This window comes from Pseudomonas sp. Marseille-Q0931 (assembly GCF_940789645.1).
Taxonomy (GTDB): Bacteria; Pseudomonadota; Gammaproteobacteria; order Pseudomonadales; family Pseudomonadaceae; genus Aquipseudomonas.
On sequence record NZ_CALNWT010000010.1, the window covers coordinates 113,068 to 168,534 of the forward strand.

Annotated in this window: 52 protein-coding genes (2 of these 52 cut by a window edge); 29 read left to right on the forward strand and 23 right to left on the reverse strand. The window is 64.4% G+C overall.

Annotated features, from left to right (window positions below):
- Positions 1-2, reverse strand: partial view of a 2,3-bisphosphoglycerate-independent phosphoglycerate mutase gene (gene gpmI, locus P3C50_RS16610; RefSeq protein ID WP_275546815.1) — a 2-nt sliver only. It extends 1,531 nt beyond the left edge of the window; only 2 of the gene's 1,533 nt are visible here; the start codon is cut by the window's left edge — 2 of its three bases fall inside, at positions 1-2; the stop codon falls past the left edge of the window.
- 147 nt (positions 3-149) lie between these two features.
- Here gpmI and P3C50_RS16615 point away from each other — a divergent pair, with 147 nt between their 5' ends.
- From P3C50_RS16615 to secB, 3 genes are read left to right on the forward strand one after another with little or no spacing between them, the layout of a single operon-like run.
- On the forward strand, positions 150-563 hold the full coding sequence (locus tag P3C50_RS16615) for a rhodanese-like domain-containing protein (RefSeq protein WP_197859257.1): 414 nt from the start codon (positions 150-152) through the stop codon (positions 561-563).
- A gap of 1 nt (position 564) precedes the next feature.
- Entirely contained in the window at positions 565-825 is a 261-nt protein-coding gene (gene grxC, locus P3C50_RS16620) for a glutaredoxin 3 (protein ID WP_275546816.1), read from the forward strand.
- A gap of 26 nt (positions 826-851) precedes the next feature.
- A complete protein-coding gene (gene secB, locus P3C50_RS16625; RefSeq protein ID WP_275546817.1) occupies positions 852-1,337 on the forward strand; it encodes a protein-export chaperone SecB in 486 nt (161 codons plus the stop codon).
- A gap of 1,066 nt (positions 1,338-2,403) precedes the next feature.
- On the opposite strand, the gene trmL is transcribed toward secB, so the two are convergent.
- A complete protein-coding gene (gene trmL, locus P3C50_RS16630; RefSeq protein ID WP_275546818.1) occupies positions 2,404-2,865 on the reverse strand; it encodes a tRNA (uridine(34)/cytosine(34)/5-carboxymethylaminomethyluridine(34)-2'-O)-methyltransferase TrmL in 462 nt (153 codons plus the stop codon).
- Here trmL and P3C50_RS16635 point away from each other — a divergent pair.
- Positions 2,864-3,307 (forward strand): hypothetical protein, encoded by a 444-nt coding sequence (locus tag P3C50_RS16635; protein ID WP_275546819.1) that lies wholly within the window; start codon positions 2,864-2,866, stop codon positions 3,305-3,307. The two genes, trmL and P3C50_RS16635, sit on opposite strands and share 2 nt — an antisense overlap.
- 324 nt (positions 3,308-3,631) lie before the next feature.
- Here the strand turns inward: P3C50_RS16635 and P3C50_RS16640 are convergent, their stop codons facing one another.
- Entirely contained in the window at positions 3,632-6,010 is a 2,379-nt protein-coding gene (locus tag P3C50_RS16640; RefSeq protein ID WP_275546820.1) for a penicillin acylase family protein, read from the reverse strand.
- A 120-nt stretch (positions 6,011-6,130) separates the two neighbouring features.
- Between P3C50_RS16640 and P3C50_RS16645 the strand changes: the two genes are divergently transcribed.
- The gene (locus tag P3C50_RS16645; RefSeq protein ID WP_275546821.1) at positions 6,131-7,162 is read left to right on the forward strand and encodes an AraC family transcriptional regulator; all 1,032 of its coding nucleotides are present in this window, start codon (positions 6,131-6,133) and stop codon (positions 7,160-7,162) included.
- A 177-nt stretch (positions 7,163-7,339) separates the two neighbouring features.
- On the opposite strand, the gene P3C50_RS16650 is transcribed toward P3C50_RS16645, so the two are convergent.
- A complete protein-coding gene (locus P3C50_RS16650) occupies positions 7,340-7,921 on the reverse strand; it encodes a DUF6436 domain-containing protein (RefSeq protein WP_275546822.1) in 582 nt (193 codons plus the stop codon).
- A 123-nt stretch (positions 7,922-8,044) separates the two neighbouring features.
- Between P3C50_RS16650 and P3C50_RS16655 the strand changes: the two genes are divergently transcribed.
- Positions 8,045-8,986, forward strand: a complete 942-nt coding sequence (locus tag P3C50_RS16655) for an alpha/beta hydrolase (RefSeq protein WP_275546823.1) — start codon at positions 8,045-8,047, stop codon at positions 8,984-8,986.
- A gap of 393 nt (positions 8,987-9,379) precedes the next feature.
- Here the strand turns inward: P3C50_RS16655 and P3C50_RS16660 are convergent, their stop codons facing one another.
- A complete protein-coding gene (locus P3C50_RS16660) occupies positions 9,380-10,147 on the reverse strand; it encodes a hypothetical protein (RefSeq protein WP_275546824.1) in 768 nt (255 codons plus the stop codon).
- 121 nt (positions 10,148-10,268) lie between these two features.
- Between P3C50_RS16660 and P3C50_RS16665 the strand changes: the two genes are divergently transcribed.
- Positions 10,269-10,892: a 2OG-Fe(II) oxygenase gene (locus tag P3C50_RS16665; protein WP_275546825.1), complete on the forward strand. Its 624-nt coding sequence runs from the start codon at positions 10,269-10,271 to the stop codon at positions 10,890-10,892.
- 16 nt (positions 10,893-10,908) lie between these two features.
- Entirely contained in the window at positions 10,909-11,400 is a 492-nt protein-coding gene (locus P3C50_RS16670; RefSeq protein ID WP_275546826.1) for a DUF523 domain-containing protein, read from the forward strand.
- A 367-nt stretch (positions 11,401-11,767) separates the two neighbouring features.
- Here the strand turns inward: P3C50_RS16670 and serA are convergent, their stop codons facing one another.
- Complete coding sequence (serA, locus tag P3C50_RS16675; RefSeq protein ID WP_197856749.1) at positions 11,768-12,997, reverse strand: phosphoglycerate dehydrogenase; 1,230 nt, start codon at positions 12,995-12,997, stop codon at positions 11,768-11,770.
- A 181-nt stretch (positions 12,998-13,178) separates the two neighbouring features.
- On the opposite strand from serA, the gene P3C50_RS16680 reads away from it, so the two are divergent.
- The 4 genes from P3C50_RS16680 (at position 13,179) to P3C50_RS16695 (ending at position 17,143) form a co-directional block, all read left to right on the forward strand.
- A complete protein-coding gene (locus P3C50_RS16680) occupies positions 13,179-14,570 on the forward strand; it encodes an FAD-binding oxidoreductase (RefSeq protein WP_275546827.1) in 1,392 nt (463 codons plus the stop codon).
- A 338-nt stretch (positions 14,571-14,908) separates the two neighbouring features.
- Positions 14,909-15,574 carry a fumarylacetoacetate hydrolase family protein gene (locus P3C50_RS16685; protein ID WP_275546828.1) on the forward strand — a complete coding sequence of 222 codons (666 nt, stop codon included), beginning with the start codon at positions 14,909-14,911 and terminating at the stop codon, positions 15,572-15,574.
- 237 nt (positions 15,575-15,811) lie between these two features.
- The gene (locus tag P3C50_RS16690) at positions 15,812-16,159 is read left to right on the forward strand and encodes a NirD/YgiW/YdeI family stress tolerance protein (RefSeq protein WP_197856752.1); all 348 of its coding nucleotides are present in this window, start codon (positions 15,812-15,814) and stop codon (positions 16,157-16,159) included.
- Between the two features lie 72 nt (positions 16,160-16,231).
- On the forward strand, positions 16,232-17,143 hold the full coding sequence (locus P3C50_RS16695; protein ID WP_275546829.1) for an SdiA-regulated domain-containing protein: 912 nt from the start codon (positions 16,232-16,234) through the stop codon (positions 17,141-17,143).
- Between the two features lie 6 nt (positions 17,144-17,149).
- Here P3C50_RS16695 and cadR read toward each other — a convergent pair whose 3' ends face one another.
- The gene (gene cadR / locus P3C50_RS16700) at positions 17,150-17,602 is read right to left on the reverse strand and encodes a Cd(II)/Pb(II)-responsive transcriptional regulator (RefSeq protein ID WP_197856754.1); all 453 of its coding nucleotides are present in this window, start codon (positions 17,600-17,602) and stop codon (positions 17,150-17,152) included.
- An 80-nt stretch (positions 17,603-17,682) separates the two neighbouring features.
- On the opposite strand from cadR, the gene P3C50_RS16705 reads away from it, so the two are divergent.
- Positions 17,683-19,884 (forward strand): heavy metal translocating P-type ATPase, encoded by a 2,202-nt coding sequence (locus tag P3C50_RS16705; protein WP_275546830.1) that lies wholly within the window; start codon positions 17,683-17,685, stop codon positions 19,882-19,884.
- 10 nt (positions 19,885-19,894) lie between these two features.
- On the forward strand, positions 19,895-20,260 hold the full coding sequence (locus tag P3C50_RS16710; RefSeq protein WP_275546831.1) for a DUF3703 domain-containing protein: 366 nt from the start codon (positions 19,895-19,897) through the stop codon (positions 20,258-20,260).
- A 24-nt stretch (positions 20,261-20,284) separates the two neighbouring features.
- On the opposite strand, the gene P3C50_RS16715 is transcribed toward P3C50_RS16710, so the two are convergent.
- Both P3C50_RS16715 and rpiA read right to left on the reverse strand, forming a co-directional pair.
- Entirely contained in the window at positions 20,285-22,237 is a 1,953-nt protein-coding gene (locus P3C50_RS16715; RefSeq protein ID WP_275546832.1) for an autotransporter outer membrane beta-barrel domain-containing protein, read from the reverse strand.
- A gap of 234 nt (positions 22,238-22,471) precedes the next feature.
- Entirely contained in the window at positions 22,472-23,143 is a 672-nt protein-coding gene (gene rpiA / locus P3C50_RS16720) for a ribose-5-phosphate isomerase RpiA (RefSeq protein ID WP_275546833.1), read from the reverse strand.
- Between the two features lie 88 nt (positions 23,144-23,231).
- Here rpiA and ilvA point away from each other — a divergent pair, with 88 nt between their 5' ends.
- Positions 23,232-24,815: a threonine ammonia-lyase, biosynthetic gene (gene ilvA / locus P3C50_RS16725; protein ID WP_275546834.1), complete on the forward strand. Its 1,584-nt coding sequence runs from the start codon at positions 23,232-23,234 to the stop codon at positions 24,813-24,815.
- 84 nt (positions 24,816-24,899) lie between these two features.
- The gene (locus tag P3C50_RS16730) at positions 24,900-25,340 is read left to right on the forward strand and encodes a DUF2269 family protein (RefSeq protein WP_275546835.1); all 441 of its coding nucleotides are present in this window, start codon (positions 24,900-24,902) and stop codon (positions 25,338-25,340) included.
- A gap of 152 nt (positions 25,341-25,492) precedes the next feature.
- Here the strand turns inward: P3C50_RS16730 and P3C50_RS16735 are convergent, their stop codons facing one another.
- Positions 25,493-26,146 (reverse strand): HAD family hydrolase, encoded by a 654-nt coding sequence (locus P3C50_RS16735; protein ID WP_275546836.1) that lies wholly within the window; start codon positions 26,144-26,146, stop codon positions 25,493-25,495.
- Positions 26,147-26,290: 144 nt separating this feature from the next.
- Here P3C50_RS16735 and P3C50_RS16740 point away from each other — a divergent pair, with 144 nt between their 5' ends.
- Positions 26,291-26,770: an RNA pyrophosphohydrolase gene (locus P3C50_RS16740; protein WP_275546837.1), complete on the forward strand. Its 480-nt coding sequence runs from the start codon at positions 26,291-26,293 to the stop codon at positions 26,768-26,770.
- A gap of 18 nt (positions 26,771-26,788) precedes the next feature.
- Positions 26,789-29,068: a phosphoenolpyruvate--protein phosphotransferase gene (gene ptsP, locus P3C50_RS16745; protein WP_197856763.1), complete on the forward strand. Its 2,280-nt coding sequence runs from the start codon at positions 26,789-26,791 to the stop codon at positions 29,066-29,068.
- 416 nt (positions 29,069-29,484) lie between these two features.
- Here the strand turns inward: ptsP and P3C50_RS16750 are convergent, their stop codons facing one another.
- Positions 29,485-30,228 carry an NRDE family protein gene (locus P3C50_RS16750; RefSeq protein ID WP_197856764.1) on the reverse strand — a complete coding sequence of 248 codons (744 nt, stop codon included), beginning with the start codon at positions 30,226-30,228 and terminating at the stop codon, positions 29,485-29,487.
- 128 nt (positions 30,229-30,356) lie between these two features.
- On the opposite strand from P3C50_RS16750, the gene P3C50_RS16755 reads away from it, so the two are divergent.
- The 4 genes from P3C50_RS16755 to P3C50_RS16770 all read left to right on the forward strand — a co-directional run bounded on the left by P3C50_RS16755 (position 30,357) and on the right by P3C50_RS16770 (position 33,883).
- Positions 30,357-31,139, forward strand: coding sequence for a sulfite exporter TauE/SafE family protein (locus P3C50_RS16755; protein WP_275546838.1), 783 nt, complete (start codon positions 30,357-30,359; stop codon positions 31,137-31,139).
- A 10-nt stretch (positions 31,140-31,149) separates the two neighbouring features.
- The gene (gene lgt, locus P3C50_RS16760) at positions 31,150-31,950 is read left to right on the forward strand and encodes a prolipoprotein diacylglyceryl transferase (RefSeq protein WP_197856766.1); all 801 of its coding nucleotides are present in this window, start codon (positions 31,150-31,152) and stop codon (positions 31,948-31,950) included.
- The gene (locus P3C50_RS16765; protein WP_275546839.1) at positions 31,950-32,744 is read left to right on the forward strand and encodes a thymidylate synthase; all 795 of its coding nucleotides are present in this window, start codon (positions 31,950-31,952) and stop codon (positions 32,742-32,744) included. The genes lgt and P3C50_RS16765 overlap by 1 nt, the downstream gene beginning before the upstream one ends.
- 110 nt (positions 32,745-32,854) lie before the next feature.
- Complete coding sequence (locus P3C50_RS16770; RefSeq protein WP_275546840.1) at positions 32,855-33,883, forward strand: transporter substrate-binding domain-containing protein; 1,029 nt, start codon at positions 32,855-32,857, stop codon at positions 33,881-33,883.
- A gap of 58 nt (positions 33,884-33,941) precedes the next feature.
- On the opposite strand, the gene P3C50_RS16775 is transcribed toward P3C50_RS16770, so the two are convergent.
- The 3 genes from P3C50_RS16775 to P3C50_RS16785 all read right to left on the reverse strand — a co-directional run bounded on the left by P3C50_RS16775 (position 33,942) and on the right by P3C50_RS16785 (position 38,060).
- The gene (locus P3C50_RS16775) at positions 33,942-35,315 is read right to left on the reverse strand and encodes a GTPase/DUF3482 domain-containing protein (protein ID WP_275546841.1); all 1,374 of its coding nucleotides are present in this window, start codon (positions 35,313-35,315) and stop codon (positions 33,942-33,944) included.
- 141 nt (positions 35,316-35,456) lie between these two features.
- A complete protein-coding gene (locus P3C50_RS16780) occupies positions 35,457-36,848 on the reverse strand; it encodes a DUF2868 domain-containing protein (protein WP_275546842.1) in 1,392 nt (463 codons plus the stop codon).
- Positions 36,849-36,908: 60 nt separating this feature from the next.
- Positions 36,909-38,060 (reverse strand): glycerophosphodiester phosphodiesterase, encoded by a 1,152-nt coding sequence (locus tag P3C50_RS16785; RefSeq protein ID WP_275546843.1) that lies wholly within the window; start codon positions 38,058-38,060, stop codon positions 36,909-36,911.
- A gap of 153 nt (positions 38,061-38,213) precedes the next feature.
- Between P3C50_RS16785 and P3C50_RS16790 the strand changes: the two genes are divergently transcribed.
- Complete coding sequence (locus P3C50_RS16790; protein ID WP_275546844.1) at positions 38,214-38,732, forward strand: dihydrofolate reductase; 519 nt, start codon at positions 38,214-38,216, stop codon at positions 38,730-38,732.
- A gap of 107 nt (positions 38,733-38,839) precedes the next feature.
- On the forward strand, positions 38,840-39,487 hold the full coding sequence (locus P3C50_RS16795) for a YitT family protein (RefSeq protein WP_275546845.1): 648 nt from the start codon (positions 38,840-38,842) through the stop codon (positions 39,485-39,487).
- A gap of 66 nt (positions 39,488-39,553) precedes the next feature.
- On the opposite strand, the gene gloA is transcribed toward P3C50_RS16795, so the two are convergent.
- The 8 genes from gloA to P3C50_RS16835 form a co-directional block, all read right to left on the reverse strand.
- Entirely contained in the window at positions 39,554-40,081 is a 528-nt protein-coding gene (gloA, locus tag P3C50_RS16800; RefSeq protein WP_275546883.1) for a lactoylglutathione lyase, read from the reverse strand.
- A gap of 236 nt (positions 40,082-40,317) precedes the next feature.
- Positions 40,318-40,776 (reverse strand): metallophosphoesterase family protein, encoded by a 459-nt coding sequence (locus tag P3C50_RS16805; RefSeq protein WP_275546846.1) that lies wholly within the window; start codon positions 40,774-40,776, stop codon positions 40,318-40,320.
- Between the two features lie 528 nt (positions 40,777-41,304).
- Complete coding sequence (ilvD, locus tag P3C50_RS16810) at positions 41,305-43,143, reverse strand: dihydroxy-acid dehydratase (protein WP_275546847.1); 1,839 nt, start codon at positions 43,141-43,143, stop codon at positions 41,305-41,307.
- Between the two features lie 219 nt (positions 43,144-43,362).
- The gene (locus tag P3C50_RS16815; protein ID WP_197856781.1) at positions 43,363-44,217 is read right to left on the reverse strand and encodes an ABC transporter permease; all 855 of its coding nucleotides are present in this window, start codon (positions 44,215-44,217) and stop codon (positions 43,363-43,365) included.
- Positions 44,218-44,350: 133 nt separating this feature from the next.
- Positions 44,351-45,586 carry an ABC transporter permease gene (locus tag P3C50_RS16820; RefSeq protein ID WP_275546848.1) on the reverse strand — a complete coding sequence of 412 codons (1,236 nt, stop codon included), beginning with the start codon at positions 45,584-45,586 and terminating at the stop codon, positions 44,351-44,353.
- Between the two features lie 120 nt (positions 45,587-45,706).
- Positions 45,707-46,780 carry an ABC transporter substrate-binding protein gene (locus tag P3C50_RS16825; protein WP_275546849.1) on the reverse strand — a complete coding sequence of 358 codons (1,074 nt, stop codon included), beginning with the start codon at positions 46,778-46,780 and terminating at the stop codon, positions 45,707-45,709.
- Positions 46,781-46,815: 35 nt separating this feature from the next.
- Positions 46,816-47,934, reverse strand: coding sequence for an ABC transporter ATP-binding protein (locus tag P3C50_RS16830; RefSeq protein WP_017363138.1), 1,119 nt, complete (start codon positions 47,932-47,934; stop codon positions 46,816-46,818).
- A gap of 269 nt (positions 47,935-48,203) precedes the next feature.
- Positions 48,204-49,403 carry a class I SAM-dependent rRNA methyltransferase gene (locus P3C50_RS16835; protein WP_275546850.1) on the reverse strand — a complete coding sequence of 400 codons (1,200 nt, stop codon included), beginning with the start codon at positions 49,401-49,403 and terminating at the stop codon, positions 48,204-48,206.
- A 138-nt stretch (positions 49,404-49,541) separates the two neighbouring features.
- Between P3C50_RS16835 and P3C50_RS16840 the strand changes: the two genes are divergently transcribed.
- From P3C50_RS16840 to P3C50_RS16860, 5 genes are all read left to right on the forward strand, one after another.
- Positions 49,542-50,408, forward strand: a complete 867-nt coding sequence (locus tag P3C50_RS16840; protein WP_197856786.1) for an HDOD domain-containing protein — start codon at positions 49,542-49,544, stop codon at positions 50,406-50,408.
- A gap of 101 nt (positions 50,409-50,509) precedes the next feature.
- Positions 50,510-51,322 carry a bifunctional DNA-formamidopyrimidine glycosylase/DNA-(apurinic or apyrimidinic site) lyase gene (mutM, locus tag P3C50_RS16845; protein ID WP_197856787.1) on the forward strand — a complete coding sequence of 271 codons (813 nt, stop codon included), beginning with the start codon at positions 50,510-50,512 and terminating at the stop codon, positions 51,320-51,322.
- Between the two features lie 175 nt (positions 51,323-51,497).
- Positions 51,498-52,076 (forward strand): lysophospholipid acyltransferase family protein, encoded by a 579-nt coding sequence (locus tag P3C50_RS16850; protein ID WP_275546851.1) that lies wholly within the window; start codon positions 51,498-51,500, stop codon positions 52,074-52,076.
- Positions 52,077-52,152: 76 nt separating this feature from the next.
- Entirely contained in the window at positions 52,153-52,491 is a 339-nt protein-coding gene (locus P3C50_RS16855; RefSeq protein ID WP_197856789.1) for a multidrug transporter, read from the forward strand.
- A gap of 93 nt (positions 52,492-52,584) precedes the next feature.
- On the forward strand, positions 52,585-54,420 hold the full coding sequence (locus P3C50_RS16860; RefSeq protein ID WP_275546852.1) for a Na/Pi cotransporter family protein: 1,836 nt from the start codon (positions 52,585-52,587) through the stop codon (positions 54,418-54,420).
- 86 nt (positions 54,421-54,506) lie between these two features.
- Here P3C50_RS16860 and ggt read toward each other — a convergent pair whose 3' ends face one another.
- Positions 54,507-55,467, reverse strand: the 3' portion of a protein-coding gene (gene ggt / locus P3C50_RS16865) for a gamma-glutamyltransferase (protein ID WP_275546853.1). Its footprint extends 698 nt past the window's final position; only the last 961 of its 1,659 coding nucleotides appear in the window; the start codon falls outside the window, past its right edge; its stop codon occupies positions 54,507-54,509.

Here is a 55,467-nt window from a genome sequence, read left to right on the forward strand (position 1 = left end):
ATTAAACTGGCTCGCTCTGCGTCTGAGGGGGCAAGGGAACAGCCCGGCATTTTAGGGCCAAGCGCCTGGCGCGTCACTGCCAGACGGGGTTTGGCCGACCTGTGGGGCTGTGTATACTGGCCGGCATTTTACCGTCCTGGGCCATATAGATGTTCGCCAACCTGATTGAATTCATCATTAATCACTACGTCCTGGCAGGAATGTTCGTCGTTCTGCTGGTGCTGCTGATCGTCACCGAAATGCGCAAGGGCGGGCAGAGCCTGTCGAGCCGCGAACTCACCGCGCTGGTCAACGGCGACAAGGGCGTGGTGCTCGATGTGCGCGCGCAGAAGGACTTTTCCGCCGGCCATATCGTCGGCTCGCTGCACATCCCTTATGACAAGGTGGTTGCACGTATCGGCGAACTGGAAAAGCACAAGGCCAAGACCATCGTCGTCGTCGACGCCATGGGTCAGCACGCCGGCAGTATCGCTCGCGAGCTGAAGAAGGCCGGCTTCACCGCCGCCAAGCTGTCCGGTGGCATCGCTACCTGGCGCGGCGACAACCTGCCGCTGGTGAAGTGATATGAGCCACGTTGTCATCTACTCCAGCGACTGGTGCCCCTATTGCATTCGTGCCAAGCAACTGCTGACCAGCAAAGGGGTGGACTTCGAAGAAATTCGTGTCGACGGGCAGCCGGCCATCCGCGCAGAGATGACCCGCAAGGCCGGGCGCACCTCGGTGCCGCAAATCTGGATCGGCAGCACCCATGTCGGTGGCTGTGACGACCTCTATGCCCTGGAGCGCGCCGGCAAGCTCGACGCGCTGCTCAAGAGCTCCGAATAATCCCGCTATTTAAGGAAGACAAGGCCATGACCGAACAAGCAAACAATCCAGCTGCCGCCGCTGACGAGCAGAGCCCGCAATTTTCCCTGCAGCGCATTTACGTCAAGGACCTGTCCTTCGAAGCGCCGAAGAGCCCGGAAATCTTCCGTCAGGAGTGGACGCCGAGCGTCGGTCTGGACCTCAACACCCGCCAGAAGGCCCTGGAAGGAGACTTCCATGAGGTGGTGCTGACTCTGTCTGTGACCGTGAAGAACGGCGAAGAGGTCGCCTTCATCGCTGAAGTGCAGCAGGCCGGTATCTTCCTGATCAAGGGCCTCGACGCCGCCTCGATGAGCCACACCCTCGGCGCCTTCTGCCCGAACATCCTGTTCCCGTACGCCCGTGAAGCGCTGGACAGCCTGGTGACCCGCGGCTCGTTCCCGGCCCTGATGCTGTCGCCGGTGAACTTCGACGCACTGTACGCCCAGGAGCTGCAGCGCATGCAGCAGGCCGGCGAGACCACGGCTCAATAAGCCGCCTCTGGTTTCAGGAAACGCCGTGATTGCATCAAGCAATCGCGGCGTTTTCATTTGTGCATCGGCGTGGGTGAGTCCATGTCCGCGGATCGGGGCAGAAAGCTTCGCGGTCAAGACCGCTCCCGCAAGGTTCGCGCAAGCCGGTAGTCCGGAAGGCAAGCCGCGCCAGGCCGTTTTTGTGGGAGCGGACTTGTCCGCGAGTCGGGGTGGGAAAGCTTCGCGGTCAAAACCGCTCCCACAGGGTTCGCGCAAGCCGGCAGTCCGGCAGGCAAGCCGCGCCAGGCCGTTTTTGTGGGAGCGGACTTGTCCGCGAATCGGGGCGGGAAAGCTTCGCGGTCAAGACCGCTCCCACAGGGCTCGCGCAAGCCGGTAGTCCGGAAGACAAGCCGCGCCAGGCCGTTTTTTGTGGGAGCGGACTTGTCCGCGAATCGGGGCGGGAAAGCTTCGTGGTCAAGACCGCTCCCACAGGGTTCGCGCAAGCCGGCAGTCCGGAAGACAAGCCGCGCCAGGCCGTTTTTGTGGGAGCGGACTTGTCCGCGAGTCGGGGTGGGAAAGCTTCGCGGTCAAAACCGCTCCCACAGGGTTCGCGCAAGCCGGCAGTCCGGAAGATAAGCCGCGCCAGGCCGTTTTTGTGGGAGCGGACTTGTCCGCGAATCGGGGCGGGAAAGCTTCGCGGTCAAGACCGCTCCCACAGGGCTCGCGCAAGCCGGCAGTCCGGAAGACAAGCCGCGCCAGGCCTTTTTGTGGGAGCGGACTTGTCCGCGAGTTGGGGCGGGAAAGCTTCGCGGTCAAGACCGCTCCCACAGGGTTCGCGCAAGCCGGTAGTCCGGAAGGCAAGCCGCGCCAGGCCGTTTTTGGGGGAGCGGACTTGTCCGCGAGTTGGGGCGGGAGAGCTTCGCGGTCAAGACCGCTCCCACAAGGTTTGCGCAAGCCGGTAGTCCAGTAGGCAAGCCGCGCCAGGCCTTTTTGTGGGAGCGGACTTGTCCGCGAATCGGGGCAGGAAGCTTCGCGGATGAGTCCGCTCCCACAGAATGCCGCTGCGTCAACCTGTGGGAGTGGCTTCTCAGCTGCCTGCGAAACCGTTCTGCCGCCAGGCCTCGTACACGGTGACGGCTACGGTATTGGACAGGTTCAGGCTACGGCAACCCTCGCGCATCGGCAGGCGTACGCGCTGCTGTGGCGGCAAGGCGTTGCGCACCTCTTCCGGCAGGCCACGGCTTTCCGGGCCGAACAGGAAGGCGTCGCCGGGCTGGTAAGCAATCTCGTGGAACGGCTGCGAGCCCTTGGTGGTGAAGGCGAACAGGCGTGGCTGGCCGAGGGATTCAAGGCAACTCTGCAGGTCAGGGTGGCGCTTGAGCGTGGCGTATTCGTGATAATCCAGGCCAGCACGGCGCAGGCGCTTGTCGTCCAGCTCGAAGCCCAGCGGCTCGATCAGGTGCAACTGGCAGCCGCTGTTGGCGCACAGCCTGATAATGTTGCCGGTATTCGGTGGAATTTCCGGTTGAAAGAGGATGACGTGAAACATGCAGCACTCCGAGCACTGGGACGAGCGCCATTCTACGCCGCCGGAAGATCCGCGGCCGCGTTTGCGCTGGCGTTTTATGGCGTCGGTGATGCTGATCGCCTTTCTCGTCGGGTTGATGCTCGGGCGTCTGTTCGATCCGCCACGTTTGCATATCGAGGAGATCGAGCCCTGGGAACAGGGGCTGCAGCTCTCGCTCAACCGCGAGCCGCAGGCACAAAGCGAGCATATCGACGGCGCCCTGGTGTATCGCTACGAGGATGCCTATGGGCGAGTGCGTGCTGGCCAGCTCCAGCTACCGCTGGGTCTGGTGAACTGGCGCCTGGAACGTGACGGACGGGATCTGCTGCTGGTGCTGGTGTCAGCTCGCCCGCTGGACGGGGAGTGGCGCGGTGCGTGGGAGGATGGACGTTGGCGTGCGCGCCTGGCGCTGCGTCCCAAATAAAGAGGGGATTCCCCGGCCTGCCTGTACCAAGGTCCCCGAAACGGGTGGCGCCGTGCTCGTTGACCGAGCCGTGGCGCACTGCATGACGCGTTGTCGCGTTGAATAAAGAAGGGGATTCCCCGGCCTGCCTGTACCAAGGTCCCCAAAACTGGGATTGCCTTAGCATATGCAGGTGGTGTGCCAATTTTATTACCGAAGCGGCAAGGCCGCGATTTCTCTGGGCTCCAGGCCCTCGGGCGAGGGCCACGGCGCCAATTGCGGCGCCGTGGTGCACCAGCGTGCAGCGCGGTGCACCGCAGGTGCACCACACCGCAGTTAGGCGCGTCAGCGAGGCAGCAGCTTCAGCGTGCCCTGGCTGTTGGCTTTGATGTCGGCTTCGCTCAAGTGCTGCGGCTGATACTCGCCAGCCACATGGACAGCGGCCTGATCGCCATAGTGCCTGTCGAAAGGTACGCCGCTCTGGCCCACGGGAACGCCGCCCAGGGCGTTGCCTGCGTCACCCAGGTCGACCAGGCGTCGGGTCGAGGGACCATAGACCACGGGCCAGGGCGCCGGGCCGATCTTGTGCGACAGGTTATTCGGCGTTTCATGGCCGCCAGGCGCGGCCAACGGGCCGACGTTGAGCAGCCAGGCCAGCGGCTGCTGCTGGCCAAGCGGATGGCTGTGAGTGAGGGTGTGGCCACGGCCCCAGGCCCACGCTTCGACATCGTCGCCAAAAACGCTGCGCAGGTGCTCCAGGCTGGCGCGCCAGGCCTCGGCGACGATCTGCGCGCGGCTCTCGCGCTGCTCGCTACCCTGGCGATTCCACCAGGGCGAGTCGGCATTGGCGGTCAGGCGCGGCAGCGCAGTGTCGAGCGCGCGGGTTTGCAGCAGGCTGTCGAAGAACACCTCGCCCAGTTCGTCGGCCATGGCTTCGTGGGCGAGTTGATAGGTCAGCTGGTTGAACAGGGTGGCCGCCACGGAATCGAGTGCGTGGTCGCCATTCCACTGCGCCAGTTGCTCCACCAGCGCGCGCTCCTGATCGTTCGCCGCTGCGCTGCGCAGTTCGTCGAGAATCGGCGCAAGCAGGCGTGGGCCGTAGCCGGTGCCTGGATCGAGCTGCAGCGCCTGGCTGTTGTGCGTATCCCATTTCACCGAGGCATCGCTCAGGTGCTGGTTCAGGCGTTGGCCGCGATCAGGCAGGTTGTAGTAGCCGGGAATCTCGATACCGCTGGCCGGCACGGGCTGGTAGTTGGCCGAGAGGATGTAGCCGCGCTGCGGATTCTCCTCCTGCGGGTTGGCGCTGAAGGGGTGATAGCCGAGCTTGTCGGCATCACCGCTGGCGCCGTCGAGAATGAAGGTCGGGTTGACGCCTTCCGGGCGCAGCGGCAGCTTGGCCGCGGCCCACCAGCCGATATCGCCGCCGGCGTTGGCCCAGATCACGTTGAGCCCGGGTGCCTCGATCTTCTCGACCGCAGCGCGGGCCTTGTCCAGGCTGTCGGCACGGTTGAGCTGGTAGAAGGCATCGAGCATAGGGTTGTCGGTTTCGAGGAAGGCCCACCACATGGCGATCGGCGTGCTGCCGGTGGTCTGGCCCAGGGCATCGTTGATGATCGGCCCGTGCGGCGAACGGCGCAGAGTGATCTGCACCGGCTCGGCGTCCTTGACGCGGATGGTTTCCGTGCGTTGCTCGAGGTCGACCCAGCCGCCCTGGTACCAGACCTGATTGGGGTTGCCCGGGTTGACTCGCTCGGCGATCAGGTCGAGGTCGTCGTTCTGGAACATGGTCAGGCTCCAGGCGAAGTCGCGGTTATGCCCGAGCATGGCGCTGGGAATCAACGCATGGTGGTAGCCGTACAGCTCGTAGCCGGGTGCCTGCAGATGCGCTTCGTACCAGACGGCCGGCAGCGAGAAGCGAATGTGCGGGTCGCCGGCCAGCAACGGCTTGCCGCTGGCGGTGCGGCTGCCGGAAACGGCCCAGGCGTTGCTGCCCTCGAACTGGGGCAGGCCGGTGCCCTCCAGGGCGCCGTTGCTGAGCTGGGCGAGGGCGGATAGGTCCTGCCAGTCGCTGGCGGCGAGGGCGGTACCGACCACACCCTGCGGGTGCCAGTCGAGATCGAAGAGCTTGAGGTAGTCGGCGCCCAACTGGTCGCGGATATGGGTCATCACCGGCTCGGTGCGCAGGGCTGCAGCGAAGCTGTAGGCCATGTAGCCGGCGACGCTGAGGGTGTCGGCGATGGTGAAGGGGCGCGGCTCGATGCCCAGCAGGTCGAACTCCAGCGGGTGCGGGCGGCTGGCCTGGTACTGGTTGACCCCTTCGAGGTAGTGCTGCAGGGCCTGGGTGGATGGGCTGTCCGCGTCCAGGCGCGCGGCGTAGGCGTCGGCATGACGGCCGATTTCCAGGGTGCGGAACAGGCGGTCGGTGGGCACCAGCTTCTCGCCGAGCACCTCGGCCAGTTCACCGCGCGCCAGGCGCCGCAGCAGCTCCATCTGGAAAAGGCGATCCTGGGCGTGGACGAAACCGAGGGCGCGGTACATGTCCGCTTCATCTTCGGCGTGGATATGCGGCACGCCGCGTTCGTCGTAGTCGACAGTGACCGGTGCCTGCAGCGCGCCGAGCACCAGCTCGCCGTCGCGTTGCGGTTGTTTGTCGTGCAGGTACCAGGTCAGGCCGCCTGCGGCTGCGGCAATCACCAGCGCAAGGGCGGTCAGGGAACGTTTCATCCAGCGATCCTTATTGTTGTGAGGCAAGCGTGCAGGCATTTTGCTCAGGCGCATACGTATCGGCATTGACCATATGCCTCAATGCTGAAAGTCTATGGTCAATACATATTCGAAGCCGCCATGACCGATAACGCATTCGTTGCCCTGACCCATTCCTCGACCCTGCGCCGGCTGCTCTACGAGGCCCTGGCTGCGCTGGGGTTCGATCCGACCGATACCTACCGCCGTGCCTATGCCGGTGTGCCGCTGGCGGCGCCGCTGCTGGAAGCGCGCGAGGAGCACGACAACGCACCGCGCTTCTGGCAGGCGTTGGAAGGCATCAGCGGCGATGTCGACATCGGCCTGCATCTGGGCGAGAGGATGCAGCCGCGGCCGATGGATGTGGTCAGCTACCTGTTGCTGGCGGCGCGCGATCTTCGCCAGGGCCTGCAGGCCTTCGTGCGCTTCCAGCACATCCTCTCCGGTGGTTTTGCTGCGCGCTTGGAGGAGCAGGGCGATGAAGCGCGCCTGGTGATCGATCTCAACTACCGCGAAGTCGGCTCATTGCGCCAGCAAATGGAATGCCTGGCGGTGCTGCTTAGCAAGATGCTGGCCGCGGCTGCCGGCGGCGAGCTGCCGCTGGTGGGCGTCGAGTTTCGCCACCGGGCGCCGCGCAAGCTCGCCGAGCATCGCCGTCTGCTCGGCGTCGAGCCGCGGTTCGCGCAGCCGCACGATGCGCTGATTCTGCCGCGTGCACTGCTTTCGCGGCCCTCGCGCAGCGCCAACCCGCGGCTGTTCGATGTGCTCAGCGAGGAGGCCGAGAAGCAGTTGGCGGAGCTGGTGGAGAACCAGTTGCTGGTGCGGGTGCGCTACTGGCTGGAGGTCAATCTGGGCAATGCGACCTGCAGTCTGGAGGCCTGTGCGCTGGCTCTGGGTAGCAATCGCAGTGCCTTGCAGCGGGCCCTGAGCGAGCAGGGCAGCAGCTTTCGTACGTTGCACGATGAAGTGCGCCGTTTGCGTGCGCTGCGCCTGCTCGATCAGGGCCTGGGCGTCCGCGAAGTGGCACGAGCCTGCGGTTTCGCCGAACTGTCGCCGTTCTACCGCGCCTTTCGCCGCTGGCAGGGCGACACGCCACGTGGTTTGGTGGCGCGCCACGGATTGACTAGCGGTTGAGGCGCTTTCGTAAGATGGGTTAGCCGCCTGTCGCAATTATCAGTCGACTCGCCATATCAGCTGCGGTGTAACCCACCGCCGGCGCAACGCGATCTACCGCCTGGTGGGTTACGCGACGCACTACCTGCGCGGCGCCTGTGCGATTTGCCACGAGCGTCGCTAACCCACCCTGCGGGGTCATTCGGCGTCGGGTTCGGCCCACTCACAGAAGCAGCCCACCGCCAGGGTGTTGCTGGCGTCCACCTTGCGTCCGGCTGCCAGCGCTTCGAGTATGGGTTCGATGAAGCTGTTGCTCGAGTTGCACACCAGGCCTTCGCTGTAAGGGCCAAAGTAGGCCAGTCGGCCCTGCCTGTCCCAGATCGCGACGGCGGGGCTGGCCGGCAGGTTGGCGCTGCCGGGCAGTTCGCCCAAGGGCTGCAGCGCAGCCAGTTCGGCGGGCAGGCGGCCCTGGCTGCCGGGCTTTTGTACGACATGGAACTGCACGCCTTGCGGGGCATAGTGTTCGATCAGCTCGGCGAGATGCTGCTGGTTGCCGACGTTGCACGGGCAGGCCGGGTCCCAGAAGTGCACCAGGCGGATCGCGCCGGGTCCGCTCAGCTCGGCGGGCAGCTGCAGCTCGGCGCCGGAGAACACTGCTGCGCGCTCGTCGAAGGTGCGCAGGTAACGCGTTTCGAACCAGCGGTAGGCCAGCGCCAGACCGACCAGCGAGGCCAGGGTGAGCAGGGCAATGAGCAGGTTCTTGCGGGACAGGCGGGGCATGATCGGGCCAGGTAAAAAAGGGCGTGTAGCTTGCCACGATGCGCCTGGCAGCTGAATATCGCAGCATTCGAGGAGTTGTCGCGGGGATCGCCCAACATTCGCCCGCAATTGATGGGAAGCCTTATGTCAGAGCCGTTTCAGCCCGATCAACTACGCCCTCTGCTGCGACCCTTGGCCGCAGCACGCCTGGATTTGCCCGCACTGCAGGCCTATCGCAGTTTCTACGGTTTCGACCTGGCTGCGCGCTTTGCCGGTCTGGACAACCGCCTCGGCAGCTTCAATGCCGCCGGCTACCAGATCGCCGTGCAGCTGTGGGCACCGGCCGAGCCGCAGGGCACGCTGTTGTTGCTGCACGGCTATTACGATCACATGGGCCTTTACCGGCACGTGGTCGACTGGGCGCTGGGCATGAATTTCGCCGTGCTCGCCTGCGACCTGCCGGGGCATGGCCTGTCCAGCGGTGCACGCGCCAGTATCAGTGACTTCGCCGAATATCAGCAGGTTCTCGGCGGTTTGTTCGAGCAGGCCAGCGAGCTCGGGCTGCCACAGCCCTGGCATTTATGTGGCCAGAGCACGGGCGGCGCGATCCTACTGGATTATCTGCTCGCCGATGGCAAACGGCCGGAGCTGGGGCAGAGCATCCTCCTCGCGCCGCTGGTGCGGCCGCGTGCCTGGGGCTGGTCGAAGCTCAGCTATCGCCTGCTCAGCCCTTTCGTGCGCGAGATCCCGCGGCGCTTCAGCGACAACTCCAGCGACGCCACCTTCATCGATTTCGTGCACAACCTCGACCCGCTGCAGCCGCGCAGCCTGCCGACCTCCTGGGTCGGTGCGTTGGCTCAGTGGGTGCCGAAGATCGAGGCGGCCGGGCGCAGTGAACACAGCCCGCTGATCATTCAGGGTGAGGCGGATATGACGGTGGACTGGCGCTATAACCTCGAGGTCCTGCAGGACAAGTTCCGCCAGCCCGAGGTTCTGCGCCTGACCGAGGCGCGCCATCATCTGGCCAATGAGAACGAGGCGCTGCGGCGGCGCTACTTCGATTTCCTGCGCGAGCGACTGGCGTGATTCTTTGCGGCCTCAGGTAGGAGCGGATTTATCCGCGATGGGCGTTAGTGCCGGAACCGCTGGGATCGCGAATAAATTCGCTCCTACAGGGGCGTCGCATGATCGCCGGTGGCGACGACACCTTGGCCATGTGCTGCCAGGTAGGAGCGGATTTATCAGCGATGGACGTTAGCGCCGGAACTGCAAGAATCGCGAATAAATTCGCTCCTACAAGGGGGCATCGCATTTCAGCTCCTGCGGCGAAGGCTCCGTGGTCATTTGCTGCCAGAAAAGGTAGGAGCGGATTTATCCGCGATGGACGTTAGCGCCGGAACTGCAAGAATCGCGAATAAATTCGCTCCTACAAGGGCGCGTCGCGTTTCAGATCTCCTGAGGCCCCGCTCACGCTGGCTTTCAGATGCCCTGGGGTGCGGGCTCCAGCTCATTGGTGCTCATGCCCACCGCCAGGCCGGCACGCAGCGATTGCAGGGCGGCCTGGTAATAGGCCTTGCCGGCGTCGGACTGGGCGAATTCGACGAACTGCTCCAGTTCCGGGTCGCTCAACTCGCGGTAGACGTGCAGCAGGGTGTTGTCGAGGTCCTGCTCGATCTGCGCCATCACGCGCTCGCGCTGGCCATTGAGCAGCCCCTGGGCCTGGCCGCCGCCAAGCAGGCCGGGGATCATCTGGCTGAGGCTGTCGGCCGCCACGCCGGCCAGTGCCAGGCTGACTTCGGCGCCGGCCTCCTTGGCGGGAATGGCCTGGGCCAGGTGACGAATCAGCAGGCGACGGGTGGCGTCGGCGTCGGTGCGCGGCAGGCCGTTGGCGTACTTGGCCAACTGATCGCTGCGGGTAGCCAGCGTCTCGGCGGCGACGATCTTGCGACCCAGCGCAGATTCGAAGAAGGCCAGCGCCGGCTGCGGGTCGGCCAGCTCCACGCGTAGGCTATTCTGCGCGCGCTGATCGATGGCGGCAGCGGCGAAGCGGCGGTTGCTGTTATCCACCAGTGCCTGGAACACCGCCGGTGGCAGTGTGCTGCGGTAGCGCTGCTGGGCGGCGTCGAGTGCCTGGTTGAAATGTTCGCGCTGTTGCGGCCAGCCTGCAGCCTGGTACAGGCGCAGGTGATCGTCGGCCAGGGCCGGCCAGCTCAGGCCAATCAGCAACAGGGCAAACAGAACGCGCATCGAGAACTCCTTGGCAAACTTTCCCAGCCGGCCGCAGGCTGCTGCGGCCGGTTATTTTCGGTGGCTGACAGGGGCTTGTCGAGCTATGTCTAGCGGCCATCCGGCGCTGTACAATCGCCGCATGACCGAACCCTGCCAGCAAGACATCTTTTCCAACCTTATAGACGACCTCGCCAGCCAGGGCTGGTCGCAACGGGCGTTGTTCGCCCCTGAGATTCTGACCCGCGAACTGGCCAGCGAGTGCCGTAAGCGTGAGCGCAGTGGCGAGCTGAGCGCGGCCAGTGTTGGCCGTGGCAGCGCCCAGCAGGTGCAGGAGGGCATTCGCGGGGATCGTATCCAGTGGCTGGAGCCAGGCGAGAGCGAGGCCTGTGACCGCTATATGCAACTGATGGACGACCTGCGCCAGACGCTGAATCAGCAGCTGTTTCTCGGGCTCGAGGATTTCGAGTGCCATTTCGCCTGCTACGAGCCGGGCGCTTTTTACCTGCGCCATCTCGACCGCTTCCGTGACGATGATCGGCGCACGGTCTCGGCGGTGCTGTACCTGAACGACAACTGGCAGGCCGAACAGGGCGGCGCGCTGCGCCTGTACCTGAGTGACGGGCGCGAGCATGACGTGCTGCCGCAGGCGGGCACCCTGGCGCTGTTTCTTTCCGGAGAGATGCCCCATGAGGTGCTGCCCGCCACCCGCGAGCGGCTGTCGCTGACAGGCTGGTTCCGGCGCCGCGGCACGGACGTTCTCTGAGCGCGGGAGGGAGTCGATGCACAAGATACTGGTCAGCCGCTGCCTGCTTGGGCATCGGGTGCGCTACGACGGTGGCGCCCATGGCCCCTTCGATCTGCTCCAGCAATGGCTGGACCAGGGCCGGGTGGTAGCGCTGTGCCCGGAGGTGGCAGGTGGTCTGCCGACACCGCGCCCGCCAGCGGAGATCCAGGGCGGCCAGGGCGGCGCAGTGCTGGACGGCCGGTTGCCGGTGCTGACCATCGACGGCGACGACGTTACCGCCGCGTTCGTCGACGGCGCCGAGCAGGCGCTGGCCTTGGTGCGCGAGCATGGCATCCAGCTTGCCCTGCTCAAGGCGCGCAGCCCATCGTGCGGCAATCTGGAGAACTACGACGGCAGCTTCAGTGGCGTGCGGGTGCCGGGCGAAGGCGTCACCGCGGCCTTGTTGAAGCGAGCCGGGATCAGGGTGTTCAACGAAACGCAGCTCGGTGATGCGGCTGCCGAGCTGGCGCGGTTGGAGCAGGCTTGATGTAGCCCGGATGCAATCCGGGGCATGAAACTGTCGCGGCCTTTAGCCGGTGCGCACGGCGCACCCTAGGATTACAAAGGCTGCGCCAGTGCCGGGCGAGGGCGTCACCGTGGCCTTGTAGGAGCGAGCTCTGCTCGCGAACAGATGCTTCGCGAGCAGAGCTCGCTCCTACAATTGCCCGCCGACAAATCGCGGGCAAAGAAAAAGGGAGGCCGAGGCCTCCCTTTTTCATTTCTACATACCACCGGGCTCGCGAGCTAGAGCGAGACAAGGCGGGAGCGACCGCGGAGAGCGGAGTTTACGTCAGTAAATGAGCATCTCCGAGGTCGTTCCCAACGCCGTATCGCCGACGCGCAGCAGCTCCGGCTTAGAACAATACGCGGCTGCGGATGGTGCCGTTGACCTGCTGCAGTTTCTCCAGCGCCAGGTCGGAGTAATCGGCGTCGACGTCGATCACCACGTAGCCGACCTTGTCGTTGGTCTGCAGGAACTGGCCGGAGATGTTGATGCCGTTGTCGGCGAACACCTTGTTGATCTCGCTCATCACGCCCGGCACGTTCTCGTGGATGTGCAGCAGGCGGTGCTTGCCCGGGTGCGCCGGCAGGGCGACTTCCGGGAAGTTGACCGAGGACACGGAGGTACCGTTGTCGCTGTACTTGACCAGCTTCTCGGCGACTTCCAGGCCGATGTTGGCCTGCGCTTCGGCGGTGGAACCACCGATGTGCGGGGTCAGGATCACGCGATCCAGGCCACGCAGCGGGCTTTCGAACTCCTCGTCGTTGGACTTGGGCTCGACCGGGAATACGTCAATGGCGGCGCCGATCAGGTGCTCGTCCTTGATCGCCTGAGCCAGGTGGTCCAGCTCGACCACGGTGCCGCGTGCGGCGTTGATCAGGATGCCGCCCTTCTTCATGGCGCGGATTTCCTTCTCGCCGATCATCCACTGGGTGGATGGCAGCTCCGGTACGTGCAGCGAGACGATGTCGCACAGGCCCAGCAGCTCGTACAGGTCGCCGATCTGCGTGGCGTTGCCCAGCGGCAGCTTGGTCACGGTGTCGTAGAAGAACACCTGCATGCCCATGGCTTCGGCCAGTACCGAGAGCTGGGTGCCGATGGAACCGTAGCCGATGATGCCCAGCTTCTTGCCCCGGATCTCGAAGGAGTTGGCTGCCGACTTGATCCAGCCTCCGCGGTGGCAGGAGGCGTTCTTCTCGGGAATGCCGCGCAGCAGCAGGATGGCCTGGGCCAGTACCAGTTCGGCTACCGAACGGGTGTTGGAGTAGGGCGCGTTGAACACGGCGATACCGCGCTCGCGGGCAGCGTCCAGGTCGACCTGGTTGGTGCCGATGCAGAAGCAGCCGACGGCGACCAGTTTCTTCGCGCAATCGAAGACCTCGGCGGTCAGCTGGGTGCGCGAGCGGATGCCGATGAAGTGCGCGTCGGCGATCTTCTCTTTCAGCTCTTCACCTGACAGCGCGGTCTTGAGGTACTCGATGTTGCTGTAGCCGGCGGCCTTCAGCGTGTCTACGGCATTCTGGTGGACGCCTTCGAGAAGAAGGAACTTGATCTTGCTCTTGTCGAGAGAGGTCTTGCTCATCGGAGTACCTGTTGTCCCAGGGGTGTTTTCAGGGAAGGGCCGAGAAACTCAGCCAGCGCCCGCAGATCGCTGCATGGCTCGATTCACGGGGTGCGTATGCTAGCATGTTCGCCTTTTTCAATGCTCGGTTGCGACCTGAATGGTTCTCAGGGCGACCATGAATCCTTTGAGAGTTCCGTAGATGACCACCCCCGCCCAGATCGAAGAGCTGAAGACCCTGGTTGAGCCCGGCAAGGTGCTGACCGATGCCGATTCCCTGGAAACCTACGGCAAGGACTGGACCAAGCAGTTCGCTCCGGCGCCTTCGGCCATCGTCTTCCCCAAGACCACCGAGCAGGTGCAGGCCATCGTGCGCTGGGCCAATCAGCATCAGATCGCCCTGGTGCCGTCGGGCGGTCGCACCGGCCTGTCCGCCGCTGCGGTGGCGGCCAATGGCGAGGTGGTGGTGTCGTTCGACTACATGAACCGCATCGTCGAATTCAACGAATACGACCGCACCGTGGTCTGCCAGCCGGGCGTGGTGACCAAGCAGCTGCAGATGTTCGCTGAAGAGAAGGGCCTTTATTACCCGGTGGATTTCGCTTCAAGCGGTTCCAGTCAGATTGGCGGCAACATCGGCACCAATGCCGGCGGAATCAAGGTGATTCGCTATGGCATGACCCGCAACTGGGTCGCCGGCCTGAAGGTGGTCACCGGCACCGGCGAGCTGCTGGAGCTGAACCGCGACCTGATCAAGAACGCCACCGGCTATGACCTGCGCCAGCTGTTCATCGGCGCCGAAGGCACGCTGGGCTTCGTCGTCGAGGCCTCCATGCGCCTGGAGCGCGCGCCGAAGAACCTCACCGCGATGGTGCTCGGCACGCCGGATTTCGATTCGATCATGCCGGTGCTGCACGCCTTCCAGGGCAAGCTCGACCTGACCGCCTTCGAATTCTTCTCCGACCGCTGCCTGGAAAAGATCCTCGGCCGTGGCGACGTGCCGGCACCGTTCGAGAGCCGCACGCCGTTCTACGCCCTGCTGGAGTTCGAGGCGCTGAACGAAGACGTGGCCAACGAAGCCTTGGCGACCTTCGAGCACTGCGTCGAGCAGGGCTGGGTGCTCGATGGCGTGATGAGCCAGAGCCAGCAGCAGCTGGAAAACCTGTGGAAACTGCGCGAGTACATCTCCGAGACCATCAGCCACTGGACGCCCTACAAGAACGACATCTCCGTGACCGTCGGCCAAGTGCCGGCCTTCCTCAAGGACATCGACGACATCGTTTCGGCCAACTACCCGGATTTCGACGTGCTCTGGTACGGCCACATCGGTGACGGCAACCTGCACCTGAACATCCTCAAGCCCGAAACGCTGGCCAAGGAAGACTTCTTCGCCAAGTGCGCGGTGGTCAACAAGTGGGTGTTCGAGATTGTCGACAAGTACAACGGCTCGATCAGCGCCGAGCATGGCGTTGGCATGACCAAGCGCGACTACCTGCAATACAGCCGCTCGCCAGCCGAGATCGCCTATATGAAGGCAATCAAGGCAGTGTTCGATCCCAACGGCATCATGAACCCCGGCAAGATTTTTAACTAAGAGGGCTGCGCCGGCATAAGGGGTAGCAAGGCTGGAGCTGTGTGAACCGCTCCAGCCAACCCCTGGGGCCCTTGGTGGGAGCGGACTTGTCCGCGAAGCTTTTGCTCTTTGAAGCCTGCCTGGCGGTTTCCCTGTAAAATTGCCGACATGCTCACCTGATCGATCCCGGCCATTCATTCGCGGACAAGTCCGCTCCCACAGGTGGGGCTGTGTCCGGCGCGACACCGCGCAGCATTCAGGCTTCGCTAAGCGCTAACTCCGGCAGCATCTTTCGTATTAAGGTACGGCTCCGGCCACAAGCCGCGATGCCCACAATACGAACAACACAGGAGTCGGTGATGAGCTATCAGCACCAGTACGTCGACGGTACCACCGTCCACTTCCCGCTCGGCAAGGTCGTCTGCATCGGCCGCAACTACGCCGAGCACGCCAAGGAACTGAACAACCCGGTGCCCAGCGAGCCGTTGCTGTTCATCAAGCCGGGCTCCTGCGTGGTGCCGCTCGATAGCGGTTTCAGCATTCCCGATGATCGCGGTTCGGTGCACTACGAGGCCGAGATCGCCGTGCTGATCGGCAAGCCACTGTCATCGAGGCCCGACGCCGAGGAAGTGCGCGACGCCATCAGCGGCTTCGCCCCGGCGCTGGACCTGACCCTGCGCGACGTGCAGGCCAAGCTCAAGGAGAAGGGCTACCCCTGGGAAATCGCCAAGAGTTTCGATGGTGCCTGCGTGCTGGCGCCCTTCGTGCCGGGCGATGCCATCGAGGACCTGGCCGACATCGGCATTCGCCTGGCCATCAATGGCGAAACCCGCCAGGACGGCAACAGCCGCGACATGCTCAACCCCATCATCGCCATGATCCAGCACATGGCCGGGCATTTCGCCCTGCAGCCGGGCGACGTGATTCTCACTGGCACACCGGTCGGCGTCGGTGCCCTGAACAAGGGCGACGAGCTGGAGCTGGAGCTGGTCGGCCACAGTCGCTTCAGCAGCCGTGTGCTGTAAGCGCTCGTAGACGCGGCGGGCTCGGTACAGATCACCCCCTGGGCGTTGGGGCGTCAGGCAGCCCTGCCAGAGACGACGAGGACAGCGTCTCGTCGTCGTTTCACTCCGTCTTCAGCGAACCGGTACCACTGCCAGCGAGTGATGGCGGATTCAGCTTGGCTTAAGCGGCGATTCAGTCTGGCTTCAGCTAGCGGCACTAATCTGACCCCGTCACTTACGAACAACGAGGTTCACACCATGAAACGTACCGCTCTCGCTCTGATGGTTCTGCCGCTGCTCAGCACTGCCGCTTTCGCCACTGGCTACACCGGCCCGGGCGCCACCCCGCAGGTCACCACCGTGTCCGCCGCGCTGGAAGCTGCCGACGATACTCACGTGGTACTTGAAGGCCAGATCGTCAAGCGCCTGCAGGACGAGCTCTACGAGTTCAAGGACGCCACCGGCACCATCCAGGTCGAGATCGACGATGAAGACTGGCCGGGTCAGCAAGTTTCGGAAACCGCCAAGGTGCGTCTGACCGGTGAAGTCGATAAGGACTTCAACAGCCGCGAGATCGATGTGGATCGCGTCGAGCTGATCAACTGATCGCGATGTCCCCAGCCCGCCCGCCACGTGAGTTCGTGGCGGGCTTTTTTGTGTTAGTCAGAGTAATCCACCATGCGTCGTCTGCTCTCCATCAATCCCTGGCTGTATCTGCTGTTCTTCGTGCTGGTGCTCACCGCTGTCCTGGGCCAGCAGTACCGGCTGTTCGAAAGAGCCTGGTTCTCCGTGCAGGAATGGCAGCATGGCGCGCAATGGCGCGGGCAGTCGTTGTGGCTGGGTGACTACCGCGTGGTAATCGAGGCCAAGCCCATCGCCGATATCAGCGACGTCTCGGCGCTGACCTACGACCCGGACCGGCGCAGCCTGTTCAGCGTCACCAACAAGCCGGCCAAGGTGATCGAGCTGAGCCTGCAGGGCGACCTGCTGCGCACCATCGACCTCGAAGGGTTTGGTGATCCCGAGGCCATCGAATATGTGGCGCCTGGCATCTATGTGATTGCCGATGAGCGCGAGCAGCGCCTGGTCAAGGTGCGTATCGATGGTGCCACGCGGGTGATCGATGCCGCCGACTTCCAACAGCTTTCGCTGGGTATCGGTCGTAACGGCAACAAGGGTTTCGAAGGTCTTGCCTACGACGCGCAGAACCAGCGCCTGCTGGTGGCCAAGGAGCGCGACCCGGTGCGCATTTTCGAAGTGCTCGGCTTCCCGCATGTCGATGACAGCAAGCCGCTGGCGCTGCAGGTCAATACCGATCCCAAGCGCGATGCGCGGCTGTTCGTGCGCGACCTCTCCAGCCTCGACTTCGATACGGCGACCGGTCATCTGCTGGCCCTGTCGGACGAATCGCGCCTGGTGATCGAGCTGAATGCCGCAGGCAAGCCGGTCAGCACCCTGTCACTGCTGCGCGGCCAGCATGGCCTGCAACACAGCGTGCCGCAGGCCGAGGGGGTGGCAACGGATGACGCGGGCAATCTCTACCTGATCAGCGAACCGAATCTGTTCTACGTCTTTCGCAAGCCGCAGTGACTGCCCTCAGTGCGAGTGGCTCTTGCCGACGTGGGTATGGCCATCATCGGGCAAGGGCTGCACGCCGCCGCTGACATTGAGCTGGCGCAGGATGCCGCAGTCCTCTGCCTCCTGCGGGCCATTGCAGCGGTCGCGCAGTTCGCTTAGCTGGTCGCGCAGTGCCAGCAGACTGGTGATGCGCGCCTCCACGTGCTCGATATGTTCGTCCACCAGGCTGTTGATGCCGGCGCAGCTCTCATGGGGCAGGTCGCGCAGGGCCAACAGCCGCTGGATTTCTTCCAGGGTCATGTCCAGCGTCCGGCAATTGCGGATGAACACCAGGCGCTCCAGGTGCTCGTCGCCGTACAGGCGGTAATTGCCTTCGCTTCGCGCGGGCGCCGGCAGCAGCCCCTCGCGCTCGTAATAGCGCACGGTTTCCACCTGGCAGCCGGCCTTCTTCGCCAATTCACCGATTTTCATGCGATCGCCTCCGTGGGTGCTTGACCCTATAGTGACTACAGGGTGTGTACTGCGCAACAGAGACCTGACGGAGACTTGCCATGAGCCGCTGCTGCGATCACTCGCACCAAAAGCCACCCACCCGCCACGAGCATGACCATGAACCGGCGCCTCAGGCGTCCGTGGTCGAGCCGCTAGACGGGGCAGTGACCACCCGCATCCGCATCGAGCAGATGGACTGCCCGACCGAGGAACGCCTGATCCGCGATGCGCTGGGCCGGCTGCCTGGCGTGGCGGGCCTGCAATTCAATCTGCTGCAGCGCGTGCTCGTCGTCAGCCATGACGAAGGGGCGCTGGCCCAGGTGGTGCCTGCGATCCAGGCGCTGGGCTTCACCCCGCAAGTGGAGGATCAAGGCGCTGCTCAACAGCCGGCCGCCGCGCCGGCGAAGAAGCCCTGGTGGCCGCTTGCGCTGGCCGCAGTGGTGGCCACCGCTTCGGAGGTAGTGCATTTCGCCGCGCTCGGGCCGGACTGGTTGGTGGCCATGCTGGCCCTTGCTGCCATCGGTCTGTGTGGGCTGAATACCTACAAGAAGGGCTGGATCGCCCTGAAGAACCGCAACCTCAACATCAACGCCCTGATGAGCATCGCCGTGACGGGTGCAGTGCTGATCGGCCAGTGGCCGGAGGCGGCGATGGTGATGGTGCTGTTCACCCTGGCCGAGTTGATCGAGGCGCGTTCGCTGGATCGGGCACGCAACGCCATCCGCGGCCTGATGGACCTGGCGCCGCCGCGCGCCATGGTCAAACAGACCGACGGCAGCTGGCTGGAAGTCGACGTGCAGGCCATCGCCCTGGGCGCCGTGGTGCGCATTCGTCCGGGCGAGCGTATCAGCCTTGATGGCGAGGTGGTCGGCGGCAGCTCGACGGTCAACCAGGCGCCGATCACCGGAGAAAGCCTGCCGGTGGAAAAACGTGCGGGCGATCCCGTTTTCGCCGGCACCATCAACGAGGCAGGTTCGCTGGAGTTTCGCGTGACTGCCGCGGCGCGCGACACCACGCTGGCGCGCATCATCCATGCGGTAGAGGAGGCGCAGGGCTCGCGTGCACCGACCCAGCGCTTCGTCGACCAATTCTCGCGCATCTATACCCCTGTGGTCTTCGCCTTCGCCCTGGCGGTGGCCGTATTGCCGCCGCTGCTTAGCGGTGGCGCCTGGTTCGACTGGGTCTACCGCGCTCTGGTGTTGCTGGTAGTGGCCTGCCCCTGTGCGCTGGTGATTTCCACTCCGGTGACCATCGTCAGCGGCCTGGCGGCGGCGGCGCGCAAGGGCATTCTGATCAAGGGCGGCGTGTATCTGGAGAATGGCCGCCACCTGGCCCTACTGGCGCTGGACAAGACCGGCACCCTGACCCGCGGCAAGCCGGTGCAGACCGACAGCCTCCACCTACTGGAGGTGGAAGAGTCCGTGCATGCGGTTTGGGCGGCGAGCCTGGCCGCGCGTTCCGACCACCCGGTTTCCAGGGCGCTGGCCCTGCGGGCTGAAGAACAGGGGCAGACACTGCTCGACGTCGAGGACTTCGAAGCGCTGCCGGGGCGCGGCAGCAAAGGCCGTATCGCTGGCAGGCTGCTGTATATGGGCAATCACCGCCTGGTCGAAGATCTCGGTCTCTGCTCGGCGCAGTTGGAGCAGCGCCTCGAAGCACTGGAGCGTCAGGGCAAGAGCGTGGTGGTGCTGTGTGACGAGCAGCGTGCGCTGATGCTCTTCGCCGTGGCCGATACGGTGCGCCAGACCAGCCGCGAGGCTGTCGCCGAGCTGCACGGGCTGGGCGTGCGTACCTGCATGCTCACCGGTGACAACGCCCACACTGCGGCGGCCATCGCCGAGCAGGTCGGCGTCGATGAGGCGCGCGGCGACCTGCTGCCGGCGGACAAGCTGGCCTGGATCAAGGCGAGTCAGGCGCGCGGCAAGGTGGTCGGCATGGTGGGCGATGGCATCAACGACGCGCCGGCGCTGGCCAGGGCCGAGATCGGTTTCGCCATGGGCGCCGCTGGCACAGATACGGCGATCGAGACGGCAAATGTCGCACTGATGGACGACGATCTGCGCAAGATCCCTGCTTTCGTCCGTCTTTCCCGGCAGACCCACGCGATCCTGCTGCAGAACATCGTTCTGGCGCTGGGCATCAAGGCGATCTTCCTGGGCATGACCCTGGCGGGCGAGGCGACCATGTGGATGGCGGTGTTCGCCGACATGGGCGTCAGCCTGATGGTGGTATTCAACGGCCTGCGCCTGTTGCGCAAATAAGGAAGCTGCCATGCACATGAAGTTGCAAGAAGCCATCGACGAAGCCTTTGACCAGGCGCTGCACGAACTGGCGGCCTGTCGCAGCGCCGAAGCGCTGATCTGGCTGGAGCGGGCGCACATCCTCACCCAGCGTCGCCCATGGCTGCATGCACGTTCACATTGGCTGATGCTGCGCGCCGGCTGGCAACAAGGCGATATGCGTGAGGTGCTGGGGCAAGTGCCGCGCATCCTGGCGGCGCTGCTGTTCTCGCGCATCTGGGTACCCGTCGGCAACACCGGACGGGCGCGGGTCAGTGCCTTTCAACCGATGCCGGTCACTGAGGATTTACAGGCATTGCTGGCATCTGAACGTCAGCAGCGAGTGCCGGAAGCCTAGGCATCCGGCACTCGCCTCGTCATATCAGAACAGGTACTGCAGGCCCAGGGTATAGCCGGCTTGGTCACCATTGTCGTGCTGTAGACGTGCATTGGCCTCGGCGTAGACGGCAAAGGCTTCGCTGACAGCCAATTGTGCGCCCAGGCGCGCGCGGGCGAAGTGCTTGTCGTTCTCCAGGCCATTGGCCACGCGCCGCGCCGAGCCATCGGCGAGACTGGTCACCACGAAGTCCTCGCTCATGCCATCGCCCAGTTCCTCGATCCAGGCCAGGCTTGCGTAGGGCTGCAGGCGCATCGCCCCATCCAGGGCGAAGTGGCCGCGTACCTGCCAGCCGAGGCTCAGCTCCATGGAGTCGAAACGTTCGTCATCGAAGCGCAGGGCAGTGCGTTGCGTGGACTTTTCGCTGAAACCGTCGAGCTTGTAGTGGCGATAGTCGATGCCCACTTGCGGGCCGGTACGCCAGTCGCCGAAGAGCAGGTCATAGCCACCGAGCAGGCGCGCCCCCCAGAAGGTCGCGTCGGTCTCGCCGGAGAGCCGCTGGTTGAGCAATACGGGCCCGCCAGCGTTGCCCTGGATGAGCACCGAACGGTCCAGGTCGAAGCGGGTACGGCCCGCGCTGATGTCGGCATTCAGCCACAGCGGTCCGGCATTGCTCAGCAGCGCATAGAGGCCCGCCTGCCAGGTATCGCTCTCGACCTTGCCGCCGTGCTGCAGGTCATCCTTGCCGCGGGTGAAGCTCAGGCCGGCGCCAAGGTTCAGCCATTCGCTGAGCTGGGTGTCGCCGAACATATAAGCGGTAGCCTGGCGCGAGCGCTGGTCCAGCGGGCTATCGAAGCCGCCGCTGGGCGAGAGCTGGCCTTCCACGCCAACGCTGCCGTCGACGCTGCCGACTTCGCGCGGTGTGGCCCGCAGGGTCTGCCAGCGGCGTTCGAGCAGTTGCTGGTGGGTCTGCTGCTGGCGTGCCAGGGTGTCTTCCAGTGTGCCCAGCATGGCGCCACCGGATTGCGCCGCGTAGCGCAGGTCGGTGTTGGTGGCTTCCAGCACCAGGCGGGTCAGCAGCCGGGAATAGTCACGTAGGCGTTGTGCGATGCGCTCCTCGCCGAAAGCGCCGACCAGCACGGTCTCGTTGTCCAGGGCCGGGTTGTGCCAGGTCGCGCCGCCTGGGATGGCCGGGTTGGTGGTCTGGTCATAACCATCGAGCGCGCCGATTTCCCAGTTGGTGGCTTCCAGGAACAGCACCGGAATACCCAGCCCCTCGAAGCTTTCGGCGTCGCTGCAGCAGCCGGTGCCTGCCGGGTAGCCGGCGTTGAGGCCTGGGTTGGTGTGCAGGTCGATGCCCAGCTCCTCGGCGATGCGGAAGGTGTGTTCGCGCAGCGACGCCAGCTCTGGCGCGGCAACGCTGTCGGAGCCGGCGTGGGCGTACATCATGTCGCCGGTGATCAGGCTGTCGATGTTGATCATGCCGGTCAGGCGGGCACGTGCCTCGGCGTCCAGGGAGGCGACGTAGGCGCGCGAGCCCCTGAGCCCTTCTTCTTCTGCGCCGAAGCCGATGAAGGTCACGCCGTCCTCGAAGGAAAGCCCCGCCAGGTTGCGGGCGATCTCCGTCAGCACGCCGGCGCCCGAGGCGTTGTCGTCCAGGCCCTGCAGGGTGGGGCGGCCGAAGTAGGTATCGAAGTGGGCGCCGATCACCAGGTTGTTGCCGGTAATACCGCGCGTCTCGGCGATCACGTTCTGCGAGTTGCGGTTACCTGCCCAGGTGAAATCCTGGCGATAGTTGTCGTAACCGGACGCAGACAGGCGTTGTTCCATCCAGGCGGTCGCACCGGCAAAACTGGCGGTATCGCGGTAGCGGCCCGGGTAGTCGTTGATCAGCGTGTCGACGGTCACGCCGGCATACTCGCCGTACTGGTAGGCCATGGCCAAGGGGGATAACAGCGTGCCGGCCAGGCCCAGTCCCAGGATGAGGGGTTTGATCACATCATGCTCCTTATGGTGTTTTTGTGGCATTCAGCGCAGAGCAGTATGTGGGCCTGAAAGCGAAACGTGCAGGGAAATGACGCAGAAGATGGTGGCAGGTGTCGCGTCATCGTAAAAAAACGGGCAGGTGCCGCGATGGCGCCGATTGCGTATGCGCGAATAACTGGCAGGCCGGGCGCTTATTTGGTGCAAGCAAGCGGCGGGTTGGGCGGGGGGATGCCCCGCCCGGAGGGTTCAGCGCTTGAGCGTTTTCACGCCTTCGGCGGTGCCGAGCAGCAGCAGATCGGCCGGGCGGGCGGCGAACAGGCCGTTGGTGACCACGCCGACGATGGCGTTGATGTCCGCTTCCAGCTTCACCGGATCGGTGATCGACAGGTTGTGCACGTCGAGGATGACGTTGCCGTTGTCGGTCAGCACGCCCTCGCGGTACACCGGGTCGCCGCCGAGCTTCACCAGCTCGCGCGCCACGTGGCTGCGGGCCATGGGGATGACTTCCACCGGCAGCGGGAAGGCGCCGAGCACCGGTACCAGCTTGCTGGCGTCGGCGATGCAGATGAAGGTCTTGGCCACGGCGGCGACGATTTTCTCGCGGGTCAGCGCGGCGCCGCCGCCCTTGATCAGGTGCAGGCGCTCGTCGCTCTCGTCGGCGCCGTCGACATAGAACTCCAGCTCGGCGGTGCTGTTGAGGTCGTAGACCGGGATGCCATGGCCCTTCAGGCGCGCAGCGGTGGCTTCGGAACTGGCGACGGCGCCGTCGAAGTCCATCTTGTGCCTGGCCAGTGCGTCGATGAAGAAATTGGCGGTGGAGCCGGTGCCGACGCCGACGATGCTCTTGGCGTCGAGGCGGGGAAGAATGTGGTCGACGGCGGCCTGGGCCACGGCCTGTTTCAACTGATCCTGGTTCATCGCGGGGGAATGCCTGGAAAGGTGGGAGATGTGGCGCGAATTATAGCCGCAAGTGGCGCGTTGACGGGGCAGAACCCGCGCGTTTCGTATGGTCGCCCGGCGCGGCGCTGGGGTAGACTCGGCAGTCCCTCAAAGCCCGAACGCCTGCGAAATCGCCATGCTCGAACAGTACGTGAAGAAGACCCTCACCTCGCGCGTCTACGACGTCGCGGTGGAAACCCCGCTGCAACCCGCCCGTCAGCTCAGTGAGCGGCTGGGCAGCCAGATTCTGCTCAAGCGCGAGGATCTGCAGCCGGTGTACTCGTTCAAGATTCGTGGCGCCTACAACAAGCTGGCACAACTGTCCGCCGAAGAGCTGGCGCGTGGCGTGGTCACTGCTTCGGCCGGCAACCATGCGCAGGGCCTGGCCCTGGCGGCCAAGCATCTGGGGGTGAAGGCGACCATCGTCATGCCGCGTACCACGCCGGAGCTGAAGGTGCAGGGCGTGCGCTCGCGTGGCGGCAAGGTGGTGCTGCACGGCGATGCCTTCCCCGAGGCGCTGGCGCATTCGCTGAAGCTGGTGGAGGAGAAGGGCTACACCTACATTCACCCGTACGATGATCCGCTGGTGATCGCCGGCCAGGGCACCGTGGCCATGGAGGTGCTGCGCCAGCACCAGGGCCACATCGACGCCATCTTCGTGCCGGTCGGTGGCGGCGGCCTGATCGCCGGCATCGCTGCGTACGTGAAATACCTGCGTCCGGAGATCAAGGTGATCGGCGTCGAGCCGGACGATTCCAACTGTCTGCAGCAGGCCATAGCTGCAGGCGAGCGCGTGGTGTTGCCGACGGTCGGCTTGTTCGCCGATGGCGTGGCGGTGGCGCAGATCGGCCAGCACACCTTCGATATCTGCAAGCATCACGTCGATGAGGTGATCACCGTCAGCACCGACGAGATCTGCGCGGCGATCAAGGACATCTACGACGATACCCGCTCGATCACCGAGCCGGCCGGCGCACTGGCCGTCGCCGGGATCAAGAAGTACGTCGAGCGTGAGGGCATCAGGGGCGAAGTGCTGGTGGGCATCGATTCCGGCGCCAACGTCAACTTCGACCGCCTGCGCCACGTTGCCGAGCGCGCCGAGCTGGGCGAGAAGCGCGAGGCGATCATCGCCGTGACCATCCCCGAGCAGCCGGGCAGCTTCAAGGCCTTCTGCGAGGCGGTGGGCAAGCGCCAGATCACCGAATTCAACTACCGCTATCACAGCGAAGGCGAGGCGCACATCTTCGTCGGCGTGCAGACCCACCCGGAGAACGACCCGCGTCAGGCGCTGGTCGAGGGGCTGCGCGAGCAGGGCTTCCCGGTGCTGGATCTGACCGATAACGAGCTGGCCAAGCTACATATCCGCCATATGGTTGGTGGCCATGCTGCCGGTGTCGGTGACGAGGTGGTGCTGCGCTTCGAGTTCCCCGAGCGTCCCGGTGCGCTGTTCAACTTCCTGCAGAAACTGGGCGGGCGCTGGAACATCTCGATGTTCCACTACCGCAACCATGGTGCCGCCGATGGCCGGGTGCTGGCCGCGCTGCAGGTGCCGGAAGACGAACGCCACCTGGTGCCGGCGGCGCTGGACGCCATCGGTTATCCCTACTGGGATGAAAGCGACAACCCGGCCTATCGCCTGTTTCTGGGCTGAACACTGCCTTCGACGTAACCCGCCGCAGCGCGCTGGCGGGTTGCACCCGCCCTACGTAATCGCCTGATAACAATGGAAGCCTCAATGGAACACTATCTGCTGGTTCGCATTCTCCACAGCGCCCCGGGCATATTGCTGCTGCTCGGCCTGATCGCCCACGGCGTCATGCTGTTCAAGGCGCAGCGCGGCGGTGATGCGGTCGTGCTGGCGCGTAAGCTGCGCGTGACCCTGCTGTTCAGCTTCCCGGCGTTCGCCGTGCTGGCGCTGAGCCTGCCGGTTACCGGCTACTGGATGGTCGATACTGCCGGCTGGCCGCTGGGGCAGACCTGGCTGCTGCTGGGCAGCATTCTATATGGCGTGATGATGCTGCTCGGCCTGCTGTTGGCTGGTCGTCTGGCAGCCTGGCGCGCGCTGGGCGATACGCCGGCGCCGACAGGGTTGAAGCGCCTGTGCCTGATCTATGCCGGGCTGATCCTGGTGTTGCTGATCGTCATCATGGCGCTGATGGGCGCCAAGCCCGCCTGAGCCGGGGAGCCGGACAGCATCCGGGCTGCGCTTTTTTGTAGGAGCGAATTTATTCGCGATCCTCGCGAGTACGAAGACAAAGCTCTTCGCGGATAAATCCGCTCCTACAGTATCGCAGGCGTGCTCGCGTCAATGTGCGATCAGGGCTTGCCTCAGCGCAGCGAGATCACCGGCCAGCCGCGCTCGATGGCGGTGGCGCGCAGCACGTCGTCCGGGTCGACCGCCACCGGGTTGGCTACCGCCTCCAGCAGAGGCAGGTCATTGCGCGAGTCGCTGTAGAAGTAGGCGTCGTCCAGGTTGTAACCCGATTCGGCCAGCCATTCCTTCAAGCGCGTCACCTTGCCGCCCTGGTAGCACGGCGTGCCGGTGATCTGCCCGGTATAACGGCCGTCCTGCATGCCGCATTCGGAGGCGATCAGCGTCTCCACACCCAGGCGCTCGGCGATCGGCGTGGTGATGAAGCGGTTGGTGGCGGTGATGATCACCAGCTTGTCGCCCGCGGCGCGGTGCTTCGCCAGCAGCGCCTCACCCTTGGCCAGGATGATCGGCTCGATCACCTCGGCCATGAACTCGCCATGCCACTGCGCCAGTTGCGCCATTTCGCTACGCCCAAGGATGGCCTGGCTGAAATTCTGGTAGGCCACGATGTCCAGCTTTCCGGCGCAGTAGTCGGCATAGAAGGCATCGTTGCGCGCCAGGTACTCGGCTGCGTCGACCAGGCCGCGCTGACAGACGAATTCGCCCCAGCTGTGGTCGCTGTCGCCAGCCAGCAGGGTATTGTCGAGATCGAAAAGGGCCAAGCGCACGGTTCTGTACCTGTTCTTCACATGTTTGGGGCGCGCCAGAATAGCCGCTTTGACCGGGCTTTCCCACTGCCGCCAAACCCGCGTTGCTGCTGGACTCGGCTTTGTGGAACAATGCCGGAACTTGCGTGTACGAGGTTGCTTGCCGTGATCGACTCCGATGGTTTCCGCCCGAATGTCGGCATCATCCTGACTAATGATGTCGGCCAGGTGCTTTGGGCCAGGCGTATCAATCAGGACGCCTGGCAGTTTCCGCAGGGCGGCATCAATGATCGTGAATCGCCGACCGATGCGCTTTACCGTGAACTGAATGAAGAGGTCGGGCTCGAAGAGCAGGACGTGAAGATCCTCGCCTGCACCCGCGGCTGGTTGCGTTATCGTCTGCCGCAGCGCCTGGTGCGCACGCACAGCCAGCCGCTGTGCATCGGGCAGAAGCAGAAATGGTTCCTGTTGCGCCTGACCGGCGGTGAAGACCGCGTACGCATGGACCTGACCGGCAAGCCGGAGTTCGACGGCTGGCGCTGGGTCAGCTACTGGTACCCGCTGGGGCAGGTGGTCACATTCAAGCGCGAGGTGTATCGCCGTGCGCTCAAGGAACTTGCCCCGCGCCTGATAGTGCGCGACTGATACGGACCCCAATCGAGCATGCTCAATACGCTGCGCAAGATCGTCCAGGAAGTGAATGCCGCCAAGGATCTCAAGGCGGCATTGACGATCATTGTGCAACGGGTGAAGGAAGCGATGGGCAGTCAGGTCTGCTCGGTCTACCTGCTCGATCCGGAAAGCAACCGCTTCGTGCTGATGGCCACCGACGGCCTCAACAAGCGCTCCATCGGCAAGGTCAGCATGGCGCCGAGCGAGGGTCTGGTCGGCCTGGTCGGTAGCCGCGAGGAACCCCTGAACCTCGAAGATGCCGCAGGCCACCCGCGCTATCGCTACTTCGCCGAGACCGGCGAGGAGCGCTATGCCTCCTTCCTCGGTGCACCGATCATCCACCACCGCCGCGTGATGGGCGTGCTCGTCGTGCAGCAGAAGGAGCGCCGCCAGTTTGACGAGGGCGAAGAAGCCTTCCTGGTCACCATGAGCGCGCAGCTCGCCGGGGTCATTGCCCATGCCGAGGCTACCGGTTCGATACGTGGTCTGGGGCGTCAGGGCAAAGGCGTGCAGGAGGCCAAGTTCGTCGGCGTGCCGGGTGCGCCGGGGGCAGCGGTCGGTACCGCTGTCGTGGTGCTGCCCCCGGCCGATCTCAATGTAGTTCCAGACCGTAGCGTCGATGACATTGCCGCCGAACTGGAACTGTTCGACAAGGCGCTGGGTTGGGTGCGCGAGGACATGCAGGAGCTGTCCGAGAAGCTCGCCACGCAACTGCGCAAGGAAGAGCGCGCGCTGTTCGACGTCTACCTGATGATGCTCGAGGATGCCGCGCTGGGTAACGAGGTGCGCAAGGTCATCCGCACCGGCCAATGGGCGCAGGGCGCCTTGCGCCAGGTGGTGCTCGACCACGTCAAACGCTTCGAGCTGATGGACGATGCCTACCTGCGCGAGCGCGCCAGTGATGTGCGCGACCTCGGCCGGCGCCTGCTCGCCTACCTGCAGGAAGAGCGCAAGATTTCCCTGGTCTATCCCGACAACACAATCCTGGTCAGCGAAGAACTGTCGCCGGCGATGCTCGGCGAGGTGCCGGAAGGCAAGCTGGTCGGCCTGATCTCGGTGACCGGCTCGGGCAACTCCCACGTGGCGATCTTCGCCCGCGCCATGGGCATCCCCACGGTGATGGGCGTGGTCGACCTGCCGTATTCGAAGATCGACGGCATCAAGCTGATCGTCGACGGCTACCACGGCGAAGTCTTCACCAACCCCAGCGAGTTGCTGAGCAAGCAGTACGCCGATGTAGTCGAGGAGGAGCGCCAGCTCACCGAGGGCCTCGACGCCCTGCGCGCTCTGCCCTGCGAGACGCTCGACGGCCACCGCATGCCGCTGTGGGTCAACACCGGCCTGCTCGCTGACGTAGCCCGTGCCCAGCAGCGCGGTGCCGAGGGCGTTGGCCTGTACCGCACCGAAGTGCCGTTCATGATCAACGAGCGCTTCCCCAGCGAGAAGGAGCAGCTCGCCACCTATCGCGAGCAGCTGCAGGCCTTCCACCCGCTGCCGGTGACCATGCGTACCCTGGATATCGGCGGCGACAAGGCGCTGTCTTACTTCCCGATCAAGGAAGAGAACCCCTTCCTCGGCTGGCGTGGCATCCGCGTCACCCTCGACCACCCGGAAATCTTCCTGGTGCAGACCCGCGCCATGCTCAAGGCCAGCGAGGGGCTGGACAACCTGCGCATCCTGTTGCCGATGATCTCCGGCACCCAGGAACTGGAAGAGGCGTTGCACCTGATCCATCGCGCCTGGGGCGAAGTGCGTGACGAAGGCACCGACGTGCCGCTGCCGCCCATCGGTCTGATGATCGAGATTCCGGCGGCGGTCTACCAGACCCGCGAACTGGCGCGGCAGGTGGACTTTCTCTCGGTGGGTTCCAACGACCTGACCCAGTACCTGCTGGCGGTGGACCGCAACAATCCGCGCGTGGCCGATCTCTACGACTTCCTCCACCCGGCGGTGTTGCAGGCGCTGCAAAAGGTGGTCAACGACGCGCATCTCGAGGGCAAGCCAGTGAGCATCTGCGGCGAGATGGCCGGCGACCCGGCTGCGGCCGTGCTGCTACTGGCCATGGGATTCGATTCGCTGTCGATGAACGCCACCAACCTGCCCAAGGTGAAATGGCTGCTGCGCCAGGTGACCCAGAGCAAGGCCAAGGAGTTGCTCGGTCAGGTAATGACTATGGACAACCCCCACCTGATCTACAGCACCCTGCACCTGGCGCTGCGCAATCTGGGCCTGGGTCGGGTGATCAACCCGGCTTCGAATATTCAGGCCTGATTCGCATAGCAGGCCGTTGAAAAACTACCTGCGTTGCCATTGCTGCGTTAAAAACAGCCTCGCGTGCGAGCCCAGGCTAGGCGCCCCCGTCAAAAATGCTCATGTACAACACGTAAAGTCGAGCGCGACTCCGAGCGTTTTTCGGCTGTTTTTGTGGGGCCGCCATCGGTATGCACTGGCTGCCTCGGCTCGGGCTTCCTGCTTCGCTCTGCCTCCTGCATCCGTGCAGTCGTCGCCTACGTTTTTCAACAGCCTGATAGGTAGGAGCGAGCTTTGCTCGCGAACCCTGGCTACGCAGAAAAGCTTCGCGAGCAGAGCTCACCAGTGGGAGGCGCTTCAGCGGCGAAAAGCTCGCGGCTAAAGCCCCTCCTACAAGGGCTGTACTCCGCAGAACTGTTCCCCGGATTACATCCGGGCTACCCGCTGAATGCCACCTCGCCCAACACTGTGCCATGCGGGCCGAAGCTGCGCTCGGTGATGCTCCAGCGCCCATCTCCGTACAGATTCAAAGCCGTACTGGCGCGGGTGCCGTAGGCCTCGCCGATGATGAAGGCAGTCGACAGCAGGCGTTCCGTCGCCAGCCCTACGCCAGTGTCCGGCAACAGATGATCGGCCGGCGGGCTGTTGTCGGCGAGCAGCGCCATTAACGCTTCATCTTCGGCATCGATGCGCTCGCCGAGGGCGTTTCTGGCACGCAGCAGCTTCGGCCAGGGCGTATCGAGGTTGGCGTTGGACAGGCCATAGAGGCCGCCCTGCAACTGCCGGGCTCGTCCTTCCTGGGAATTGAAATGCCAGAGCTGATGGCGATCACCGACCAGCAGGTTGAAACCGGCATATTCGGCGGCGTCGCGCATGATCCTGTCGAGGTAGGCGGGCGGCGAATCCTGGCCCTGCAGGTAGTCGGCCGTCAGCGCGCCGCGTGAGCGTGGGCCGGCCTTCTGCTCCAAGTCGCGGATGTTGGTCAGTGCGGCAAAGCGGCCTTGCGTGGTGACGCCAAGCCAGGTGCCGCCGGCTTGCAGGTCGCGGCCGGCGAATACGCCGGGTGCATCCTGCCACTCGCCCAGCGCTGTGCTGGGGCGCGCATAGAACTCGTCGCGATTGGATGCCAGGCGCAGCACCGTCGGGCTTTCCGGCTGCCAGGCGAAGACGATCAGGCACATGCGCATTCCTCCAATGACGGAGTCTGGCAGGCTAGCGAGCTGAGGCGCGAGCGGCAACCGTTCCGTCGATCCGTGTGCCGTTGCGAGGGCATTTCCGCTACCATGCCCCTTTGTTTTTGGGGGTGTCGATGGAACTGCTGCTCTACCTGGTGCTGGGCTCGGCTGCCGGTGTGCTGGCTGGCCTGTTCGGCGTGGGTGGCGGTCTGATCATCGTGCCGGTGCTGGTGCTTAGCTTCACCTCGCAGGGCATTGCCACGGAAATTCTCACCCATTTGGCAGTGGGCACGTCCCTGGCGACCATCGTCTTCACCTCGATCAATTCGCTGCTCGAACATCATCGCAAGGGCGCGGTGCGCTGGCCGCTGTTCCGCTGGCTGACCCTGGGCATTGTGCTCGGTGCAGCGCTGGGGGCTGTGACCGCTGCGCTGATTCAGGGGCCGCTGCTGCAGAAGATCATCGGGACCTTCGCCATCGTCGTGGCCGCGCAGATGGCGCTTGACCTGAAACCCAAAGCCAGCCGCGGTGTCCCAGGCAAGCCGACGCTGACGGTGGCCGGTGGTGTGATTGGCTGGGCGTCGGCGATTTTCGGCATCGGCGGTGGTTCGCTGACCGTGCCCTTTCTGGTCTGGCGCAGCGTGCCGATCCAGCAGGCGGTGGCGACGTCTGCGGCCTGTGGTTTGCCGATCGCCATCGCTGGTGCGTTGAGTTTCATGTTTACCGGCTGGGGAAATGCGAATCTGCCGCCATGGAGCGTCGGTTACGTGTACCTCCCGGCCTTGCTGGGTATCGCCGTGACCAGCATGTTCTTTGCCCGTTTTGGTGCGCGCCTGGCTCATCGCCTGTCGCCGCAGTTGCTCAAGCGCCTGTTCGCCCTGCTGCTGTTCAGCGTGGGCGTGAGTTTTTTCATTTAAGGAGTCCTGGATGCTGCCTTATCCGCAGATCGACCCGGTGGCCATCGCCCTCGGCCCCCTGAAAATCCATTGGTACGGCCTGATGTACCTGATCGGAATCGGTGGCGCCTGGTTGCTGGCCTCGCGCCGGCTGGAGCGTTTCGACGCGAGCTGGAACAAGGACAAGCTGTCCGACCTGGTGTTCTGGGTGGCCATGGGGGTGATTCTCGGTGGGCGCCTGGGCTACGTGTTGTTTTACGACCTGGCGGCCTATGTCGCCGATCCGGCGAAAATCCTGCGGGTCTGGGAAGGCGGCATGTCCTTCCATGGCGGCCTGATCGGGGTGATGCTGGCCACCTGGTGGTTCGGCAAGCGCAACGGCAAGAGCTTCTTCGAGCTGATGGACTTCATCGCCCCGTTGGTACCGATCGGTCTGGGCGCCGGGCGCATCGGCAACTTCATCAACGCCGAGCTGTGGGGCAAGGCCACCGACGTGCCCTGGGCGATGATCTTCCCCACCGATCCGCAGCAACTGGCGCGCCATCCGTCGCAGCTTTACCAGTTCGCCCTGGAAGGCGTGGCGCTGTTCACCATCCTCTGGTTCTATTCGCGCAAACCGCGCCCAACCATGGCCGTGTCCGGCATGTTCGCCGCCTGCTATGGCGTGTTCCGCTTCATCGTCGAATTCGTCCGCGTGCCGGATGCCCAGCTTGGCTACCTGGCCTGGGGCTGGCTGACCATGGGGCAGATTCTCTGCCTGCCGATGATTCTCGGTGGTATCGGTCTGATCGCCTACGCCTACAAGCGCCAGCCCGTTCAAGGAGTCGCCTGATGAAACAGTACCTCGACCTGATGCGCCACGTGCGCGAGCACGGCACCTTCAAGGAAGACCGCACCGGCACCGGCACCTACAGCGTGTTCGGCTACCAGATGCGCTTCGACCTGGCTGATGGCTTCCCCATTGTCACCACCAAGAAGTGCCACCTGCGCTCGATCATCCATGAACTGCTGTGGTTCCTGCAGGGCGACACCAACATCAAGTACCTCAAGGAAAACGGCGTCAGCATCTGGGACGAGTGGGCCGACGAGAATGGCAACCTCGGCCCGGTGTACGGTTACCAATGGCGCAGTTGGCCGGCGCCCAACGGCGAATCCATCGACCAGATCGCCAAGCTGATCGAGATGATCAGGAAGAACCCGGACTCGCGTCGCCTGATCGTCTCTGCCTGGAACCCGGCGCTGGTCGACCAGATGGCCCTGCCGCCATGCCACGCGCTGTTCCAGTTCTACGTGGCTGACGGCAAGCTGTCCTGCCAGCTGTATCAGCGCTCGGCGGACATCTTCCTCGGTGTGCCCTTCAACATCGCCAGCTACGCGCTGCTGACGTTGATGGTGGCGCAGGTCTGCGACCTGCAGCCGGGCGAGTTCATCTGGACCGGCGGCGACTGCCACCTGTACGCCAACCATATCGAGCAGACCGACCTGCAGCTGACCCGCCAGCCGCTGCCGCTGCCGACCATGAAGCTCAACCCCGAGGTGAAGGACCTGCTGGCTTTCAAATTCGAGGACTTCGAACTGGTGGGCTACGAAGCGCACCCGCATATCAAGGCGCCAGTGGCGGTCTGAGACTTGCGTCTGGGCAGTTAGTCGGGCGCGGTTTGCTACCCTTTCACCGAACACGTGAAGAGGGAGTCCCTGGTGAGCCGAATTGCACTGGCCCTGCTGCTGGTACTGAGTTGCCTGACAAGTCATGCCATGCCGACCCCCAACCGCTGCGGGTCGGCATCACCGAAGTGCCGCCGTTCGTGATCCAGGGCGAGGATGACAGCTGGAGTGGCATCAGCATCGATCTGTGGAATGCCATAGCCGAGAAAAACGGCTATACGTTCGAGTACCGGCCGATGCCCTTCGGCCAGCTGTTCGACAGCCTGGAGCAGGGCGAGGTCGACGTGGTGGTCGGAGCGCTGACCATGACGCCCGAGCGCGAGGTACGCTTCGACTTCACCCATCCGTTCTACTACACCGGCCTAAGCATCGGCGTGCCGGCGACATCGTCGGCTGGTGGCTGGAGGACTTTCACGCGGCTGTTCTCCTGGGGCTTCATCAGCGTAGTGCTGGGCCTGGTTGCGGTGTTGATGCTGGTGGGCACGGTGATCTGGCTGTTCGAGCGGCGGCGTAACCAGGCGCAGTTTCCCGAGGCGCCCGTGCGCGGCCTGGGCGATGGGTTCTGGTGGGCAGCAGTGACCATGACCACCGTTGGTTATGGCGACAAGTCGCCGGTGACCCTGGGCGGGCGGCTGGTGGCCGTGGTGTGGATGTTCGCTGCGCTGATCATGGTTTCGACCTTTACCGCGGCGATGACCACGGCGCTAACGGTGAGCAACCTGCAAGGCAGCATCCAGGGGCCCGGCGATTTGCGAGGCGCGAATGTCGCCAGCGTGCAGCGCACCGTCGCCGCGCGCTGGCTGGAGGAGCAGCGCATTCGCCAGAGCAGCTACCCGAACCTGACCGAGGCGCTGCTGGCTGTGCAGCAGGGCAAGGCCGATGCCATCGTCTATGACAAACCCATTCTGCAATATCGCAATCGCGAGTTGCTTGGCGCGCGCCTGCAGATACTCCCGGGCACCTTCGAGAACCAGAGTTACGGCTTCCTGGTGCGTAACGGCAGCCCGCTGCGTGAGCCGATCGGTCGGGCCATCCTGAGCACCTTGAGTGAACCGCAGTGGCCGCGAACGGTGAGCGATTACCTGGGCGAGGAGCTTTGAGCTCCGTCGGGGCGTGGTGATAGCCAGCCACCGACGCAACGCATCAGGGGCGTGCCTGTTACGCCTGTCCCAGCTCTGCCGCCACGCGCTGCACCTGTTCATGTCGCTCGGCGTCTTCAAGGCGTGCGCCGGGATTGAGCGACGACCACTCGGGGTGCGCCCGCGCCACGTTCAGCGGCGTGGGCAGCTTGCCCTGGCGCCACAGGGTTTCCTGCGGGGCACCGAGGCTGATGGCGTCCATCGCCGCGTGGCCACGCACGTCCAGTGCAGCCAGCAGTTGCTGCTGGCGCAGGGCGAGCAGACGCAGCACGGCGTCGTCGACGGTCAGCTCGCGCTGGCCTTTCAATTTGCCCTTCAGTCTCTCCCCATAGTTGCGCAGGGTCTGTGCGCTCCCGCCGATCACTGCGCCCAATGCGGCAGCTGCACCCATGGTCAGGCCGCCGACCAGCAGGTCGACGCCAACGCCGGTGGCCGCACCCGCGGCCATGCCGCCGCCAACCTTGATCCCCAGTTGCTTGATGGTTTCCGGATTGAACAGGTCGTCGCCCCAGCGCCCGTCGAGCAGCGGCAGGTCGGCCGCTTTGGCGTCGCTGCTGCGGAAGGCATACAGGCGCAACAGCGCCTCGACGCAGCGCTGCTCGCGCTGACGAATGGCTTCGCGCAGCTCGCTCACCGCGGCCTGCTCCAGCAGTGGCTGAGCGGCGACGCTGCGGCGACAGGCGGCGCAGTCGATCAGCAGTTCGGCGATCAGCCGGTTGCCGGCCTGGCGTCGGGCTTGGCGCTGCGCTTCGTGATCCTCGATCAGGCGCTGCAGTTGTGGACGCGAACGTTCCAGCAGCAGGGCCAGGCTCTCATAGAGGCGCCGCTCGCCATCCTCCGGCGGTGCCACGCTGTCGAACGCCACCAGGGCGTGCAGGCCGAGGCGGGCCAGGGCCTCGCGCCACTCGCCTTCGCGGTGGTGGGCGCTGGCAACGAAGTTGAGCACCGGCAGCAACGGGCGGCCACACATGGTGAGCACCGCCAGTTCGTCACGGTACTTGGCCAGCACCGGCTCGCGCACGTCGATCACGTACAGCCCGGCATCGGAAGCCATGAGCTGGCGCAGCACCTTGGCCTCCTGCTCGTAGCGCTGGCGCGCCTCGCTGCCTTCGAGAAAACGCCCCAGGCGCGCCGGGCCATCCAGCCGCTCACCGGGGCGGTCGAGGCGCTCCAGATAATCGAACAGGGCGATGGCGTCTTCCAGGCCGGGGGTGTCGTACAGCTCCAACAGCGCCTGGCCGTTCACCGACAGGCGCGCACCCTCGACATGGCGCGTGGTGCTGGCGCGCGGTGAGACCTCGCCGAACTCCACGTCACGGGTCAGGGTGCGCAGCAGCGACGTCTTGCCGACATTGGTATGGCCGACCAGGGCGAGTTTCAGCGGCGGGCTCATGGTGTGGTCTCGGCCGGGTAGCTCGGAGGCAAGAGAGCGGGCATTGGGGTAGGAGCGAGCTCTGCTCGCGAACCATGGCAAACGGCAAAAGCTTCGCGAGCAGAGCTCGCTCCTACATGAAGGCCGTGTGCCTGCGGCTCTCTAGTCATGCCCTGTCTCCAGCCAGTTCAGCGGCGCCGTGTCGCCATGCGGCAGTCCCAGCGTGCCGAGGGCCTGATGCCAGTCCGCCAAGCGTGCGCTGTCCAGGCTTTCGCCGGGGGCAGGTGGCAGCAGCCAGATGCGTGTGGCAGAGGCCGAGCGCGCCAGCTCGCCGAGCAGCGCCAGCGTGCCGCGGTCCGGCGAACGACGCGGGTCGCAGGCGATGGCCAGGCGTTCGGGCGGGAAGCGGGTCAGTTGCTCCAGCAATTGGCGGCGCTGCTCGCGACTGTCGATCACCCCGGCATCGGCCACACCCTTGGGTAAGGGGCCCGGTGGCCAGGTGCGGCGGTCGTCCAGCTCCAGGCCTAGCAGCAGGGCGCCGCTGCCCGTCTGGGAATTGGCGCCGCCTTGCGGCTGGTGCAACTCGGCGGGGGCCAGATCGCAGACACCGAGGCGTTCGCTGTCCGGCTGCAGGCGCTGGCGCAGCAGGCCGTAACCGGGCAATTCAAGATCCAGGCGCAGCGCGCCCTTACCCGATTGCCAGCGCCACAGGCACAGCAGCATCAGCAGCACGCGTGGCAGCAGGCCATAGACCAACAGCACGCCGACCAGCCAGGCAGCCCAGCTTTGCCGCGCCGCTTCGCTGGCAATCGCGGCATCGCCGCTGGCGCGGATCAGTTCCACGTTCGGCAGGTTGAAACCGAGCAGGGCAGGCAGGGCGCCGATGGCCTGAGTCAGGGCGATGAAGGTGTCGCCGCCGAGGATGGTGGTCTCCCAGACGAAACCGTAGCGCCGCGTAGCGAGCATCAGCAGCAGGGTGGCCAGGGCGCTGAACATGGCCAGTGCCCATAGGCCGTGCACCAGCAAACCCAGGCCCCAGCGAGTCAGGCGCTGGCGCTGCAGCATCACCAGCAGGGCGGGCATCAACTGCGCAGCGCTGGCGTCGCGTGCCAGCTTCGCGCTTAGCCACAGCCACACACGGCCGAGAGCGCCGGCGCTGTCGCGGCTCAGCGACAGGCCAAGCAGCCAGCCGATCAGCATCAGCAAATTGAGGCCCAGAAGGCTACCCAACGCCCAGAACACATTGACCGGGCGGCTGCCGTCACCGAGGGCGGTCAGCGCCAGGCCGAGGCCACTGAACGCGGCCAGCACGGCCAGAGCCAGCAGCGCCAGGCGAGCACCCTGGAGCCAGTGCTGCAGGGCCTGCCACTGGCCGTCGCGGCGACTCAGCAGCAGCGCACGCTGCTGGATGCGCTCGGCAAGTTCGCCGCCCTGTGCACGCACCTGGCGGTTGGCTTCGGCGTCGTCGAGCGGGCCGGCATGTTCCTCGCGCACGCGAATGGTCTCGCTGAGCCAGAGGCGCTGGAAGGGTGTGGAGGAGGAGGCGTCTGTCACGCGGCGTCTCGTCGTTTGGATCAGAGGTTGAGAATAACCCCTGATCCGCCCCGGCGCGACTCAGTGCTGCTCGCGCAGACGCACCGCGATGTCCGGCTGGTCGATGAACAGGCCGTCGATGCCGGTGGCGATAAAGGCGTGCAGTTCCGCCTCGATGTCGCCGCGCTCGCTCGGCTCGCTGCCATTGCGCAGGCTGGTCGGCAGGAAGGCGTTCTCGGCGCGGAAGGTATAAGGATGAACCTTGAGTCCGGCAGCATGGGCGTCACGTACCAGGCGGGTCGGCGTGGTCAGGTTGCCGGCGGCGTCGCGCGGGATGACCATGCCTTTCTCCGGGCCAATGCCGCTGGCGTAGCGGGCGATGGCCTTCAGACCCTCTGGCGCGATCATCTGCGCGTAGCCGAGGCCGGTGCCGAGTACGTGCTGGTCATAGGGCTGGCCCTCGGTCCACAGCAATTGCACCAGGCGTACCTGGGTCAGGCGGCTGAGGGTCTTGAGGTTCTCCACCTCGAAGGACTGGATGTATACCGGCGCCTTGGCGCTGTTGTAGCCGTTGTGCTTGAGCACCTTGACCAGCGGTTGCTCCATGGCCAGGCCGATCTGCTGGAAGTGGGTCGGGTGCTTGGTTTCCGGATACAGGCCGATCACCCGCTGCTGGCTGAGCTGCAGGCTCTTCACCAGGTCGATGATCTCCTGCAGGGTGGGAATCTCGAACTGGCCATCGAAGCGTTGGTTGGCCGGGCGCTGCTGGGGAATACGCTCGATGGCGCGCAGGGTCTTGAGTTCGGCCAGGGTGAAGTCCTCGCTGAACCAGCCCTCCAGGCTGACGCCATCCACCGTCTGGGTGCGCTTGCGGCTGGCGAATTCCGCACGCTGCGCGACGTCGGTGGTCAGTCCCAGTTCGTTATCGTGACGGGCCACCAGTTGGCCGTCGCGAGTCATCACCAGGTCAGGCTCGACATAATCGGCGCCCTGCAGCACAGCCAGGGCATAGGCTGCCAGAGTGTGTTCGGGGACGTAACCGCTGGCGCCGCGGTGGGCGATCACCAGCGGTTTGGCGTCGCCACGAGGTTTGCCCTTGTGCGCCAGCGGCTGCTGCTGTGCCCAGTCGATGGCGGCTTGTACGCTATCGGACTCGGCGGGTGCGGCAAGGCCGAGGGTTGGCAGCAGCAGGCCAGCGTAGAGCAGCCAGCTGCGAAGCGGTTTCTTCAACATGGGGGTACCTCCTTGCACGGGGTGGGAGCCCAAGCCTGCACCGGTAAGGGTGACGATTGTGCGACAGAGGTCCAAGCCTAGACGGTTCTGTGCGCCATCGGGAAGGTAAAGGTAGGCTGCGGGTGCGCCGGCCCCTCTGCTATGCTCGCGGCCATGAAAACCACTCTACCTCTTTCGCTGATCGCCGCGCTCGCGCGCAACCGCGTGATCGGTCGCGACAATCAACTGCCTTGGCATCTGCCGGCGGACCTCAAGCACTTCAAGGCCATGACGCTGGGCAAGCCCATCATCATGGGGCGCAAGACCTGGGACTCGCTCGGGCGCCCGTTGCCAGGGCGGCTCAATATCGTGGTCAGCCGTCAGCCTGGGCTGATCCTGGAAGGCGCCGAGGTGCTCGCCACGCTGGAGGCGGCCATCGAGCGTGCCGATGCCTGGGCGCGTGCAGAAGATGCTGAGGAGCTGATGCTGATCGGCGGCGCGCAGCTCTATGAATTGGGTCTGGCCCAGGCCGATCGCCTGTACCTGACGCGTGTGGGGCTTGAACCCGATGGTGACGCTTTCTTCCCCGAAATCGACGAGTCTGCCTGGCGCATGGCGTCCAGCGTCGAGCATCCGGCTTCTGCCGAGACGCCGTTCTACGCCTTCGAGATATGGGAACGACGCGGCGCATAACGATAACGATCCTTCCGGCCGTCGCTGTCGCCAGCTTCTCCTGCGCGGCGTGACGGCCATTGCCTTGCCTGCGGTTACTTCTTTTCGCTTCTGATGCAGGTATTTCGATGACAGATCAATCGTCCACCGACGAGCGCCCGAGCGCCGTCGCCGCACTCTTCGTGCGCCACCCACTTTGGGAGGATGCGTTGGCGTTGCTGTTCGGCACCGCCCTGGTGGCCTTGGGCATCGCCTTCTACGCCCACGCTGGCTTGCTCACGGGCGGTACCGTCGGCATCGCGTTTCTGGCCAACTACCAGGCCGGCTGGCCGTTCGGGTTGGTGTTCTGCCTGGTCAACCTGCCGTTCTACCTGCTCGGTATCTGGCGCATGGGCTGGGGCTTCACCTTGCGTACCGGCTGCGCGGTGCTGCTGGTTTCACTGCTGGCCGAACTGACGCCGCATTGGGTCGCCTTCGCCCACCTCAGCGCGCTCTATGCCGCTCTGTTCGGTGGGGCTGCGATGGGCCTGGGGTTGCTCATGCTGTTCCGCCATCGCGCCAGCCTGGGCGGGGTGAACATTCTCGCCCTGTACATGCAGGAACGCTTCGGTCTGCGCGCGGGCGCGGTGCAGATGGCCATCGACGCGAGCATCGTGCTGGCGGCCATCTTCGTGGTGTCGCCAGACAAGGTGCTGCTGTCGGTGCTGGGGGCGGTGATGCTCAATCTGGTGCTGGCGATCAATCACCGGGCCGATCGTTACGTCGGTGTCAGTTGATCCCTGCAACGAACGAGGGGCTGCCTCGCTGAAGCAGCCCCTCGTCGGTTTTCGCGGAGGCGAAAATCAGATCACTTCGGTGAACTGGATGATCTCGACCCAGTAGCCGTCCGGGTCCTTGATGAAGGCGATGTCGCGCATGCGACCGTCGGTCAGACGCTTCTGGAAGTCCACACCGAGGTCTTCGAAGCGCTGGCAGGCGGCCTTGATGTCCGGCACCGACACGCACAGATGGCCGAAACCGCGCGGGTCGCTGTTGCCGCTGTGGTAGGAAAATTCCGGGTTCTTCTCGGTGCCGTAGTTGTAGGTCAGCTCCAGCACACCGGGGATGGATTTGCGCCACTGGTGGCGGGCGGCCGGGTCAGCCGGGATCTGCGACTTGTCATTGATCAATGCGAGGAAGTACAGGCTGAATTCGGCATCCGGGAAATCCTTCTTCTCCAGCAGGGTGAAGCCCAGCACGCGGGTGTAGAAATCCAGCGACTTCTGCAAATCCTTCACGCGGATCATGGTGTGGTTGTAGACGAAGTCGGCGGTGGCGACGTCGGGCTTGGCGGTCACGCCGGCAATGGCGTTGAGCTCGTCGAGGGTCATGGGATTCTCCATCAGGCGGTGATTGGGCGAGTCGGCAAGTTGAATCGACATAGATGGCTGCGTGGCAGGCGTTTTTCAAGGCTGGCGCTGCAGGCCGCCTGGATGGACTGCCCTCGAATGGTATCTGGGTAGCTGTAGGAGCGAATTTATTCGCGATTAGCGCGCGGAGCATCGGATGGATCGCGAATAAATTCGCTCCTACAAGGGGCTGCGTTCCAGAGGTAAGGGACGCAGGCTCAGACGTTCAGCGTGATCAGCTCGGCCCTAAACTGGTCGCCTTCGATATGCAGGATGCCCAGGCCGATGGGCAACTTGAAGCGCCGCGGTCCGGCACTGCCGGGGTTGAGGAAGAGCACGCCGTCGCGCTCTTCCTGCAGCGGCTTGTGCGAATGCCCGGCGATCACCACGTCGATGCCTTCAACCTTGGGGTCGATGGCCAGCTGCTTGAGGTCGTGCAGCACATACAGCCTGATGGCGCCGAAGCTCAGGGTTAGGTGCTCGGCAATGCCATCGGCCCAGTCGTCCTGGTCGTTGTTGCCGCGCACCACCGAAAGCGGCGCGATGCGCTCCAGTTCGGCGAGGATATGCGGCCCACCAATATCGCCGGCATGGATCAGATGATCCACGCCCTGCAGCGCGGCCAGCGCCTGGGGCCGCAGCAAGCCGTGGGTGTCGGCGATCAGGCCGATCTGCATGTTCGTCTCCAGTGCTTTAACGTAGGCGCCAGCTTGCGGGCGATCACGGTCGGATGCAAAGCCTGCGGCCAGGATAAGCCCGGTAGTGGGGCTGTTGTCAGTCAGCAACTATTTCTGGTGCGCCACCAATCATTAGGCATTTGGAGCGGAAAAGCTTCGCGGACAAGTCCGCTCCCACGAGCAATGCTGTTCACTTAAGGTTGTACGCGCTTGGCTCCCCTCTCCCATTTATGGGAAAGGGGCTGGCGGAGAGGGCTGAAAATTCCGCAAGACTGCCAGTTTCCCCCTCGCCGAACACGGCCCGCCCTAACCCTCTCCCCAAAGGGGCGAGGGGACTAATCGCCTCCGATCACTTCTGGTGTGAACAGCATTACGCTCCCACGAGTGCCACTGAGACCCGTGGGAGCGGACTTGTCCGCGAAACGAGCAGTGCGCGCTACTGTTCGGTCAATAAAAAACGCCGCGAACCTGCAAAGCAGTCGCGGCGGTTTTCTTAGCAGACTGGCCCTAGGTCGCAGGCCGGCAGGCTTAGCCGTCGAGCATTGCCTTGTCACGCACCGCGCCCTTGTCGGCACTGGTGGCAAGCAGGGCGTAGGCCTTGAGCGCGGTGGTCACCTTGCGGGTGCGCGGCGCTGCCGGCTTCCAGCCCTTCTTGTCCTGTTCGGCGCGGCGTGCAGCCAGCTCTTCATCGCCAACCAGCAGGTTGATGCTGCGGTTGGGGATGTCGATGAGGATCTTGTCGCCGTCATTGACCAGGCCGATGGCGCCGCCCGCGGCGGCTTCCGGCGAGGCGTGGCCGATGGACAGGCCGCTGGTGCCGCCGGAGAAACGGCCATCGGTGAGCAGGGCGCAGGCCTTGCCCAGGCCCTTGGACTTCAGGTAGCTGGTCGGATAGAGCATTTCCTGCATGCCCGGGCCACCTTTCGGGCCTTCGTAACGGATGATGACGATGTCACCTTCCTTCACTTCGTCGGCGAGGATGCCTTTTACGGCGCTATCCTGGCTCTCGAATACCTTGGCGGTGCCTTCGAACACGTGGATGGACTCGTCGACGCCGGCGGTCTTCACCACGCAGCCGTCGAGGGCGATGTTGCCGTACAGCACCGCCAGGCCGCCTTCCTGCGAATAGGCATGCTCGACGCTGCGGATGCAGCCTTCGGCGCGGTCGTCGTCCAGGCTCGGCCAGCGGGTGCTCTGGCTGAACGCGGTCTGGGTCGGGATGCCGGCAGGGCCAGCCTTGAAGAAGTGGTGTACCGCTTCGTCCTGAGTCTGGGTGATGTCCCACTGAGCGATGGCTTCGGCCATGTTGGGGCTATGTACGGTGTGCACGTCGGTGTGCAGCAGGCCGCCACGGGCCAGTTCGCCGAGAATGGAGAAGATGCCACCGGCGCGGTGTACGTCTTCCATGTGGTACTTCTGGATGTTCGGCGCCACCTTGCACAGCTGCGGCACCTTGCGCGACAGGCGATCGATGTCGCGCAGGTCGAAGGCGACCTCGCCTTCCTGGGCCGCGGCCAGCAGGTGGAGGATGGTGTTGGTCGAGCCGCCCATGGCGATGTCGAGCATCATGGCGTTCTCGAACGCCTTGAAGTTGGCGATGTTGCGCGGCAGCACCGACTCGTCGCCTTCGCCGTAGTAGCGCTGGCACAGCTCGACAGCCAGGCGGCCGGCGCGCAGGAACAGCTGCTCGCGGTCGCTGTGGGTGGCCAGGGTCGAACCGTTGCCCGGCAGGGACAGGCCCAGAGCTTCGGTGAGGCAGTTCATCGAGTTGGCGGTGAACATGCCGGAGCAGCTGCCGCAGGTCGGGCAGGCGCTGCGCTCGTACTCGGCGACTTTTTCATCGGACGCGGTCGAGTCGGCGGCGATGACCATGGCGTCGACCAGGTCCAGGCCGTGGCTGGCCAGCTTGGTCTTGCCGGCTTCCATCGGGCCGCCGGAGACGAAGACCACCGGGATGTTCAGGCGCAGCGCAGCCATCAGCATGCCGGGGGTGATCTTGTCGCAGTTGGAGATGCAGACGATGGCGTCGGCGCAGTGGGCATTGACCATGTACTCGACGGAGTCGGCGATGATCTCGCGGCTTGGCAGCGAATAGAGCATGCCGTCGTGGCCCATGGCGATGCCGTCGTCGACGGCGATGGTGTTGAATTCCTTGGCCACGCCGCCGTGCTTCTCGATCTCGCGGGCGACCAACTGGCCCAGGTCCTTGAGGTGCACGTGGCCGGGCACGAACTGGGTGAAGGAGTTGGCGATGGCGATGATCGGTTTCTTGAAGTCTTCGTCCTTCATCCCGGTGGCGCGCCACAGGGCACGGGCGCCGGCCATGTTGCGGCCGTGGGTGGAGGTCTTCGAGCGGTAATCGGGCATGACGATGATCCTGCGGCTAATTCGGTTGTGTGTGCGGTGAGCGTCGTCGAGCGGCAGATCGCCGCGGTATCAGGAGGCTGCATGACGAAACGGGATCACCGTTCGTACGGCCGGGGCTCACGGGCCCGCCGGAGGATTTCTGGCGAGGAATGCTGGGATTCTACGCCCGCCAAGGCGGGCGGGGGAAGGCTGATGGTCGCTTGCGCCAGTCGCTGTCGCTCAGTGCGGTAACTCGATCCCGCGCATGCGTTCGGCGCGGCGGCGCAGCAGTTCGAGGGTCACCAGCAGGGCGATGGACACCAGGATCAGCAGGGTGGCGATGGCCAGGATGCTCGGATTGATCTGCTCGCGCAGGCCCGAGAACATCTGCCGCGGGATGGTGCGCTGCTGAGGGCCGGCCATGAACAGGATCACCACCACTTCATCGAACGAGGTGATGAAGGCGAACAGTGCGCCGGAAATCACCCCGGGTCGGATCAGCGGCATGATCACGTCGAAGAACACCCTGATCGGCGTGGCGCCGAGATTCAGCGCGGCGCGCGCCAGGCTGTAGTCGAAGCCTGTGAGCGTGGCCGTCACCGTGATGATGACGAAGGGCGTACCCAGCGCGGCGTGCGCCAGGATCACCCCGAGGTAGCCACCGGCCAGGCCGAGGTTGGAGTAGAAGAAGAACATGCCGGCGGCGGTGATGATCAGTGGCACGATCATCGGCGACAGCAGCAGGGCGGTGATGAAACGGCGAAACGGCATCTCGTCGCGCGCCAGACCTACGGCGGCGCAGGTGCCCAGAATCGTGGCGAGGATGGTGGAGAGGATGCCGATGAAGAAGCTGTTCTTGATCGCCAGGATCCACTTCGGGTCGTCGAGAATCTCCCGGTACCAGCGCAGCGAGTAGGCGTCCGGGTCCAGCGTGAGCATGCCTTCGGTGAAACTGAAGAACGGCTCGGCGTTGAACGACAATGGCACGATCACCAGGATCGGCAGGATCAGGAACAGCAACACCAGCCAGGAGCTGGCCTTGAGCAGCCAGTGTCCGAGGTGGTGCCAGAAGCCATAGTAGGCGGGGATCTTCATGGCGCCGTGCCCGGGGTGAGGTGACGGCTGCTGCCGCCTGTAGCCCGGACGCAGTCCGGGAGCGAGGAGGAGACGGGTTTCACGGATTGCATCCGGACTACGCCGTGTTGCTGCGATGCTGATAAGGCCATGTTCATCCCAACTTGATATTGCTGGCGCCGACGAAACGGTCGTACACCCAGTACAGCAGCAGGATCAGCCCGAGCAGCAGCGAGCCCAGTGCGGCGGCCAGCTCCCAGTTGTTCGAACGCTGCATGTGGAAGGCGATGATGTTGCTGATCATCTGCCCGTCGGTGCCGCCGACCAGTGCCGGGGTGATGTAGTAGCCCACCGATATGATGAACACCAGCAACGCCCCGGCGCTGAGGCCTGGCAGGGTCATCGGGAAGTAGATGCGGGCGAACGCCGGTATCGGTTTGTCGCCCAGGCTGAGCGCGGCGCGCATGTAGCTGGGGTCGATGCCGCGCATCACGCTGTACAGCGGCAGGATCATGAACGGCAGCAGGATGTGGGTCATCGCCACCACGGTGGCGAATGAGGTGTAGAGCATCTCGAAGGGTTGGCTGATGATGCCGATGCCCATGAGGAAGGAGTTGATCACGCCGTTGGTCTGCAGCAGGGCGATCCACGAGGTGGTGCGCACCAGCAGCGAGGTCCAGAACGGCAGCAGCACCAGTACCAGCAGCAGGTTGGCGCGATTCGATGGCAGGCCGGCGAGGTAGTAGGCCAGCGGGTAGCCGAGCAGGGCGCAGAGCAGGGTGATGACCAGCGCCATGTTCAGCGTCTTGGAATAAAGCTGCAGGTAGATCTGTGTGTCCTGGCGCACCTGAATGCCCTCGTCGGGGTGCAGCTCGAGATCCAGTGCGGTCAGGTAGTAGTCGTAGGTGTAGACCTTGCCGGCACGTTCGATGGCGTACCACAGCTCGGGCTTGCTCCAGTTGCGATGGGCGTCGAGCAGGGTTTGCACACCCTGGCTCTGCAGCGCTTGTGCATCCAGACGGCCGATGCGCCGTGCAGTGGATTTGACCACGCTGGACATGCCCGTGTAAGCGCGGTTGAACTCCTCGGACAGCTTGCCGGACAGGCGCTGTTCGTTGAGCCCATGCAGCTCCGTGACGAAGACCTGCAAGGTTGCCTCGTCCGGCATCTGCCGGTGATCGTCCCAGCGTTCGAGTTCGGCCAGGGTCAGGGGAATCAGCTCGGCTACGGTCGGGTGATACACGCTGCGCCACAGCATGGTGCCGATCGGGGCGACGAAGGTGACGAGGATAAACAGCAGCAGCGGCACCACGAACAGAAAGGCGGCGACGCGCTTCTTGCGACGGGCGCTGGCAGCTTGGCCGGCTTCGTGGGTGGTCAGGGATGACAAGGCGTTACTCCGATGGATCCAGCCCAACTGTTCCCCCGGCTCCCGTGGCAGGCGCTTCAGCGGCGACGGTCGCGGCTAAAGCCCCTCCCACAGGTCGGAGGAAACAGGGTGCCGGTGCTTTTACTTCAACAGCCACTCGTTGAACTTCTCGCCCAGCGACTCGCCGTAGTCGGCCCAGAACTCGGAGCCAGCCTGGATGCCCTTGTCCAGATGAGCGGTCGGCAGGTGCGGAGTGGCGTTCTGGTCAGCCAGCGGCATGGACGACTTGCGAGTCGGTCCGTAGGCCACGTCCGGCATGCCGGCCAGTGGTTTGGAGCCGGTGGCGTACTTGATGAACTCCATGGCCAGCTCCTTCTTCTTCGAGCCCTTGACGATGGCCCAGGCATCGAGGTCGTAGACATGGCCGTCCCAGACGATTTCGAAGGGCTTCTTCTCCTGCACTATGGCGTCGTAGAAGCGGCCATTGGCCGACTGCACCAGCACTGCACCGCCGTCGTTGAGCAGTTGTGGCGCTTGCGACCAGGAGTCGAACCAGACGATGTCCTTCTTGATGCTGTCCAGCTTGTCGAAGGCGCGCTGCTGGCCTTCCGGTGTGGCCAGCACTTCGTAGACTTCCTCCGGGGCTACGCCGTCGGCCATCAGTGCCCACTCCATGTTCACCTGCGGGCGCTTGCGCATGGCGCGCTTGCCGGGGATCTTGGCGGTGTCGAAGAAGTCGCCGATGCTGGTGGCCTTGGTGCCGCCGATGGTGGTGTCGTTGAAGGCGAACACCACGGACCAGACGATATTGCCCACCGCGCACTCGCTGGCCAGCGCTTCGGGAATGAAGTCCTGAGCCGCCGCAGTGCCGTCGATGCCGGCCGGCAACACGCTGTGATCGAGGGTTTCCAGCAGGCCTTCGGAGCAGGCGCGCTCGAGGTCGATCACTTCGAAGTCGACCACGTCCCACTGGATGTTGCCCGACTCGACCTGGGCCTTGATCTCGGCAACGCCACCCGAATAGTCCTCGAACAGCACCTTGACGCCGGTTTCCTTCTGGTAGGGGTCGATGACGTGCTTCTTCTGCGCGGCGCCGTAGGAGCCGCCCCAGGACACCACGGTGAGACTGTCCTGGGCCGTGGCGTTGCCTGCAGTGAAACCCAATGCCGCCAACAGGGCGAAGGTGGAAACGCTGGTAGTCAGTGATCTAGCCATTGCTGTGCTCCATTTGCTTCTACTAGTTGTGGTGGTCAGAGCGTCGTCGGCACTTCCGATCGGTCCAGGGCCTGGCTGTCTTCCGGCAGCCAGGTGAGGGCGATCTCTTCCTGAGCGCTGAGTTGCGGGGCTGAACTGTCGTTCAGATTCTTCACCACCAGTTCACTGCCGCTGGCAGTCTCGAAGTGGTAGCGGATGTATTCGCCGACGTAGTGGCGGGTGACGAACCGGGCCTTGACCTGGTTGCCGCTGTCGCCGAGGCGGGTGGTGAAATTGAGCTTTTCCGGACGCACCGACACCGTGGTGGCCTGGCCGACTTCGCAGCAGTTGGCCTTCAGCGTGCTGACCAGGCCGCCATCGTCGAGACGTACCTGCACGCGGTCCGTTTCGACCGTCTCGATCACCCCTTCGAGCTTGTTGCTCTCGCCGATGAAGTCGGCGACGAACAGGTTGGCCGGGCGCTCGTAGAGCACGTGTGGCGCGGCGCATTGCTGCACCACGCCGTTGTTGAACACGGCGATGCGGTCGCTCATGGTCAGCGCTTCGGTCTGGTCATGGGTCACGTAGATCACGGTGAAGCCGAGCTGCTCGTGCAGGCGCTTGATCTCGAACTGCATCTGCTCGCGCAGCTTCTTGTCCAGCGCGCCGAGTGGTTCGTCCATCAGCACGATGTCCGGGGCGAAGATCAGCGCTCGGGCCAGGGCCACGCGCTGGCGCTGGCCGCCGGAGAGCTGACCGGGATAGCGTCCGCCGAACGCCTGCAGTTCGACCAGGGCGAGGTACTGCTCGACCTTGGCGCGAATCTCGTCCTTGGGCAGCTTGCGGATCTTCAGCGGGTAGGCGAGGTTCTCGCGGATGGTCATGTGCGGGAACAGCGCGTACTGCTGAAAGACCATGCCGATGTTGCGGTCGTACGGCGCGATGCTGGTGACGTTGCGGCCGTTGATCAGAATCTCGCCGCTGGTCACGTCTTCGAAGCCGGCGAGCATCATCAGGCAGGTGGTCTTGCCGGAACCGGAAGGGCCGAGCAGGGTGATGAACTCGCCCTTGGCCACGTTGAGGTTGAAGTCCTTGACCACCAGGGTCTTGTGATCGTAGGTCTTCTTGACATTGGTGAATCGCAGGAACGCGTCGTTCCCAGCCTGCGCAGTCATAGTCCTCCCCGCTGTCCGCAATGTGGAGTCAGCTCGTGGCCAAGGCTCCAACTTCTGAGTCGATTCGCCTCCTTCGTGGGCGGCGATCGTTATGGCGATAGGCAAAAGCAATAAGCAAGCCAGATTAAGGCTGGCTGCTTGATAGCGCTCTGCTATGCAGGCTCAAGCCTAGTCGATGCTGGGCGAGATGCGAGGCGGGGTGTGGGAGGAGGTAACAACGAATGGGGGAAGAGGCACCTGCCGACACGCACTCGGCAGGTGCAGCTTGCTCAGCTGTTGGGCAGCAGGCGTACGGTCAGGCTCTTGATGTAGCGGGTTTCGTTGATCGCCGGATGTACCGGGTGATCCGGGCCCTGGGCGCCGCGCTCGAGCAGCTGGATGTTGCGATCCAGATGGCGGGCGCTGGCCAGCAGGATGTTCTGCAGGTTGTCCTCGTCCAGGTGCATGGAGCAACTGGCACTGACCAGGATGCCGTCCTTGTTGAGCAGACGCATGGCGGTTTCGTTGAGGCGGCGGTAGGCGGCCTCGCCGTTCTTGATGTCCTTCTTGCGCTTGATAAAGGCGGGTGGGTCGGCAATTACCACGTCGAAGCGTTCTTCGGCCGCCTTCAGTTCACGCAGGGCGGCGAACACATCGCCCTCGACGCAGGTGACCTTCTCGGCGAAGCCGTTGAGCGTGGCATTGCGCTCCACGCCATCGAGGGCGAAGCCGGAGGCGTCCACGCAGAACACTTCGCTGGCGCCGAACGCCGCCGCCTGCACGCCCCAGCCGCCAATGTAGCTGAACAGATCGAGCACGCGCTTTCCCTTGACGTAGGGCGCCAGGCGCGCGCGGTTCATGCGGTGATCGTAGAACCAGCCGGTCTTCTGCCCTTCGATCACCGGCGCCTCGAACTTCACGCCGTTTTCTTCCAGGGCGACCCACTCCGGCACCTCGCCGTAGGCGGTTTCCACGTAGCGCTCAAGGCCTTCGGCGTCGCGCGCGCTGGAGTCGTTCTTGAACAGGATGCCGCTGGGTTTGCACACCTGGATCAGCGCGGCGAGCACGTCGTCCTTGTGCGCTTCCATGGTGGCCGAGGCCAGCTGCACCACGAGGATGTCGAAGAAACGGTCGACTACCAGGCCCGGCAGCAGGTCGGAGTCGCCGTACACCAGGCGGTAGCAGGGCTTGTCGAACAGGCGCTCGCGCAGGCTCAGGGCGACGTTGAGACGATGCACCAGCAGGGATTTGTCCAGCACGTGCTTGACGTCGCGCGACAGCAGGCGGGCGCAGATCAGGTTGTTCGGGCTCATGGCGACGATGCCCAGCGGCTTGCCGCCGGCCGCTTCGAGGACAGCCTGGTCGCCGGCTTTGAAGCCATGCAGCGGAGTGGCGGCGACATCGATCTCGTTGCTGTACACCCACAGGTGGCCGGCGCGCAGGCGTCGGTCGGCGTTGGCTTTCAGGCGCAGACTGGGCAGGGAAGACATGAGTTCGAGCTCCGCAGGGCAAAGAGCGGGATTATAGCGGTTTGCACGCAGGCCCGGCGGTTACAAAAGTCGACTGCGGGCGTGCCTGAGCTTTGGCTAGACTGTGCGCTAATTCTCACCCTGCCCGATTCCCCCTCCATGACCTACGAACTCACCGCCGAACAGATCCAGCAAGTCCTGCAGGGGATCAGCGTACCGCCGCAACCGCAGATCATGGTCGATCTGCAGATGGAACAGATCATGCCCAACCCCGATCTGCGCAGCATCGCCAAGCTGATCAGTCAGGACCCGGGGCTGTCCGGCGCGCTGCTGAAAATTGTCAACTCGCCGCATTTCGGCCTGGCCAACCGCATCGCTTCGATCCAGCAGGCGGTCAATCTGCTGGGCTGCAACACGGTGATCAACCTGATCAATGCGCAGTCGATCAAGGGCGAACTGACCGACGAAGCGATTCTGGTCCTCAACCGCTTCTGGGACAGTGCCCAGGACGTGGCGATGACCTGCCTGACCCTGGCCAAGCGCCTCGGTTATCACTCGCCGGACGAAGCCTACAGCCTCGGCCTGTTCCACGACTGCGGCATCCCGCTGATGCTCAAACGCTTCCCCAACTACATGCAGGTGCTGGAGGAAGCCTATGCCAGCGCCAGCGACGAGCGCCGCGTGGTCGACACCGAGAACCGTCTGCTGACCACCAACCACGCCGTAGTGGGCTATTTCACCGCGCGCTCGTGGCGCTTGCCGGAGCATCTGTGCGAGGTCATCGCCAACCACCACAATGCCCTGTCGATCTTCAGCGACGATTCCGGACAGGACGCGCAGCTCAAGACGCTGCTGGGCATCCTGAAGATGGCCGAGCACATCTGCGAGACCCATCGTGTGCAGGGCGGTCAGGCCGTCGACATGGAGTGGCAGTACATCGCCCAGCCGATTCTCGAATACGTCGGGCTGTCGGAGTACGACTTCGAGAACCTGCGTGAAAGCATCCGCGACCTGACCGTACTTTGAACCTGGCAGGGCGCTTGCTGCACGTGGGCCTCGGTGCGTGCTACCGCTTTGCGCACCGCTCCTGCTAAGGTGGCGCACCGCCGTTTTTCTGCCGTATCGCCATGCCCGAATTACCTGAAGTCGAAACTACCCGTCGTGGTATTGCCCCCTATCTTGAAGGTCAGCGCGTCAGCCGCGTGATCGTGCGTGAACGCCGTCTGCGCTGGCCGATCCCCGAGGACCTGGACATTCGCCTGTCCGGCCAGCGTATCGAGTGCGTCGAGCGGCGCGCCAAGTACCTGCTGATCAAGGCCGAAGTCGGCAGTCTGATCGGTCATCTGGGCATGTCCGGCAGCCTGCGCCTGGTCGAGTGCGGCCTGGTTGCGGCCAAGCACGAGCATGTGGATATCGAGCTGGAGTCCGGCCTGGCGCTGCGTTATACCGACCCGCGCCGCTTCGGTGCGCTGCTCTGGAGCGAAGACCCGCTGCGCCACGAGCTGCTCAGCAAGCTCGGCCCGGAGCCGCTGGGCGGGCTGTTCGACGGCGAGCGGCTGTTCCAGCTTTCGCGTGGGCGCAGCATGGCGGTCAAGCCGTTCATCATGGACAACGCCGTGGTGGTGGGCGTGGGCAACATCTACGCCACCGAAGCGCTGTTCGCTGCCGGTATCGACCCGCGTCGCGAAGCCGGTTCGATCTCGCGGGCGCGCTACCTGCGCCTGGCCGAGGAGATCAAGCGCATCCTCGCCCATGCCATCGAGCGCGGCGGCACCACGCTGCGCGACTTCGTCGGTGGTGATGGTCAGCCCGGCTACTTTCAGCAGGAGCTGTTCGCCTACGGGCGCGGCGGCGAGTTCTGCAAGGTTTGTGGCAGCACGCTGCGAGAGGTCAAGTTAGGGCAGCGGGCGAGTGTGTACTGTCCCAAGTGCCAACGCTGAGAAAACCTATCGATCTGCTGCGCGTCGGCCCTACTGCGTTAAAAACAGGCTCGGAATGCTCATGTACAAAAGTACACTCCGCTTCCTCGCCTGTGTTTGCCTTGTATGGCTCTAGCTCGCAAGCTCGTAAAACACGTTCTGGTAAGAAAAAAACAAGAAATACCGAGGTTGATCGATGTCCGGTAACTACTTGCCGCGCAATCCTGTGGCCCAATGGCTGGGGCGCAGCGTACTGAGGGTGATGGGCTGGCGGATCGAGGGCGAACTGCCGAAGCTCGACAAGTTCGTCGCCATCGGCGCTCACCATACGTCAAACTGGGACTTCGTGATCTTCATCGCGCTGAAGTTCGTGCTGCGCCTCAATGCCCGCTGGTTCGGCAAGCACAGCATCTTTCGCTGGCCCTTCGGCGGCCTCATGCGCGGTTGGGGCGGCATTCCGATCCGTCGGAACCTGAAGCTCAACACCGTCGAGCAGGCGGTGCAGGCCTTTCGCGAACACGACCAGTTCATCCTGGTGCTGTCGCCCGAAGGCACGCGCAAGAAGGTCGAGCGCTGGAAGATGGGTTTCTACCATATCGCTCTGGGCGCGGGCGTGCCCATCGTGCTGGGTGCGCTGGACTACCAGAACCGGCGCGTGGTGATCGGCCCGACCTTTCAGCCGACGGGTGACGAAAAATCCGATCTGGCTGCCATGCTGGCGTTCTTTCGCCCTTATGTGCCGAAAAAGCCGGAGTACGCCTTTCATGGCGATTGATGTCCATCACGCTGACAATTACCAATGCGCTGTTATAGTTACTGGCACTTTCCCGAATAACCTGAAGGATCGATCCATGAAAGCGTTCCGCACCTCCGCTGCTGTCCTGGCGCTGACCTCTGGCCTGCTGGCGCTATCGGCGCAGGCGGAAGTGGTTCAGCAGAACGTCAGCGGCGATCCGCTCTATACCGTAGAAGCGCCCAAGGGCTATGCCATGATCGGTGACCTGGTCATCGCTCGCCCGCTACTGATCGGCGCCACCGCCATCGGCGCTGCGGCCTTTATCGTCAGCCTGCCGTTCACCGCCCTGGGCGGCAATGTCGGCGAGGCGGCGCAGTCGCTCGTGGTCGAGCCTGGCAAAGAAGCCTTCGTGCGCTGCCTGGGCTGCACCAGCAGCGGCTACAAGCAAGACTGATTCGCTGCAACCCGCTGTCGCGGCCTCTCGCCTCTTTATCGAGGCGAGGGGCCGTTTACGTTTGAACGCCGAGAAAAGGAAGGAACGGTGATAATGAAGTCCTTGCGCTGGGTGATGCTGTCGCTGGTGATAGCGGGGCTGATCGCCTCGTTCTGGTTCAGCCAGGGCTGGCTGCAACTCTGCGCCGGCCTGGCGATCTTCCTGTTCGGCATGCAGTGCCTGGAAGAGGGCTTGCGCCAGTTGGCGGGCAGCAAGCTGGAACAGTTGCTCGGGCGCAGCACCGCGACGCCGTTCAAGAGTCTGTTGTTCGGTGTCGGCGGCACCTTGCTGCTGCAATCGAGCACGCTGGTGTCGCTGCTGACCATCGCCTTCATCAGCACCGGGTTGATCCAGCTGGCCGGCGGTATCGCCATCCTCTTCGGCGCCAATCTCGGTGCCACCAGCGGTATCTGGCTGCTGGCGATGGCCGGGCAGAACCTCAGCCTGAGCCCGCTGGCGCTGCCACTGCTGGTTTTCGGTGTGCTGGCCGGCTTCTTCGGCGCCAAGAGCAAGGCGGCCGGGCGCATCGTGCTGGGCATCGCCTTCATCTTTCTCGGCATCGACCAGATCAAGGAGGGCTTCGCCAGTTTCGGCGATGGCCTGGACATGACCGGCCTGCAGGAAGGCGGACTGCGCGGGGCGCTGTTGTTCACCGCCATCGGCATGGCCATCACCGTGGTGCTGCAATCGAGTCACGCCACGCTGATGCTGACCCTGGCCGCGCTGGCCAGCGGCCAACTGGAGCTGGGGCAGAGCCTGGCCATCGCCATTGGCTCGAATGTCGGCAGCAGCGTGACCACAGCCTTCGTCGGTTCGCTCGGCGGCAATCGCAGCGGCCAGCGCCTGGCGCTGGCTCATGTGCTGTTCAACATCACCACCGGCACCCTCGCCTTCTGCCTGCTCGGCCCGCTGACCTGGCTGGTACATGCGCTGGCCGAGCCCTTGGGGCTGGGCGACAACAGCCTGATCCAACTGGCGATGTTCCATACCCTGTTCAATGCCATGGGCGTGGCGCTGTTCTGGCCGCTGCAGGGGCGCCTGGCGCAATACCTGATCCGCTGGCTGCCGGAGCGTGTCGAGCCGCCGGTGCTGATCACCGAGCTGGCGCCCGAGCAGGTCGCCGAGCCCGAGCGCACCCGCGCGCGCTACCTCAACGAACGCGCGCTGGACTCGGTGGACGCCGCATCCGGTGCGGTGGTGCAGGAGCTTGGGCACCTTGGCCGCCTGAGCCTGGAGGTGATCTGCCACGCGCTCTATCTGCCGGTGGACCAGCTGGCGCGTACCCAGGCCGACGATAGACTGCTGCAGGCCAAGCCTACGCACGGCGGCTTCGATGCGCAGCACCTGTACCAGCTTCATATCAAGGGGGTGTATGGCGACCTGCTGAGTTTCATGGGCCGCATGGAGCTGCCCATGGACGAAGCGCACCAGCAGTTCTGGGTCAGTTGCCAGCTGGCAGCGCTGCAATTGGTGGACGCGGTCAAGGATGCCAAGCACCTGCAGAAGAACCTCGGCCACTACCTCGACGCGCCGCCCTCGGCCGTGCGGGATGCCTATGTGGAGCTGCGTCGTCATATGCTCGTCACGCTGCATGAGGTGCGTGAGCTGGCGCGCTCGGAGATGCCCGAGGAAATGTGGCAATCGCGCCTGCGCTGGCTCGACGAGCAGGCGGCGAGCTTCGACGGGCAGTTCCGCCAGCGTCTGTTTGCCGATGTGCGCAGCGGGCGGCTCGATGGCCTGCAGACCAGCTCGCTGATGAATGACCTGGGCTATGTCAGCCGCATCTTCCAGAGCCTGCGCAACGTACTGATGCTGGGCAGCGAGCAGGCGCTGTTCCGTGAGTTGCGCAAGTTCGGCGAGGAGCAGGAGAGTCTGATCAGACTCTCCTGACCCAAGACGTAGCCCGGATGAAATCCAGGCTTTGCTCGGTTTTCCCGGATTTCATCCGGGCTACGGCCACATTCGGTCGATGCACCTCAAGGAATCGCCTCGCCAATCCCGCGCGGGTCGCTGGCCGCCTGCACTTCACCGCTGACCTTGTCCCAGAACAATACCTGCTGATTACCGTACTGCCGGTCGAGGCGCTTGAGTTCATAGCCACGTCGCTGCAGCTCGGCGGCCTGCTCGTCGCTGAAGGTATCCGGCTCATGCTCGATCACATCCGGCATGAACTGGTGGTGGTAGCGCGCTACGGCCGGCCAGCGCGCGATGGGCTGGTCGTCCAGGTATTCGAGCATCGACAGCAGCACCATGCTCGGAATACGGCTGCCGCCTGGCGTACCGAAGGCGGCGAACTCGTCGCTGCTCTCGATGAAACTCGGGCTCATCGACGACAGCGGGCGTTTGCCCCCGGCAATGGCGTTGGCCTGGCTGCCCGCCAGGCCATAGGCGTTGGCGCCCTGCACGTCGGCGGCGAAGTCGTCCATCTCGTCATTGAGCAGCACGCCGGTGCCGGGCACGGTGAAAGCGGCGCCGAACGGCAGGTTGATCGACAGCGTGGCAGCCACTGCATTGCCCTCGGCATCGAGCACGGCGAAATGCGTGGTGTGGTCGCCCTCATGCCAGGTGCCGGCAGGCGGCAGGCTGGCGCTGGGCGTGGCCTTCTCGGGCTCTATGCTGCCGGCGAGCACGGCCAGGTGTCCGGGCGAGAACAGTTGCTCCACGGGATTCTTGACGAAGTCCGGGTCGCCCAGCAGGCCGCGATCTCGGTAGGCGCGGCGCAGCGCCTCGACCACGTAGTGCACGCGCTGCATCGGTTCGGCGTCGCGCCAGGGTAGTTGTTCGAGCATCGCTAGGCTCTGCGCCAGCGCAATACCGCCGGCCGAGGGCGGCGGTGCGCTGATCAGCTCGCGGCCATCTTCGAGGCGAAAACGCAGCGGTTCGCGGCGGACGATGCGGTATTCGCGCAGGTCATCCAGGGTCCAGATGCCACCGGCG

What these genes read in the sequence shown, in the direction of transcription:
- P3C50_RS16615 (WP_197859257.1), top strand. Translation starts at nt 150, where the DNA reads ATGTTCGCCAACCTGATTGAATTCATCATTAATCACTACGTCCTGGCA.
- grxC (WP_275546816.1), top strand. Translation starts at nt 565, where the DNA reads ATGAGCCACGTTGTCATCTACTCCAGCGACTGGTGCCCCTATTGCATT.
- secB (WP_275546817.1), top strand. Translation starts at nt 852, where the DNA reads ATGACCGAACAAGCAAACAATCCAGCTGCCGCCGCTGACGAGCAGAGC.
- P3C50_RS16635 (WP_275546819.1), top strand. Translation starts at nt 2,864, where the DNA reads ATGCAGCACTCCGAGCACTGGGACGAGCGCCATTCTACGCCGCCGGAA.
- trmL (WP_275546818.1), bottom strand. Translation starts at nt 2,865, where the DNA reads ATGTTTCACGTCATCCTCTTTCAACCGGAAATTCCACCGAATACCGGC.
- P3C50_RS16640 (WP_275546820.1), bottom strand. Translation starts at nt 6,010, where the DNA reads ATGAAACGTTCCCTGACCGCCCTTGCGCTGGTGATTGCCGCAGCCGCA.
- P3C50_RS16645 (WP_275546821.1), top strand. Translation starts at nt 6,131, where the DNA reads ATGACCGATAACGCATTCGTTGCCCTGACCCATTCCTCGACCCTGCGC.
- P3C50_RS16650 (WP_275546822.1), bottom strand. Translation starts at nt 7,921, where the DNA reads ATGCCCCGCCTGTCCCGCAAGAACCTGCTCATTGCCCTGCTCACCCTG.
- P3C50_RS16655 (WP_275546823.1), top strand. Translation starts at nt 8,045, where the DNA reads ATGTCAGAGCCGTTTCAGCCCGATCAACTACGCCCTCTGCTGCGACCC.
- P3C50_RS16660 (WP_275546824.1), bottom strand. Translation starts at nt 10,147, where the DNA reads ATGCGCGTTCTGTTTGCCCTGTTGCTGATTGGCCTGAGCTGGCCGGCC.
- P3C50_RS16665 (WP_275546825.1), top strand. Translation starts at nt 10,269, where the DNA reads ATGACCGAACCCTGCCAGCAAGACATCTTTTCCAACCTTATAGACGAC.
- P3C50_RS16670 (WP_275546826.1), top strand. Translation starts at nt 10,909, where the DNA reads ATGCACAAGATACTGGTCAGCCGCTGCCTGCTTGGGCATCGGGTGCGC.
- serA (WP_197856749.1), bottom strand. Translation starts at nt 12,997, where the DNA reads ATGAGCAAGACCTCTCTCGACAAGAGCAAGATCAAGTTCCTTCTTCTC.
- P3C50_RS16680 (WP_275546827.1), top strand. Translation starts at nt 13,179, where the DNA reads ATGACCACCCCCGCCCAGATCGAAGAGCTGAAGACCCTGGTTGAGCCC.
- P3C50_RS16685 (WP_275546828.1), top strand. Translation starts at nt 14,909, where the DNA reads ATGAGCTATCAGCACCAGTACGTCGACGGTACCACCGTCCACTTCCCG.
- P3C50_RS16690 (WP_197856752.1), top strand. Translation starts at nt 15,812, where the DNA reads ATGAAACGTACCGCTCTCGCTCTGATGGTTCTGCCGCTGCTCAGCACT.
- P3C50_RS16695 (WP_275546829.1), top strand. Translation starts at nt 16,232, where the DNA reads ATGCGTCGTCTGCTCTCCATCAATCCCTGGCTGTATCTGCTGTTCTTC.
- cadR (WP_197856754.1), bottom strand. Translation starts at nt 17,602, where the DNA reads ATGAAAATCGGTGAATTGGCGAAGAAGGCCGGCTGCCAGGTGGAAACC.
- P3C50_RS16705 (WP_275546830.1), top strand. Translation starts at nt 17,683, where the DNA reads ATGAGCCGCTGCTGCGATCACTCGCACCAAAAGCCACCCACCCGCCAC.
- P3C50_RS16710 (WP_275546831.1), top strand. Translation starts at nt 19,895, where the DNA reads ATGCACATGAAGTTGCAAGAAGCCATCGACGAAGCCTTTGACCAGGCG.
- rpiA (WP_275546833.1), bottom strand. Translation starts at nt 23,143, where the DNA reads ATGAACCAGGATCAGTTGAAACAGGCCGTGGCCCAGGCCGCCGTCGAC.
- ilvA (WP_275546834.1), top strand. Translation starts at nt 23,232, where the DNA reads ATGGTCGCCCGGCGCGGCGCTGGGGTAGACTCGGCAGTCCCTCAAAGC.
- P3C50_RS16730 (WP_275546835.1), top strand. Translation starts at nt 24,900, where the DNA reads ATGGAACACTATCTGCTGGTTCGCATTCTCCACAGCGCCCCGGGCATA.
- ptsP (WP_197856763.1), top strand. Translation starts at nt 26,789, where the DNA reads ATGCTCAATACGCTGCGCAAGATCGTCCAGGAAGTGAATGCCGCCAAG.
- P3C50_RS16750 (WP_197856764.1), bottom strand. Translation starts at nt 30,228, where the DNA reads ATGTGCCTGATCGTCTTCGCCTGGCAGCCGGAAAGCCCGACGGTGCTG.
- P3C50_RS16755 (WP_275546838.1), top strand. Translation starts at nt 30,357, where the DNA reads ATGGAACTGCTGCTCTACCTGGTGCTGGGCTCGGCTGCCGGTGTGCTG.
- lgt (WP_197856766.1), top strand. Translation starts at nt 31,150, where the DNA reads ATGCTGCCTTATCCGCAGATCGACCCGGTGGCCATCGCCCTCGGCCCC.
- P3C50_RS16765 (WP_275546839.1), top strand. Translation starts at nt 31,950, where the DNA reads ATGAAACAGTACCTCGACCTGATGCGCCACGTGCGCGAGCACGGCACC.
- P3C50_RS16775 (WP_275546841.1), bottom strand. Translation starts at nt 35,315, where the DNA reads ATGAGCCCGCCGCTGAAACTCGCCCTGGTCGGCCATACCAATGTCGGC.
- P3C50_RS16785 (WP_275546843.1), bottom strand. Translation starts at nt 38,060, where the DNA reads ATGTTGAAGAAACCGCTTCGCAGCTGGCTGCTCTACGCTGGCCTGCTG.
- P3C50_RS16790 (WP_275546844.1), top strand. Translation starts at nt 38,214, where the DNA reads ATGAAAACCACTCTACCTCTTTCGCTGATCGCCGCGCTCGCGCGCAAC.
- P3C50_RS16795 (WP_275546845.1), top strand. Translation starts at nt 38,840, where the DNA reads ATGACAGATCAATCGTCCACCGACGAGCGCCCGAGCGCCGTCGCCGCA.
- gloA (WP_275546883.1), bottom strand. Translation starts at nt 40,081, where the DNA reads ATGACCCTCGACGAGCTCAACGCCATTGCCGGCGTGACCGCCAAGCCC.
- P3C50_RS16805 (WP_275546846.1), bottom strand. Translation starts at nt 40,776, where the DNA reads ATGCAGATCGGCCTGATCGCCGACACCCACGGCTTGCTGCGGCCCCAG.
- ilvD (WP_275546847.1), bottom strand. Translation starts at nt 43,143, where the DNA reads ATGCCCGATTACCGCTCGAAGACCTCCACCCACGGCCGCAACATGGCC.
- P3C50_RS16815 (WP_197856781.1), bottom strand. Translation starts at nt 44,217, where the DNA reads ATGAAGATCCCCGCCTACTATGGCTTCTGGCACCACCTCGGACACTGG.
- P3C50_RS16825 (WP_275546849.1), bottom strand. Translation starts at nt 46,780, where the DNA reads ATGGCTAGATCACTGACTACCAGCGTTTCCACCTTCGCCCTGTTGGCG.
- P3C50_RS16830 (WP_017363138.1), bottom strand. Translation starts at nt 47,934, where the DNA reads ATGACTGCGCAGGCTGGGAACGACGCGTTCCTGCGATTCACCAATGTC.
- P3C50_RS16835 (WP_275546850.1), bottom strand. Translation starts at nt 49,403, where the DNA reads ATGTCTTCCCTGCCCAGTCTGCGCCTGAAAGCCAACGCCGACCGACGC.
- P3C50_RS16840 (WP_197856786.1), top strand. Translation starts at nt 49,542, where the DNA reads ATGACCTACGAACTCACCGCCGAACAGATCCAGCAAGTCCTGCAGGGG.
- mutM (WP_197856787.1), top strand. Translation starts at nt 50,510, where the DNA reads ATGCCCGAATTACCTGAAGTCGAAACTACCCGTCGTGGTATTGCCCCC.
- P3C50_RS16850 (WP_275546851.1), top strand. Translation starts at nt 51,498, where the DNA reads ATGTCCGGTAACTACTTGCCGCGCAATCCTGTGGCCCAATGGCTGGGG.
- P3C50_RS16855 (WP_197856789.1), top strand. Translation starts at nt 52,153, where the DNA reads ATGAAAGCGTTCCGCACCTCCGCTGCTGTCCTGGCGCTGACCTCTGGC.
- P3C50_RS16860 (WP_275546852.1), top strand. Translation starts at nt 52,585, where the DNA reads ATGAAGTCCTTGCGCTGGGTGATGCTGTCGCTGGTGATAGCGGGGCTG.